Source organism: Streptomyces sp. CB02959 (assembly GCF_002803155.1).
GTDB lineage: Bacteria > Actinomycetota > Actinomycetes > Streptomycetales > Streptomycetaceae > Streptomyces.
The window spans coordinates 1-57,146 of sequence record NZ_NNBP01000039.1 but is presented as its reverse complement, the minus strand read 5'-3'; the positions used below and the strand labels follow the sequence as shown (position 1 = coordinate 57,146).

General features: G+C 73.3%; 49 protein-coding genes and 2 pseudogenes. 11 read left to right on the top strand and 40 right to left on the bottom strand.

Annotation, left to right across the window (positions count from 1 at the left end; genetic code table 11):
* Positions 1-169: 169 nt before the first annotated feature.
* Entirely contained in the window at positions 170-1,576 is a 1,407-nt protein-coding gene (locus tag CG747_RS41145; protein WP_100607007.1) for an 8-oxoguanine deaminase, read from the top strand.
* Positions 1,577-1,583: 7 nt separating this feature from the next.
* Here CG747_RS41145 and CG747_RS41140 read toward each other — a convergent pair whose 3' ends face one another.
* Together CG747_RS41140 and CG747_RS41135 are read right to left on the bottom strand one after the other, a co-directional pair.
* The gene (locus CG747_RS41140) at positions 1,584-2,945 is read right to left on the bottom strand and encodes a nucleobase:cation symporter-2 family protein (RefSeq protein ID WP_100607006.1); all 1,362 of its coding nucleotides are present in this window, start codon (positions 2,943-2,945) and stop codon (positions 1,584-1,586) included.
* Between the two features lie 110 nt (positions 2,946-3,055).
* Positions 3,056-4,117 (bottom strand): isopenicillin N synthase family oxygenase, encoded by a 1,062-nt coding sequence (locus CG747_RS41135; protein ID WP_100607005.1) that lies wholly within the window; start codon positions 4,115-4,117, stop codon positions 3,056-3,058.
* A gap of 229 nt (positions 4,118-4,346) precedes the next feature.
* Between CG747_RS41135 and CG747_RS41130 the strand changes: the two genes are divergently transcribed.
* Positions 4,347-5,306 carry a DMT family transporter gene (locus CG747_RS41130; RefSeq protein WP_100607004.1) on the top strand — a complete coding sequence of 320 codons (960 nt, stop codon included), beginning with the start codon at positions 4,347-4,349 and terminating at the stop codon, positions 5,304-5,306.
* 44 nt (positions 5,307-5,350) lie between these two features.
* Here CG747_RS41130 and CG747_RS41125 read toward each other — a convergent pair whose 3' ends face one another.
* Both CG747_RS41125 and CG747_RS41120 read right to left on the bottom strand, forming a co-directional pair.
* A complete protein-coding gene (locus CG747_RS41125; protein ID WP_257981069.1) occupies positions 5,351-5,731 on the bottom strand; it encodes a hypothetical protein in 381 nt (126 codons plus the stop codon).
* Complete coding sequence (locus CG747_RS41120) at positions 5,725-6,399, bottom strand: TIGR03086 family metal-binding protein (protein ID WP_100607003.1); 675 nt, start codon at positions 6,397-6,399, stop codon at positions 5,725-5,727. Before CG747_RS41120 ends, CG747_RS41125 begins: the two co-directional genes overlap by 7 nt.
* 52 nt (positions 6,400-6,451) lie before the next feature.
* Here CG747_RS41120 and CG747_RS41115 point away from each other — a divergent pair, with 52 nt between their 5' ends.
* Positions 6,452-6,946, top strand: coding sequence for a MarR family winged helix-turn-helix transcriptional regulator (locus CG747_RS41115; RefSeq protein ID WP_100607002.1), 495 nt, complete (start codon positions 6,452-6,454; stop codon positions 6,944-6,946).
* 122 nt (positions 6,947-7,068) lie between these two features.
* Here the strand turns inward: CG747_RS41115 and CG747_RS41110 are convergent, their stop codons facing one another.
* The 4 genes from CG747_RS41110 to CG747_RS41100 form a co-directional block, all read right to left on the bottom strand.
* Positions 7,069-7,278, bottom strand: coding sequence for a hypothetical protein (locus CG747_RS41110; RefSeq protein WP_100607001.1), 210 nt, complete (start codon positions 7,276-7,278; stop codon positions 7,069-7,071).
* A gap of 112 nt (positions 7,279-7,390) precedes the next feature.
* On the bottom strand, positions 7,391-8,755 hold the full coding sequence (locus CG747_RS41105; protein ID WP_100607000.1) for an MFS transporter: 1,365 nt from the start codon (positions 8,753-8,755) through the stop codon (positions 7,391-7,393).
* Positions 8,752-8,901: a hypothetical protein gene (locus tag CG747_RS48545; protein ID WP_180985938.1), complete on the bottom strand. Its 150-nt coding sequence runs from the start codon at positions 8,899-8,901 to the stop codon at positions 8,752-8,754. The genes CG747_RS41105 and CG747_RS48545 overlap by 4 nt, the downstream gene beginning before the upstream one ends.
* Positions 8,902-8,992: 91 nt before the next feature.
* Complete coding sequence (locus CG747_RS41100) at positions 8,993-11,719, bottom strand: SpoIIE family protein phosphatase/ATP-binding protein (protein ID WP_100606999.1); 2,727 nt, start codon at positions 11,717-11,719, stop codon at positions 8,993-8,995.
* Positions 11,720-12,049: 330 nt separating this feature from the next.
* Here CG747_RS41100 and CG747_RS41095 point away from each other — a divergent pair, with 330 nt between their 5' ends.
* A complete protein-coding gene (locus tag CG747_RS41095) occupies positions 12,050-12,391 on the top strand; it encodes a hypothetical protein (protein WP_100607037.1) in 342 nt (113 codons plus the stop codon).
* 12 nt (positions 12,392-12,403) lie between these two features.
* On the opposite strand, the gene CG747_RS41090 is transcribed toward CG747_RS41095, so the two are convergent.
* A complete protein-coding gene (locus CG747_RS41090; protein ID WP_257981068.1) occupies positions 12,404-13,849 on the bottom strand; it encodes an APC family permease in 1,446 nt (481 codons plus the stop codon).
* Between the two features lie 305 nt (positions 13,850-14,154).
* Positions 14,155-16,248: a SpoIIE family protein phosphatase gene (locus tag CG747_RS41085; RefSeq protein WP_100606998.1), complete on the bottom strand. Its 2,094-nt coding sequence runs from the start codon at positions 16,246-16,248 to the stop codon at positions 14,155-14,157.
* A 369-nt stretch (positions 16,249-16,617) separates the two neighbouring features.
* Here CG747_RS41085 and CG747_RS41080 point away from each other — a divergent pair, with 369 nt between their 5' ends.
* Complete coding sequence (locus CG747_RS41080) at positions 16,618-18,162, top strand: AMP-binding protein (RefSeq protein WP_100606997.1); 1,545 nt, start codon at positions 16,618-16,620, stop codon at positions 18,160-18,162.
* A gap of 92 nt (positions 18,163-18,254) precedes the next feature.
* Here CG747_RS41080 and CG747_RS41075 read toward each other — a convergent pair whose 3' ends face one another.
* Positions 18,255-18,584, bottom strand: a complete 330-nt coding sequence (locus tag CG747_RS41075; protein WP_100606996.1) for a hypothetical protein — start codon at positions 18,582-18,584, stop codon at positions 18,255-18,257.
* A gap of 162 nt (positions 18,585-18,746) precedes the next feature.
* Entirely contained in the window at positions 18,747-19,760 is a 1,014-nt protein-coding gene (ligD, locus tag CG747_RS41070; protein ID WP_180985937.1) for a non-homologous end-joining DNA ligase, read from the bottom strand.
* 97 nt (positions 19,761-19,857) lie between these two features.
* On the opposite strand from ligD, the gene CG747_RS41065 reads away from it, so the two are divergent.
* On the top strand, positions 19,858-20,925 hold the full coding sequence (locus CG747_RS41065) for an ATP-dependent DNA ligase (protein ID WP_100606995.1): 1,068 nt from the start codon (positions 19,858-19,860) through the stop codon (positions 20,923-20,925).
* Positions 20,926-20,939: 14 nt separating this feature from the next.
* Here the strand turns inward: CG747_RS41065 and CG747_RS41060 are convergent, their stop codons facing one another.
* From CG747_RS41060 to CG747_RS41045, 4 genes are all read right to left on the bottom strand, one after another.
* Complete coding sequence (locus tag CG747_RS41060) at positions 20,940-21,917, bottom strand: MASE1 domain-containing protein (protein ID WP_180985939.1); 978 nt, start codon at positions 21,915-21,917, stop codon at positions 20,940-20,942.
* A gap of 63 nt (positions 21,918-21,980) precedes the next feature.
* Entirely contained in the window at positions 21,981-22,814 is an 834-nt protein-coding gene (locus CG747_RS41055) for a PP2C family protein-serine/threonine phosphatase (RefSeq protein WP_100606993.1), read from the bottom strand.
* A gap of 66 nt (positions 22,815-22,880) precedes the next feature.
* The gene (locus tag CG747_RS41050; protein WP_100606992.1) at positions 22,881-24,440 is read right to left on the bottom strand and encodes an APC family permease; all 1,560 of its coding nucleotides are present in this window, start codon (positions 24,438-24,440) and stop codon (positions 22,881-22,883) included.
* A gap of 498 nt (positions 24,441-24,938) precedes the next feature.
* Positions 24,939-25,172, bottom strand: a complete 234-nt coding sequence (locus CG747_RS41045; RefSeq protein WP_100606991.1) for an acyl-CoA carboxylase subunit epsilon — start codon at positions 25,170-25,172, stop codon at positions 24,939-24,941.
* 195 nt (positions 25,173-25,367) lie between these two features.
* On the opposite strand from CG747_RS41045, the gene CG747_RS41040 reads away from it, so the two are divergent.
* Positions 25,368-26,663 (top strand): Dyp-type peroxidase, encoded by a 1,296-nt coding sequence (locus tag CG747_RS41040; RefSeq protein WP_100606990.1) that lies wholly within the window; start codon positions 25,368-25,370, stop codon positions 26,661-26,663.
* Positions 26,664-26,934: 271 nt separating this feature from the next.
* Here CG747_RS41040 and CG747_RS41035 read toward each other — a convergent pair whose 3' ends face one another.
* The 20 genes from CG747_RS41035 to CG747_RS40945 all read right to left on the bottom strand — a co-directional run bounded on the left by CG747_RS41035 (position 26,935) and on the right by CG747_RS40945 (position 50,016).
* Positions 26,935-27,744 carry a leucine-rich repeat domain-containing protein gene (locus CG747_RS41035; RefSeq protein WP_257981067.1) on the bottom strand — a complete coding sequence of 270 codons (810 nt, stop codon included), beginning with the start codon at positions 27,742-27,744 and terminating at the stop codon, positions 26,935-26,937.
* A gap of 131 nt (positions 27,745-27,875) precedes the next feature.
* A complete protein-coding gene (locus CG747_RS41030) occupies positions 27,876-28,826 on the bottom strand; it encodes a hypothetical protein (protein WP_100606989.1) in 951 nt (316 codons plus the stop codon).
* A gap of 444 nt (positions 28,827-29,270) precedes the next feature.
* Positions 29,271-30,029 (bottom strand): chitinase, encoded by a 759-nt coding sequence (locus tag CG747_RS41025; protein WP_100606988.1) that lies wholly within the window; start codon positions 30,027-30,029, stop codon positions 29,271-29,273.
* A 959-nt stretch (positions 30,030-30,988) separates the two neighbouring features.
* Positions 30,989-32,095 carry a hydrogenase expression/formation protein HypE gene (gene hypE / locus CG747_RS41020; protein WP_374701883.1) on the bottom strand — a complete coding sequence of 369 codons (1,107 nt, stop codon included), beginning with the start codon at positions 32,093-32,095 and terminating at the stop codon, positions 30,989-30,991.
* Positions 32,088-33,212 (bottom strand): hydrogenase formation protein HypD, encoded by a 1,125-nt coding sequence (hypD, locus tag CG747_RS41015; RefSeq protein ID WP_100606987.1) that lies wholly within the window; start codon positions 33,210-33,212, stop codon positions 32,088-32,090. Before hypD ends, hypE begins: the two co-directional genes overlap by 8 nt.
* Positions 33,209-33,508 carry a HypC/HybG/HupF family hydrogenase formation chaperone gene (locus tag CG747_RS41010; RefSeq protein WP_100606986.1) on the bottom strand — a complete coding sequence of 100 codons (300 nt, stop codon included), beginning with the start codon at positions 33,506-33,508 and terminating at the stop codon, positions 33,209-33,211. Before CG747_RS41010 ends, hypD begins: the two co-directional genes overlap by 4 nt.
* Before the next feature lie 45 nt (positions 33,509-33,553).
* On the bottom strand, positions 33,554-36,025 hold the full coding sequence (gene hypF, locus CG747_RS41005) for a carbamoyltransferase HypF (protein ID WP_374701882.1): 2,472 nt from the start codon (positions 36,023-36,025) through the stop codon (positions 33,554-33,556).
* On the bottom strand, positions 36,022-36,780 hold the full coding sequence (gene hypB, locus CG747_RS41000) for a hydrogenase nickel incorporation protein HypB (protein WP_100606984.1): 759 nt from the start codon (positions 36,778-36,780) through the stop codon (positions 36,022-36,024). The genes hypF and hypB overlap by 4 nt, the downstream gene beginning before the upstream one ends.
* A gap of 4 nt (positions 36,781-36,784) precedes the next feature.
* Positions 36,785-37,165, bottom strand: coding sequence for a hydrogenase maturation nickel metallochaperone HypA (locus tag CG747_RS40995; RefSeq protein WP_100606983.1), 381 nt, complete (start codon positions 37,163-37,165; stop codon positions 36,785-36,787).
* 149 nt (positions 37,166-37,314) lie between these two features.
* Positions 37,315-37,416, bottom strand: coding sequence for a hypothetical protein (locus tag CG747_RS51175; RefSeq protein ID WP_374701881.1), 102 nt, complete (start codon positions 37,414-37,416; stop codon positions 37,315-37,317).
* Positions 37,410-37,988 carry a hydrogenase maturation protease gene (locus CG747_RS40990; protein ID WP_100606982.1) on the bottom strand — a complete coding sequence of 193 codons (579 nt, stop codon included), beginning with the start codon at positions 37,986-37,988 and terminating at the stop codon, positions 37,410-37,412. Before CG747_RS40990 ends, CG747_RS51175 begins: the two co-directional genes overlap by 7 nt.
* Positions 37,985-39,382 (bottom strand): hypothetical protein, encoded by a 1,398-nt coding sequence (locus CG747_RS40985; protein ID WP_100606981.1) that lies wholly within the window; start codon positions 39,380-39,382, stop codon positions 37,985-37,987. The genes CG747_RS40990 and CG747_RS40985 overlap by 4 nt, the downstream gene beginning before the upstream one ends.
* The gene (locus CG747_RS40980) at positions 39,379-40,074 is read right to left on the bottom strand and encodes a DUF6084 family protein (RefSeq protein WP_100606980.1); all 696 of its coding nucleotides are present in this window, start codon (positions 40,072-40,074) and stop codon (positions 39,379-39,381) included. Before CG747_RS40980 ends, CG747_RS40985 begins: the two co-directional genes overlap by 4 nt.
* Positions 40,071-40,715: a DUF5947 family protein gene (locus tag CG747_RS40975; RefSeq protein ID WP_100606979.1), complete on the bottom strand. Its 645-nt coding sequence runs from the start codon at positions 40,713-40,715 to the stop codon at positions 40,071-40,073. Before CG747_RS40975 ends, CG747_RS40980 begins: the two co-directional genes overlap by 4 nt.
* Positions 40,712-41,260, bottom strand: a complete 549-nt coding sequence (locus CG747_RS40970) for a hypothetical protein (protein ID WP_100606978.1) — start codon at positions 41,258-41,260, stop codon at positions 40,712-40,714. Before CG747_RS40970 ends, CG747_RS40975 begins: the two co-directional genes overlap by 4 nt.
* On the bottom strand, positions 41,257-43,038 hold the full coding sequence (locus CG747_RS40965; RefSeq protein ID WP_100606977.1) for a nickel-dependent hydrogenase large subunit: 1,782 nt from the start codon (positions 43,036-43,038) through the stop codon (positions 41,257-41,259). The genes CG747_RS40970 and CG747_RS40965 overlap by 4 nt, the downstream gene beginning before the upstream one ends.
* A 67-nt stretch (positions 43,039-43,105) precedes the next feature.
* Positions 43,106-44,185 (bottom strand): hydrogenase expression protein HypE, encoded by a 1,080-nt coding sequence (locus CG747_RS40960; RefSeq protein WP_100606976.1) that lies wholly within the window; start codon positions 44,183-44,185, stop codon positions 43,106-43,108.
* A 157-nt stretch (positions 44,186-44,342) separates the two neighbouring features.
* Positions 44,343-45,041: a DUF4232 domain-containing protein gene (locus tag CG747_RS40955; protein WP_100606975.1), complete on the bottom strand. Its 699-nt coding sequence runs from the start codon at positions 45,039-45,041 to the stop codon at positions 44,343-44,345.
* Between the two features lie 1,037 nt (positions 45,042-46,078).
* Positions 46,079-48,547 (bottom strand): MFS transporter, encoded by a 2,469-nt coding sequence (locus tag CG747_RS40950; protein WP_100606974.1) that lies wholly within the window; start codon positions 48,545-48,547, stop codon positions 46,079-46,081.
* A 782-nt stretch (positions 48,548-49,329) separates the two neighbouring features.
* Complete coding sequence (locus tag CG747_RS40945) at positions 49,330-50,016, bottom strand: ScbR family autoregulator-binding transcription factor (protein ID WP_100606973.1); 687 nt, start codon at positions 50,014-50,016, stop codon at positions 49,330-49,332.
* Between the two features lie 175 nt (positions 50,017-50,191).
* On the opposite strand from CG747_RS40945, the gene CG747_RS40940 reads away from it, so the two are divergent.
* Both CG747_RS40940 and CG747_RS40935 read left to right on the top strand, forming a co-directional pair.
* Positions 50,192-51,172, top strand: coding sequence for a ScbA/BarX family gamma-butyrolactone biosynthesis protein (locus CG747_RS40940; RefSeq protein WP_100606972.1), 981 nt, complete (start codon positions 50,192-50,194; stop codon positions 51,170-51,172).
* Between the two features lie 164 nt (positions 51,173-51,336).
* Positions 51,337-52,101, top strand: coding sequence for an SDR family oxidoreductase (locus CG747_RS40935; RefSeq protein ID WP_100606971.1), 765 nt, complete (start codon positions 51,337-51,339; stop codon positions 52,099-52,101).
* 58 nt (positions 52,102-52,159) lie between these two features.
* On the opposite strand, the gene CG747_RS40930 is transcribed toward CG747_RS40935, so the two are convergent.
* The 3 genes and pseudogenes from CG747_RS40930 to CG747_RS40920 form a co-directional block, all read right to left on the bottom strand.
* Entirely contained in the window at positions 52,160-52,687 is a 528-nt protein-coding gene (locus CG747_RS40930; RefSeq protein ID WP_100606970.1) for a methylated-DNA--[protein]-cysteine S-methyltransferase, read from the bottom strand.
* The gene (locus CG747_RS40925; RefSeq protein ID WP_100606969.1) at positions 52,684-54,171 is read right to left on the bottom strand and encodes an AlkA N-terminal domain-containing protein; all 1,488 of its coding nucleotides are present in this window, start codon (positions 54,169-54,171) and stop codon (positions 52,684-52,686) included. The genes CG747_RS40930 and CG747_RS40925 overlap by 4 nt, the downstream gene beginning before the upstream one ends.
* 156 nt (positions 54,172-54,327) lie before the next feature.
* Positions 54,328-54,915: pseudogene (locus CG747_RS40920) on the bottom strand (zinc-binding dehydrogenase); the annotation flags it as partial.
* On the opposite strand from CG747_RS40920, the pseudogene CG747_RS50275 reads away from it, so the two are divergent.
* Positions 54,908-55,189, top strand: a pseudogene (locus CG747_RS50275) (TetR/AcrR family transcriptional regulator); the annotation flags it as partial. The pseudogenes CG747_RS40920 and CG747_RS50275 sit on opposite strands and share 8 nt — an antisense overlap.
* Before the next feature lie 150 nt (positions 55,190-55,339).
* Here the strand turns inward: CG747_RS50275 and CG747_RS40910 are convergent.
* A complete protein-coding gene (locus CG747_RS40910; protein WP_100606967.1) occupies positions 55,340-55,567 on the bottom strand; it encodes a hypothetical protein in 228 nt (75 codons plus the stop codon).
* A 171-nt stretch (positions 55,568-55,738) separates the two neighbouring features.
* Between CG747_RS40910 and CG747_RS40905 the strand changes: the two genes are divergently transcribed.
* A complete protein-coding gene (locus CG747_RS40905) occupies positions 55,739-56,998 on the top strand; it encodes a cytochrome P450 (RefSeq protein ID WP_374701880.1) in 1,260 nt (419 codons plus the stop codon).
* The last annotated feature ends 148 nt before the right edge of the window (positions 56,999-57,146 follow it).

Here is a 57,146-nt window from a genome sequence, read left to right as displayed (position 1 = left end):
TTGGGACATCGACTCCGGAAAGTGAGACCTCGGGAAGGAGGACCGCCCGTCCGCCGGCAGGCCCGGCGGTGACGATCCGGTGGCCGCGCACCACACCGGTACAGGGCCCGCGCGCAGGCATCGTGCCCCGTGCCGGAGCATCGGCACGCCGCATCACAGGAGTCCTCGCATGACCGACACCCACCACCACGCCCGTCCGGACGGCGCCGCCGACCCGGCATCACCCTGCGACCTGCTCGTCCGGGACGCCCGCCTGCTGGTCGTCGACGGCGACACCGAGATCCCCGGCGGCTGGATCGCGCTGCGGGACGGCCGCGTCGCGGCGTACGGTCCGGCCGGCACCGAACCGGCGCGGGCCGCCCGCACGCTCTCCGCCGCGGGCCGCCTGGTCACCCCCGGCCTGATCAACACCCACCACCACCTGTACCAGAACCTCACCCGTTCCTACGCGCCCGCCGTCAACGGCACCCTCTTCACCTGGCTCACCACGCTCTACCCCCTGTGGGCCGCCCTCGACGAGGAGGCCGTGCACCTCGCCACCTACGTCGGCATCGCCGAACTGCTCATGGGCGGCTGTACCACCTCGACGGACCACCACTACGTGCATCCGCGGCCCCGTCTGATCGACGCCCAGATCCGCACCGCTCAGGAGCTCGGCTTCCGCTTCCACGCCACCCGCGGCTCGATGACCCGCTCGACCGAGGACGGCGGGCTGCCGCCCCGCTCGGTCACCCAGACCGCCGAGGAGGTGCTGGCGGACAGCGAACGGCTGGTCCGCGCCTACCACGACCCGGCCCCGGGCGCGCTGAGCCGGGTCGCCCTCGCGCCCTGTTCGCCGTTCTCGGTGACCCGGGAGCTGATGACCGCCACCGCCGAGCTGGCCGAGCGGCTGGACGTCCGGCTGCACACCCACCTCGCCGAGGACCCGGACGAGGACACCTACTGCCTTACGACCTACGGCTGCCGGCCCGTCGAGTACTTCGAGTCCGTCGGCTGGATGACCGACCGCACGTGGGTCGCGCACTGCGTCCACCCCACCGCGGAGGAGCGCGCCCGGCTCGCCGCCGCGGGCGTCGGGGTGGCGCACTGCCCCAGCTCCAACATGCTGATCGCGGGCGGCACGACGGCGGTCCAGGAGATGCGCGGGCTGGGGATGCCGGTCGGCATCGGCTGCGACGGATCGGCCTCGACCGACCACGCCTCGCTGTGGCTGGAGACCCGGGGCGCCCTGCTGCTCGGCCGGTACCGCGGCGGCCCGGCGGCGATGACCGCCCGGGACGCCCTGGACATCGCCACCCGCGGTTCGGCCCGCTGCCTGGGCCGGGCGGACGAACTGGGGCAGCTGCGCCCGGGGGCCTGCGGCGACCTCGTCGTCTGGGACACCCCCGAGGTGGCCCTGGCCGGGGCGCTCACCGACCCGGTCGAGGCGTGGCTGCGCTGCGCCCCGTCCCGGGCCTGGACCACGGTCGTCGGCGGCCGGGTGCTCGTCGACGGCGGCGAGCTGCAACTCCCCGAGCTGGCAACGAAGTTGCGGGAGCACGCCCGGGTCGCCCGGCGGATGCAGAACCTGGACTGACGTAGCGTCAGCCCGCTGCCGACGCCCCCTCGGCCCGACGCCGCCCGTGGTGGAACACGAAGTGGAGACCCAGCGCGACCACCAGCGCCGCGGTCGAGGGGCTGCCGAAGACCAGCTGCCACCACTCCGGGAAGCGGTGGTAGATGCGCGGGGCGACGACCGGCAGCATCCCGGTGCCGATCGCCGCCGCCGCGATCAGCAGGTTGTCGCCCCGGTCGAGCCGGGCCCGGCGCAGGATGTCGATGCCCACCGCGGCGACGGTGGCGAAACACATCAACGAGGCTCCGCCGACCACGGGTTGGGGGAGGGAGGCGATCAGTTCGCCCAGTTTGGGGAGGGTGCCCAGGCACACCATCACGACGCCGCCGGCCGCGGTGACGTACCGGCTGCGGATGCCGGTCATGAGGGTCAGTCCGATGTTCCCGGCGAAGACCGTGTCGGGGAAGGAGTTCATGGCGCCGCCGAGCACCCCCGACAGGCCGTCGGCGGCCAGGCCGCGGCCCAGCGCCCGGTCGGTCAGCGGCCGCTCCACCGCCTCGCCGACCGCGATCATCTGCGCGGTGGACTCGGCGAACACCACCAGCATCACCACGCACATGGAGACCACCCTGGCGAGCGGGAAGGTGGGGGCGCCGAAGCGGAACGGGGTGACCAGCCCGAGCCAGTCCGCGTCCGCGACGCCGGAGAAGTCGGTGAGCCCCATCGGGAGCGCCGCCAGGGTCCCGGCGAGCAGCGCCAGCAGAACACTCACCTGGGCCAGAAAGCCGCGCAGGAACCGCCGGAGCAGCAGCATGAAGCCGATCACCCCGCCGGCCAGGGCCAGATGGGCGGGCGGGGCGTAGTCCGCCGCCGCGGGGTCCGGTCCGGCGATCATGCCGGGGGCGGCACCGATCAGCGCCAGCCCGACAACGGTGATCACCACCCCGCTGACCAGCGGCGGGAACGCCCGCAGCAGCCGGGCGAACGGGAGCGCCACCAGCATTCCGAAGAGCCCGGCGGCGATCATCGAACCGTAGACCGCGGGCAGCCCGTACTCCCGGGCGATCATGATCATGGGGGTGACGCAGACGAAGGAGCCGCCGGTCACCAGCGGCAGCCGGACCCCGAGGAACCGCCCGGCGCCCAGGCTCTGCACGACGGTGACGAGGCCGGCGACGAAGACGTCCGCGTTGACCAGGGCGCCGACCGCCGGGCCGGTCAGCCCCGCGCCGGCGCCGAACATCAGCGGGACGGCGATCGCGCCCGCGTACATCACCAGCGCGTGCTGCACCCCGAGACCCACCGTCCGGCCGGCGGTGGGGTGCCGTTCGCCGTCGGCCCGGACGGGCCGGGGGCGGCGGAGCGGAATATGACGCGGTTTCAGGGGCATGGCGGACCTCTCGGGCACGGGTGGGGCCGGGCGGTGGGGGAGGCGCCCGGCCCTGCCGTCGGTGGCCCGGGACCGGTCGCAACTGCCGTACGGAAGAAGTCAGATGACGGTCAGTCGCTGCGGGCCGCGCGCAGCCGGGCGGCCTCACGGGGCGAGTTGGCGTTGGACTTCCCGGCGCGCGAGCCGCCCAGTTTCTCGGCGAGGTGCCGGCCGACGGTGGTGGGCGGGTACAGCGGCTCGGTGCCCACCGGGACGCAACCGGGCAGGCAGCTGATCTCGGCGTCCCAGTTGCCGTCGTGGAAGAACGCGGCGGAGCGGCGGCGCACCACCCGCCCGCTCGCGTCGGTCGGCGGCAGCACCCGGTGCATGGTCGACAGCCATCGGTCGTTGGTCCAACGCGCCAGCAGGTCGCCGAGGTTGACCAGCAGGCAGCCCGGCTCGGGCAGGACGTCGTGCCAGCGCCCCTCGGTGTCGAGGATCTGCAGCCCGGGGACCCGGTCGGCCCACAGCACGGTGACGATGCCGTAGTCGGTGTGCGCGCCCATCCCCATCTGGTCGCGGTCGACGACGAGTTCCCGCTCGGGGAGCAGGTAGTGGTTCATCCGGAGCACGTCGAGCGAGTGGTCGGTGAACGGCGCGAAGTGGTCCGCGGGCAGCCCCAGAGCGTGCGCGAAGATCCCGGTCAGCCGCCGGGCGAGCCCGCCCGCCTGCTCGCACCACTCCGTCACCGCTTCCCGGAAGCCGGGCACCGACGGCCAGATGTTGGCCGGATAGTGCGCCTCGGGCAGGTCGAGGCCGGGGAAGGCGGCCGCCTCCGCGCCGACGTTGAACGCCTCGAAGAGGTCCTCGGCCGCGGCGGGCACCCCCAGGCTCAGGCTGAGCTTCTCGGTGCGCGGCGGGGTGTAGCCGCGGTTGACGTCGGGCGACGGGGCGCGCAGCGCCTTCTTCCCGTCCATCGGGAGGCCGAAGAAGTCGTCCAGCGCCGCGGCGAAAGCGCGCGCCGCCGCTTCGGGGATCCCATGCCCTCCGATCTGCATGAATCCGACGGTGCGGGCCGCCTGGTCGATCTCGCCCGCGATGCCGGCCCGGTCGGCGGCGGTGCCGTCCGTCCAGGCGGAGATGTCGATGACGGGTACGTCGAGTACGCCGTTCACGGCCGTGGCCCTGCCCATCGCATGCTTCCTTCCGTCGTGCTCGGTCCGCTCCGGAGGCGCTCCGCGGTCCCGCGCGGCGCCCACCCACCCCTATCCGCTTCAACAGTTTGATGAACGCGTTGTGAACGGTCCCCCGGGGAACGAGCCGAAACCGGCTGGCCGTTGGCCGACATGCGCAGGTCAACTCCCCTCTTATACGACAACACTTCGCCGAATACCGAACAGTCGCCGACCTAGGCTCCTCCGCATGACGACCCCCTCCCGAGAAACCGCCGCCCCCTCCCCCATACCTCTCGCCGGGCCCTCTCCCACCCAGCCCTCCGCCAGCCGGCCCGCGCTGGCCGCCGCGGCCGTCACCGTCGTCCTCTGGGCCTCCGCGTTCGTCGCCATCCGCAGCGCCGGCACCGCCTACTCCCCCGGCGCGCTGGCCCTCGGCCGCCTGCTGACCGGCTCGCTGGTCCTGGGGTTGTTCCTGCTCGTCCGGGGCGGCGGCCGACCGCCGCGCGCCGCCTGGCCGGGCATCCTCTGCTCGGGCGTGCTGTGGTTCGGCATCTACACGATCGCCCTCAACTGGGGCGAACGGGAGGTGGACGCCGGCACGGCGGCGCTGCTCGTCAACACCGGCCCCATCCTGATCGCCCTGCTCGGCGCCCGGTTCCTGGGCGAGGGGCTGCCGCGCGGGCTGTTCGCGGGGCTGGCGGTCTCCTTCGCGGGCGTGGCGGTGGTGGGCCTGTCGATGTCCGGCGGCGGCCGGTCGTCCGTGCTCGGCGTCCTGCTCTGCCTGCTGGCCGCCGTCGGCTACGCCGGCGGGGTGGCCGCCCAGAAGCCCGCGCTGCGCCACACCGGCGCGCTGACGGTGACCTTCTACGGCTGCCTGACCGGCGCCGTCGTCTGTCTGCCGTTCGCCGGCACCCTGGTCTCCGAGGCGGGCCGCGCGCCCCTCCCGGCGACCCTGAACATGGTCTACCTCGGCGTCTTCCCCACCGCCGTGGCCTTCACCACCTGGGCGTTCGCCCTGGCCCGCAGCACCGCGGGCCGGTTGGGCGCCACCACCTACGCGGTGCCGGTACTGGTGGTCCTGATGTCCTGGCCGACCCTGGGCGAGGTGCCCGGCCCGCTGACCCTCGCGGGCGGGGCACTGTGCCTGGCCGGCGTGGCGCTCGCCCGCCGACCGACACTGCGGCCCGGCTCCCCCGGTCGCGGGTGAGGAACTCCAGGGCCGGTCCATCCCCCCGTTCCGCCGGACCCGACCTAGCCGCGAAGGCCGGCCGCCGCGCGGGACCAGACCTCGTCGGGCGCGGCGCTCGGCACCTCCCAGGTGGACGACGCCACGGTGCCGCGCCCCCGGTAGCGGCGCATGACCGCCACATGCGCCGGTGCGCCCAGGAATCCGGCGAGGGCGGTGCGGTCCCGCCAGATCGCCACCGCGCCGCAGCGGCGGGCCGTCGGGCGGGCCCAGAGCCACATGCCGTGCGCGCCGTCCAGCACGGGCCAGTCCTCCGCGAGCCGGCGGGCCGCGCGGTACACACCGGGCAGGTCCGCGAGCGCGGACAGCCGGAGGTCGGTGACGCTGACGAGCGCGGGGCCGGGCCGACCGCTGTCCGGACCGGCGATCCAGGAGGTCCTCAGCATGCCGGCGCCCGCCAGTCCGCCGAGCGGCCGAGCAGCGCCAGGATCCGGTCCAGCGTCCCGGTGCCGTCGGCCACCGGCAGGCCGGGGCGGAAGGAACTGCCGGGGGCGAGCCGGGCGGCGCCGTCCGGGACGGCCAAGGCGATCGGCAGGGCCGCGTCGAGGAGTTCGGGGTCCGGGTCGTAGCGCAGGTCCAGGCTCCGCGCGAGGTCCCAGCTGTGGACGACGTAGTCGATGAGGTGGAAGCCGATGGCCTGGGCGGCGGGGATGGTCCGATCGGTGGTGAATTCCGGGAGGGCGAACGGGAGGTCGGGGTCCGCCACGGTCGCGAAGGCCGCGAGGACGTCGTCGGCGGCATGGCGGTAGTGCGTCGCCGCCGCTGTCGCGTCGTCGCCGACCGGGCGGACCGCCCAGTGCGCCAGGTCCCGCCCGCGTCCCAGCGCGGCCGCCGCGAACCCGTGGTGCTGGGCCGCCAGATGGCCGAGCAGCGCGGCCAGGTCCCATCCCGCACAGGGGGTGGGCCGGGCCAGGTCGCCGGGGGCGAGCCGGTTCACCAGCGCCACGCTGTCCCGCACCGCGCGGGCGTCGAGCTTCCGCAGGCGGTCCAGGTCCGCCCGTTCCGTCGTCGCGGGCGCCGTGTGCGCCGCGTCCTGTGTCGAGTTCGTATGCATGCGCTTACGATCTGCATGCGCACATGATCTGTCAAGGGGTATTTTCCTTTGCATGGCCGAGCACGCAGCATCCAGGGACACCCCGACCCGAGGGCGGCCGACCGCCCGCCCCGACCTGGCCGCGATGCTGGTCCCGCTGTGCCGCGCCCTGGTGGACGCCGAACGCCCGGTGCTCGACGCGCACGGGCTGACGATGTGGGCCTACGCGGTGCTGCTGCGCCTCGACGAGACCCCGATCCGCACCCAGGCCGCCCTGGCCGAGGCGATCCGGGCCGACAAGACCCGGATCATTCCGATCCTGGACGACCTGGAGTCCCGCGGGCTGATCCACCGCCGGCCCGACCCCGGGGACCGCCGGGTCCGGCTGGTCTCCGTCACCCCCGAGGGACGGCGGCTGCGGGACGCCGTCCAGGCCGACATCCAGCGCGGCGAGGAACACCTGCTCGCCGACCTCCCGACCGCCGACCGGGAGGGTTTCCTGCGCGGCCTGCTGGCGCTGCACGCCCTCCCCGAGATCCCCCCGCACCGCCCCTCGCGCGACGCCTGACCGGGCCCGGCGGCCGCACCGCGCCTCATATGACAGATGCCGGCCGGGTCGCCCGAAGGCGGTGGGTCCCGGCCGGCACCCGCCGACGCGCGTCCGATGACGTCACGCGGCGGCCGCGTCGCTCACTTCGAGCCGTCGTGCGCGAAGTGCCGCTTGTGGAAGCCGTCGTGGAAGACCGGGTTGCCGTCGATGACGGCCGCGTCGAACGAGCGGCCCGCGAACCAGCCCTTGCCGTAGTGGTGGCCCTTCCCACCGGCGAGCGCGGTGCTCGCTCCGCCCAGGACGATGCCGACGGCCAGGGCACTGACTGCGATCACGGCACGGATGCGCATGTCTGCTCCTCAGGAGTACTGAGGGGTGATATCGATCCCCTCAGGGATCACCCTGGCGAAAGATATTAAAACCCGACTTACCGCCAATCGCGTGAGCTCGCGCCGACCGGCCTCAACTCACGCTGCTGGAAGGCGAGTTCGCCTCGTCCGACGGAATGCCCGCGGAGCCGCCGCCGGGCCGCGCCGGACCGGGCCGCAACCCGAGCGTCACCAGAATGACGGCCACCGCCAGGAAGCCGGCGAGCACCGCGAAACCGGTCAGGCTGGTGCCGGTGACGTCGGTGAGCCAGCCCACCAGGTAGGGGCCGGCGAAGCCGCCGAGGTTGCCCAGGGCGTTGATGAGGCCCATCGCCACGGCCACCACCTCGAAGCGGAGCAGTTGGCCGGGGATGGCCCAGAAGGGGCCGTAGGGCGCGTACACCGCGGCGGCCGTGACGCACAGCAGCAGCATCCGCGGCACGGCGCCGTGTACCGCCTGCCCCAGCAGCAGCGCCGCGATGCCCACCACCAAGGGGATGGCGACCGCCTGCCGCCGCCGGCCGGTGCGGTCCGACCAGACGGCGTTGCCGATCATCACGACCAGCGCCACTGTGAACGGGACCGCGGTCAGCAGTCCGACCTCGGTGGCGGAGCCGTTGTGGGTGAGCTCCTTGATGACGGCCGGCAGCCACAGGCTGAAACCGTAGAAGCCGGTGATCCAGAAGAAGTAGACCCCGATGAGGACCAGGACGGACCGCTGGCGGACCGCGCCGAGGTAGGAGCCGCCGCCGGTCGCGGGCTTGGCGGCCTCGTCGGCGGCGAGCGCCCGCGCCAGGTGGTCGGCCTCCGCCGGGGAGATCCAGCGGGCCTGCGCGGGCCGGTCGGAGACCGCGAACCACCAGACCAGCGCCCACAACAGCGGTGGCACCCCTTGGAGCACCAGCACCCAGCGCCAGCTCGCGTGGTCGAGCATCCAGCCGGAGAGCGGCGCCATCAGCACCGACGACAGCGGCAGGCAGGCCATCCACAGGGCGTTGGCGCGGGCCCGCTCGCGGAGCGGGAACCACGAGGCGAGGAGGATCAGCACGGCCGGCCAGACGCCGCCCTCGAAGAAGCCCAGCACGAACCGCGCGGCGTAGAACTGGGCCCGGGACTGCACCAGGCCGGACAGCACTGCGGACAGGCCCCAGGCGACCATGAGGATCAGGACGGTCTTCCGGGCGCTCCAGCGCTGCGCGAGAACGGCCGCCGGGATCTGGAGGAAGACGTAGCCGAGGAAGAAGATGCCGCCGGCCAGCCCCTTGTCGGCGTTGGAGAGGTCCAGGTCGCCGTGCATGTAGGGGAGGACGACGGAGACGTTGTTGCGGTCGAGGTACGCCAGCATGTACATGATCGCGGCGACCGGGATGACGTAGAGCCAGCGCTTGGCCGGTACCGCCCCGGAGAGCGCGGTGGCGGTGCCGGCCGTCGGGTCGCCGGTCCGCGGAGCGTCGTTCATCGGGCCGCCGCCGTCCCGCGGGCGACGCGGATCCGGTCCGTGCGGCGGCTGCGGGCGGCGTCGTGCACGGTGCCACCGCCCGCGCCGGGCAGCTCCGCCATGCGCTCCCGCCGGTGCCGGATGGCCGGACGTCCCCCACTGGTCACGTGACCGCGCCCCTCCCGCCGTGTCCTGCTCCGACTGCCGCAAGCTGCGCGTTTCGCGCAACTGGAGGGTAGCAGTCGGTAGTTGACCGGGTCAGGGCCCGCGGTCGGCGGGGGCCTCCGGAGCCCGGTTCGCGTCGGACAGCGTCTGCTCGGTCCAGATCACCTTGCCGTCGCCGGTGTAGCGGGTGCCCCACCGCTCGGCCAGCTGGGCGATCAGGAAGAGGCCGCGGCCGCCCTCGTCGGTGCTGGCGGCGTGCCGGAGGTGCGGGGAGGTGCTGCTGTGGTCGGCGACCTCGCAGATCAGCGAGCGGTCGTGGACCAGCCGGACCCGGATCGGACCGACGGCGTACCGGATGGCGTTGGTGACCAGCTCGCTGAGGATCAGCTCGGTGGTGAACGCCTCGTCGGCCAGCCCCCACTCGATCAGCTTGCGGACCGCGGCGGCGCGCACCTGGGCGACCGCGGAGGGGTCGGCGGGGACGTCCCAGTCGGCGATGCGCGCGGCGTCCAGCCGCCGGGTGCGGGCGACCAGCAGGGCGATGTCGTCGGTCGGGCGGTCCGGCAGCAGCGCTTCGAGCGCCGCCTCGCAGGTCTCCTCCGGGGTCAGCCCGGGACGGTCGGCGAGGGCGCGGCCGAGCAGGGCCATGCCCTCGTCCATGGCGCGGGAGCGGTCCTCGATGAGCCCGTCGGTGTAGAGCACCAGGCGGCTGCCCTCGGCGAGCTCCAGCCGGCAGGTGTCGAAGGGCATCCCGCCGAGCCCGAGCGGCGGGCCGCCGGGCACCTCGACGAACTCCGCGCTGCCGTCCGGCCGCAGCACCAGCGGCTGGACGTGTCCGGCGCGGGCCATGGTGCAGGCGCCGGTGACCGGGTCGTAGATGGCGTAGAGGCAGGTGGCGCCGGTGATCGGGGCCTTGGGGCCGTTGCCGGTGCCGTCCGCGCCCTCGTCCAGGTCGATCCGGGTGACCAGTTCGTCGAGGTGCCACAGCAGCTCGTCGGGCGGCACGTCGAGGTTGGCGAAGTTGTGGACGGCGGTGCGCAGCCGGCCCATGGTGGCGGCGGCGTGCAGGCCGTGGCCGACGACGTCTCCGACGACCAGGGCGACCCGGGTGCCGGGCAGCGGGATGATGTCGAACCAGTCGCCGCCGACGCCGCCCAGCCCGCCGAGGCCGGCCTGTGCGGGCAGATAGCGGAAGGCGGCCTCGACGGCGTTCTGGTCGGGCAGGCCGCGCGGCAGCAGGCTGCGCTGGAGGGTGACGGCCATGGTGTGCTCGCGGGTGTAGCGGCGGGCGTTGTCGAGGCTCACCGCGGCGCGGGCGACCAGCTCCTCGGCGAGCGAGAGGTCGTCCTCGTCGAACGGCTCGGGGGTGTGCGCACGCCAGAAGAGGACCACGCCCAGGATGGCGCCGCGGGCCCGCAGCGGGACCGCGATCAACGAGTGGATACCGTGCGCGACGATCTGCCGGGCGCGTTCGGGGTCCTGCCGCTGCCAGCCGGAGAACGCGGTCAGGTCGGCCTCCAGGACCGGTTCGCCGGCCGGCAGCCGGGTGCCGAGCACGGTGGTGGGCGCGAACTGCATCGGCTCGCCCACCGGGTAGAGCGACCCTTCGGGCACCTCGCCGCCGATGGCCGTGCGGCGCATCGCGACGGCCGCACCGGTGGTCTCGGGCTCCTCGCCGTTCAGCACCGACTCGGCCAGGTCGACGGTGGCGATGTCGCTGAACCGCTCGGCGGCGAACCGGGCCAGTTCCTCGCAGGTGCGCACCACGTCCAGGGTGGTGCCGATCTCGGCGCCGGCGTCGTAGAGCAGTCTCAGCCGCCCGCGGGCGAGGTCGGCGCGGCCGGTCAGGGCCCGGAGTTCGGTGGTGTCGCGGAGGGTGGTGACGCTGCCGGGCGGGCCGCCGGCGCGTGCGGTGGAGCGCTGGTTGACCGCGAGCAGCCGGTCCCCGACCGGGTGCACCTCGTCGGTGACGACCCGGCCGGACTCCAGCAGCACGGCGGTGGCCGGGTCCAGCCCCAGCTCGGCGACCTGGCGGCCCTCGACGTCGGGCGGCAGGTCGAGCAGCCGCCGGGCCTCGTCGTTGGCGAGCACCAGCCGCCCGTCGCCGCGGACGATGATCACTCCTTCCCGGACCGCGTGCAGCACCGCGTCGTGGTGCTCGTACATCCGCGTCATCTCTTCCGGCCCCAGCCCGTGGGTCTGGCGCCGCAGCCGGCGGCTGACCAGGGCGGTGCCGCCGGTGGTGAGCAGCAGCACCCCGGCCGCGGAACCGAACAGCAGCGGGAACTGGTCGTTGACGACGCCGCTCACCTTGCTGATGGTGATGCCCGCGGAGACCAGGCCGACGACCTTGCCGCCGGTGCCGACGACGGGCACCACGGCCTGGACGAGCGGCCCGATGGTGCCGGTGATCTTCTCGGTGACCACCTGTCCGTCCAGGGCGGGCCCGATGTCGCCGACGAACTTCTTGCCGATGCGGTCGGTGAGCGGGTGGGTGTAGCGGATGCCCTGGGTGTTCATGACGACGAGGAAGTCGACCCCGGAGCCCTTGCGGGCGGCTTCCGCGCGGGGCTGGAGCACGGCGGTGGGGTGGGGGCTCTTGAGGGCCGCTTCGAGGCCGGGCGCGCTGGCGAAGGTCTGGGCCACGGCGACCGAGCGGTTCCGGGCCTCCCGTTCGGAGTCGGTCCCGGACTGCAGCACCAGGGCCGCGATGGCGGCGGCGACGAGCAAGACCACGATCGCCACTTGCAGGAGAAAGACCTGACCAGCGACAGTTCGCATCCTCAGAACCGAACGCGGGCGGCCGTAGCGTCCGGCCATGTCCTCTTTCTACACCTCCCGCATACGGTGGGCGAGCCGCGCACTGCGCAGCGCAGCGGCCCCGGAAAGCCTGCGGCACAGCAGCGCCAGTAAAACCTGTGGGTCTGTTTCCCGGCTACGGGTGTGCGCCTCCCGGCTCCCTCCATGTAACTCTTCCCACAGATCGGGATGGTTGCGGAGCGGCCGTGGATCTGCCGGACAGTGCCACCGCCGCGGGCAACGTTCCTGGTCAGCGGCGCTTACTCGGGAGTCGGGCGGGGTGCGGCGGCGGTCGGTGGGCGGTCGGAGCCGGGTCGGGGGCCGCCTGGCGCGTATGAGACGTTCGTGGGCATGCATGTTGCAGCAGAGGAGATCCGTGCCGACGCGGCGGTGCTCATCGACCACCATGCGCGCGGGGCGTGGCAGCCGAACGACGCGGACCGCCGCGCCGCCGTCGCGCTGTTCCGCTTCCTGGAGACGGGGCTGCCGCTGTCCGGCGAGCAGATCCGTGTCGCCCTCGCGCACCCGGAGCCGGTGGAGCGGGCGACCGCCGGGCTGCTGGCGCTGCTGCGGGCCACCGCCGGGCTGCTGGACGACGCGGACGTGGCCGACGGCCCCGCCGGGCGGGATGCCGTCGACCACGTGTGTCTGCTGTTGGACGCGCTGGCGCTGTCCCGGCCCGACGGCCGGTGAGGGCGCGGGCGGTCAGGAGCGGGCCGGCTCGGCGGCCGTGGCCAGTTCGTCCTCGGGTACCGAGATGACCCAGTGGCTGTCCTGCCGCGGGCGGAGGTAGAGGGCCCAGTAGGCGGTGGCCGCCGCGACCACCCCACCGGTGATCAGCAGGCTCTTGGCGCTCTGCTGGCAGAGCACCCAGGCCAGGACCAGGACGATCAGCGCCGGGACCACCGGCCACAGCGGCATCCGCCAGGCGAGCCGGTTCTTGTGCTCACCGCGACGGGAGACCAGGGCGCCCAGCGCGACGAAGACGTACATCCCGGCGACGGCCACGCCGGTGACCTCGTTCAGGGTGTCGAGGGTGACGAAGCACAGCGCGGCGCCGGGGACGCCGACCGCGAGGGTGGCCGCCCAGGGTGAGCCGAAGCGCCCGCCGACGTGCGAGAAGATCCGGTTGACCGGGGTCGGCCAGGCGGCGTCGCGGGCCGAGGAGAAGACCACCCGGGAGTTCTGGATCACCATCACGATCGCCGCGTTGATGATCGCCAGGGCGATGCAGAGGCTGACGAACGTGCCGATGGCGGAGTTGCTCCAGCCCTGCACCATGCCGGCGACGTCACCGGCGCCGAGCGTCTTGAGGTCGGGGGCGCCGAGGGTGATGGCGACGACCGGGACGAGGACCACGGCGGCGCCGATGGCCAGCGTCCACAGCACCGTCCGGGAGACGTTGCGCCGCGGGTTCTCCATCTCCTCGGCGAGGTACACCGCGGTGGAGAAGCCCTGGAGGATGAAGAGCGCGGTGGCGAGCCCGGTCACGATCAGCCCGCCGGTGACCGCGGTACTGGTGCCGTGCCCGGCGTCCATGACGGGGTGGACGAGGGTGCTCGCGGACCGCTGGGTGTGGGTGAAGCCGAGGAACGCCACGACCGCGGCGGCCACCACCTCCAGGACCAGGAAGATGCCGGTGATCCAGGCGTTGGCGCGCAGGTCGAGCAGGCCCATGGCGGTCGCCAGCAGCATCACCGCGGCGGCGGTCGCCTGCTTGTCCAGGTGCACGATCGGGGCCAGGTAGTCGGCGGTGCCCAGCGCGATGATGGGCGGCACGATCATGACGACGATCAGGGAGAGCACGAAGACCAGCCAGCCCGCGAGCCGGCCCATCAGGGTGCCGACCATGGCGTATTCGCCGCCGGAGCTGGGGATGAGGGTGCCCAGTTCGGAGTAGGTGAAGGCCACTCCCACGCAGAGCACCGCCGCGATGGCGATGGTCAGTGCCGTGCCGGTGCCGAGGGTGGCGAACGAGTCGGGCACGATCACGAAGAGCGAGGACGCCGGGGTCAGGCAGGACAGGGTGAGCAGAGTGCCGCCGACCACACCGATGGACCGGGTGAGTTTGGGACTGTCCGCCGGTTTCGCGGTCCGGGCTTCCGGCGCTGCGGTGGCGGTGACAACGGGCGTGGTGGGCATATCGGTCATCCGGGTCCCATCGGTGCTGGAGGGCAGGAGGGGGCGGCACTGTGGGGAGGAGTGCCGGTGAGCGGTCGCACCAGATGCACTGCGGGGCCGCTTCGGTGACCGGAATACAACCTCCGTCGGGCACTCCCGTCAAGAGTTCGTTAAGCCCGCGTGGCAACGAAATCCGTAGCCGTTGACGCACTAAACACGGTTATCCATGTCGAGTGGGCCCCATCCACGCGGATTTCGCGAGCCTTTGCGGCGCTACGGATTCGTCGGCCGCGCGGCCCGGCGACTTTCGCCGTTCCGCGCGGCACCGGCGGGATTCAGCCCTCGCTGCCCCGGATGCGGGCGATCAGCAGCGCCACGTCGTCGTGGTCGTTGCCGTGCCGCAGCTCGCTCAGCAGGCGGTCGCAGAGTTCCTCCAGCGGCCGTTCGGGCTCGGCGAGCAGCCCGAGGAGGCGGTCCAGGCGGGTGTCGATGGCCTGGTCGCGGGTCTCGATCAAGCCATCGGTGTAGAGCACCAGCTGGTCGCCGGCGCGCAGCGGCACGACGGTCTGCTCGAAGGCCACGTCGCCGACGCCGCCCACGCCGAGCGGGGCGCCGGTGGGCAGGTCGAGGAGTTCCGGCGGGCGGCCGGGCCGCACCACGACGGGCGGCAGGTGGCCGGCGACGGCGATCCGGCACTCCTCCCGGTGCGGGTCGTGGACGGCGTAGAGACAGGTCGCGAAGGCCGGGTCGAGGCCGCCGGCGATGTGGTCGAGGTGGTGGAGCACGTCGGCCGGTGCGAGGTCGAGGTCGGCCAGCGCACGGGTGGTGGTGCGCAGCTGCCCCATGGTGGCGGCCGCGTTGATGCCACTGCCCATCACGTCGCCGACGACCAGCGCGGTCTTGTCCCCGGCGACCGGGATGACGTCGTACCAGTCGCCGCCCACTTCGCTGGCCGCCTGCGCGGGCTGGTAGCGGTAGGCGATGTCCATCGTGGCGGGCTCCGCCGGACGGTGGTTCATCAGGTGCCGCTGGAGGGTGAGCGCGGTGCGTCGTTCGCTCTGGTAGGAGCGGGCGTTGTCGATGCAGACCGCCGCCCGGGAGGCCAGTTCGACGGCGAGCGCCGCGTCGTCCTCGTCGAAGGGCAGGGGGTTGTCGGTGCGGTAGAGCGACAGCGCGCCCAGCACCTCGCCGCGGGCGATCAGCGGCACCGCCAGATAGGAGTGCAGCCCGGCCTCCCGCAGCAGCTCCGCGCCCTGCGGATCGGCGGCGATGTGCCGCCGGTCCTCCGGGCTCACGTCGGCGACCAGCAGCGGGCGGGCCGCGGTGACGCAGCGGGTGATCAGCCGCTCGGTCTCGTAGGCGGCGAGCTGCCCGGTGGGGTCGGCGGCGCCGACGGCGGGCGTCTCACCGGCCGCGGCGACCGCCAGGGCCCGGAAGCGGGCCGGGCCGCCGCGGCCGGGCACGCCGGGCCGGCGGCCGTCCAGGACGGCGTCGAGGACGTCGACGGCGGCCAGGTCGGCGAGCTCGGGCACGATGACGTCGGCCAGCTCCTGGGCGGTCTGGCCGACGTCCAGGGTGGTGCCGACGGTCGCCGAGGCGTCCGCGATGATCGCCAGCCGCCGGCGGGCGCGGGCCGCCTCGGTCGCGGCCCGGTGCTGCTCGGTGACGTCCACGACGGAGGTGGCCAGGCCCAGCACCCGTCCGTTGGCGTCCTCCAGCCGGTAGTACGAGACCGACCACGCCTGGTCGACGTCGGGGTGGGCGGCGGTGCGGCCGACGGAGAACTGGTTCAGCAGCGGCCGGCCGGTGGCCAGCACCTCGCGCATCCGCTCCTCGATGACGTCGGTCTCCAGGAACGACAGGGCGTCCTGGACGTGCCGGCCGATGTGCTGTTCGGCGGGCAGGTCGTTGATCCGCTCCAGCGCCGGGTTGACCATCACGAACCGCAGGTCGGCATCGAGCACCGCCAGCCCGATCGGCGACTGGGCCACCAGCCGCACCGACAGCGCCAGGTCCCGCTCCACCTCGCGCAGCACGGCCTGGTCGGTGGCGATGCCCAGGGCGTAGGAGGCGCCGTGCTCGTCCTGGAGCCGCATGTTGCGGAATTCGACCAGCCGGGTGCCGCCGTCCTTGTGCCGGACGGGGAAGACCCCGGCCCAGCTCTCACCGCCGGACATCACCTCCGCGAAGAGGCGCAGGACGAGGTCGACGTGCTCGGGGTGGACCAGCAGCCGGGCGGCGGACCGGCCGAGCGCCTCCTCGGCGGTCCATCCGAAGAGCTCCTCGGCCTGGGGACTCCAGAGCGTGATCCGGCCCTTGGCGTCGAGCATGACGGCGGCCACGCCCAGCACGTCCAGCAGGCCGCCGGGCTGTGCCGGGCCGGCCCCGGCCTGGGCAGCACTGTCCGGGAACGCGTCGGTCGCACCCATCCAGGCACTCCTTCCGCCGGTCTCCTGACCGACAGCCGTGGCGCTCCGTGCACGGCCGGTTCATGCCGTGCTGCCGCTGCCCTCCATCATCTCTCGACACCGGACGGACCCGCAGGCAGAGCGGGTCCCACCAGAGGCGGGGACCGCACCGGATGGAGCATTATGGGCCGCCTTTCCCCGGCCGGGCGACCGGGTTGACGATATTGATCCACTCGGCGATGGCCGGACAACGCCCGCGCGGGAGCATCCGACTTGGAGATGTCGATCTCTTGGGACTACTCTGACTTTAGTTGCTGGAGGCAACCAATAATAGTCAGTCGCACCACCGGCGTACCCCCATACGCCGCCGGGGTCAGGAGGACTCCCCCAATGCCCATATCCGACCAGCCGTTCCGCACATATGTGGAGGAGAACCTCGATGCACTTAACCGCGACCCGCACCGCGAGGTCCTGGTCCACCAGGGCCGCCGGGTCACCGGCGGCGAGTTCCGCACCCTGGTCCTGCGGATGGCCCGCGCCCTGCGCGACCGAGGAGTCACCCGCGGCACCACCGTCACCCTGCTGAGCGGCAACCTCCCCGAGACCGTCGCCGCCCGCTACGCCGCCAACCTCGTCGGCGCCCGGGTCAACCACCTGTACAACAAGCTCTCCGCCGACTCCCAGGCCGCGATCGTCCGCGACGTCGAGACGCACGCCCTGATCGTCGACCCGCGACTGGTCGAACGGGCCGCGGAACTGGTCGAGTTGGCACCCGTACCGGACGTCCTGGTACTCGGCCCGGCCAAGCTGGGCACCGACCTGCTGGAGCTGGCCGCCGACCGGAGCGACGAGCCGTTCGCCGCCGACGCCCGGCCCGACGACATCTGCACCATCCGCCACACCGGCGGCACCACCGGCCACCCCAAGGGCATCTGCACCACCTTCGAGCAGGTGCGGTGGTTCCAGGGCGTGCTCCCGGAGTACGAGGGCGTGGAGCACCGGCAGCTGGTCTGCACCACCCTCGCCCACGCGGCCGGCTACATGGCCGACACCATGCTGTACTCCGGCGGCGCCGTCGTCCTGCTCGACGACTTCGACGCGCAGGAGGTCCTCGCCACCATCGAGCGCGAGCGGATCACCGCGCTGTTCCTGCTGCCGCCGCTGCTGTACCAGCTGATGGACCACCCAGACCGGCCGCACACCGACACCTCCAGCCTGCGGATGGTCACCTACGGCGGCTGCCAGGCGTCACCGGCCCGACTGGCCGACGCGGTCCGGGCGTTCGGGCCGGTGCTCATGCAGGGCTACGGCCAGAACGAGGCCGGCGGCATCAGCGTGCTGCTGCCCGAGGACCACGACCCCGAGCGCCCCGACCGGCTGCGCTCGGCCGGCAAGGTGCTGCCCGCCGTCGAGGTGGCGATCCGCGACGAGTCCGGACGCGATCTGCCGACCGGCGAGCACGGCGAGGTCTGCGTCCGCTCCGCCATGATCATGCAGGGGTACTGGAAGCAGCCGGAGCTCACCGCGGAGGTCCTGCGGGACGGCTGGCTGCACACCGGGGACGTCGGATTCCTGGACGACGAGGGCTACTTGACCATCGTCGACCGGCTCAAGGACATGATCGTCGTGGTCGGCGGCCATGTGTACACCACCGAGCTGGAGGACCTGCTGAACTCGCACCCGCAGGTGCTCCAGAGCGCCGTCTACGGCGTCCGCGACGCGGACCGGATGGAGCGGGTGCACGCGACGGTGGTGCGGACCCCCGGCGGTGACGTCGACGCGGAGCAGCTGCGCGCGATGGTGCGCGAGGTCCGCGGCGCGATGTACGAACCGGCCCGGATCACCTTCGTCGACGCACTGCCGCTGACCGACGCCGGCAAGCCGGACAAGAAGGAACTCCGGCGCCAGGCCGAGGAGTCGGGCGCCGCGGCCTGATCCGGCCGGCCCGTTAAGGGGCACCGGCACCGGGCCGACGATGACGGGCCGCCGCAGTACACGACTGCGGCGGCCCGCCGGGCTGCCTACGGTCAGAACCACCAACCGAACAGGCCGTGGAGGATGCGCCCGAGCAGCCCGAGCTCGCGGCCCTCGCAGCCATCGCGGTGCTCACGCCCGCGGTGGCCCTTCTTGCCGTGGTGGCCTTCACGGCCCTCGTTGCCGAACCGACCGAAGGCGAAAAAGCGGCACTCTTCGTTCCGGTGGTGCCGCATGTTGCGGCCGTGGTGGCTGCGGCCGTGGTCGCCGCTCACCGCAACAGTCTGGCTCTGAGGGGCCGCCTCGGCCAGACCGGCAACCGGGACGACGGTCGCGGCGGCGAGGGCCGCGGCGGCCAGGGAACGGCCTATGTACTTACCCATTGCGTTACTCCTGGGTGGCAGGAACTCGGACACGTGATGGGTACCTCGCGTCGCCGCGTTCCTCGCAGGCACGGCGCACGGCCACTCCAACGGCCGCCGCAATTGGGCCGATCGGGGCACCACCGGGACCGCTGACCGAGCAGGCTCGCGGGGCCGATCAGGTCAGTGCCTGCGGGCCCGGCTGGGCTGGACCCGGGCCGGTTCGCCGGGCATCTTCGGGTGGTCCGGCGGGTACGGCAGGTCCCCCAGGCCCTCGTCGGCGGCGTACCGGTCGGCCAGTTCCAGCAGCGGCTCCAGGCCGAAGGCGTGGTCCGCCATGTCCGCGTGGACGTCGCCGAGTTCGGCGAACCGGGGCGGTACGGTCCGCAGGTCGAAGTCCTCGGGCGCGGCGTCGGACAGCTCCTCCCAGCGCAGCGGGGTGGAGACCGTCGCCCGGGGGCGGGCGCGCAGCGAGTAGGGCGAGGCGATGGTGCGGTCCCGGGCCATCTGGTTGTAGTCGACGAAGACCTTCGCGCCGCGTTCCTCTTTCCACCAGGCGGCGGTCACCAGCCGCGGCAGCCGCCGCTCCAGGGTCCGCGCCACGGCGATGGCGGCCCTTCTGGCCTCGGTGAACGTCCAGTTGGGGCAGATCGGCACGTAGACGTGCACACCGCGGCCGCCGGAGGTCTTCGGCCAGCCGCGCAGCCCGTGCTCGGCCAGCAGCGCGCGCAGCTCATGGGCGACCGTGACCGCGTCGGCGAAGCCGGTGCCGGGCTGCGGGTCGAGGTCGATCCGCAGTTCGTCGGGGTGCTCGGTGTCCGTGCGCCGGACCGGCCAGGGGTGGAAGGTCAGACACCCCAGGTTGGCCGCCCAGACCACGGCGGCGGGTTCGTTGGGACACATCTCGTCCGCGAACCGTCCGCTCGGGAAGGTGATCCGGGCGGTGGGCAGCCAGTCCGGCAGGCCCTTGGGGGCCCGCTTCTGGTAGAAGAACTCGCCCGTTACGCCGTCCGGGAACCGCTGCATGGTGGTCGGCCGGTCCCGCAGGCCGCGCAGTACGCCGTCCGCGACGGCCAGGTAGTACTGGGCGACGTCCAGCTTGGTGAACCCGCGCTCCGGGTAGTACGTCTTGTCCGGGTTCGACACGCGCACCGTGCGACCCGCGACTTCCAGCTCCACCGCTCGGGATCCGGCCATGCCTCCACGCTAGGTTCCGCCGGGAGCCGCCGCCCGCCGGGACGGACCGGCCCGTCCCGGCGGGCAGGAACGGGCGGCGGCCCGCAGGATCGGGACCATGGACCTGCCCGTGATGCCCCCGGTCTCCCCCATGCTCGCCAAACCGGTGGCGAAGATCCCCGACGGCATGCAGTACGAGGCCAAATGGGACGGCTTCCGCGTCATCGTCTTCCGGGACGGCGACGAGGTCGAGATCGCCAGCCGCACCACCAAGTCGCTCAACCGCTACTTCCCCGAGGTGCTCGCGGCGGCGCGGGCCGAACTGCCGCCGCGCTGTGTGCTCGACGGCGAGATCGTGATCGCACACGACGGCCGGCTGCACTTCGAGGAACTGCTGGAGCGCATCCACCCGGCCGACTCCCGGGTACGGACGCTGGCCGCCCGCACGCCCGCCTCGCTGATCGCCTTCGACCTGCTGGCACTGGACTCCGCGTCGCTGCTGGGCGAACCGCAGGCGGCCCGCCGGGAAGCCCTGGTCGAGGCGCTGCGGCCGGCCCGGGCACCGGTGCACACGGCGCCCGCGACCACCGACCGGGAGCTGGCGCAGCGGTGGTTCACGCAGTTCGAGGGGGCCGGGCTGGACGGTGTGATCGCCAAGCCGCCGGACCTGCCGTACCGGCCGGGCGACCGCGCGATGTACAAGGTCAAGCACGCCCGGACCGCGGACTGCGTGGTCGCCGGCTACCGGCTGCACAAGAGCGGGCCGGTGGTCGGCTCGCTGCTGCTCGGGCTGCACGACGACGCGGGGCACCTCCAGCACGTCGGGGTGTGCGCCTCGTTCCCGATGGCTCGGCGGCGCGCCCTGGTCGAGGAGTTGGCGCCGCTGCGGACGGCCGGCGACGAGACCGCCGGCCACCCCTGGGGCGACTGGGCCGACGAGGCGGCGCACGCTGCCCGCCGGATGCCGGGCGGACCGAGCCGCTGGAGCGGCGGCAAGGACCTGTCATGGGTGCCGCTGCGCCCGGAGCTGGTGTGCGAGGTGGGCTACGACCACATGGAGGGCAGCCGGTTCCGGCACACCGCGCAGTTCCGCCGCTGGCGGCCCGACCGCACACCGGAGAGCTGCACCTACGCGCAGTTGGAGGAACCGGTCGGCTACGACCTGGGCGAGCTGCTGGGCGACTGACGCGGGGCGGCCGGTCAGCCCTCCGGCGGCAGGCGGCGCCGGCTCTCCCCCGGTGCCAGCCGGTCCACCACGTCGGCGAGTTCCCGGCACACCTGCTCGATCCGGCGGCGGATGGTGTTCTGCTCGGTGACGATCGCCGACAGCAGCAGCGCGGTGAGCGCGGCGGAGGCGTTGAGGGCCTGGAGGTTGACCATGGTCTCCAGCAGGCTCAGCCCGGCGAACGGGCCGTGCCCGCCGTTCGCCGCGCTGATCGCGAAGACCGAGATGACCAGGACGCAGGGCGCCGCACCGATCAGCTGGAACCGCAGCGCCGCCCACACGATCACCGGGAAGACCAGGAAGAGCAGGGACAGCCGGGTCTGGGTCATCACCAGCGAGACCAGCACCGCGGACGCCAGCAGTCCGGCGGCCTCGACCCACCGGTAGAGGGGGATGCCGCGGGGCGGCCGCAGCGTCCGGCAGGCGAGCACCAGCGGGGTGATCACCAGGACGCCCATCGCGTCGCCGGCCCACCAGGAGGCCCAGGTGCGCCAGAAGTCCCCGGCGGGCAGCGCCCCGGTGAGCACCTGGGTGCCGCTGCCCAGCGTCGCGCTGATCAGCATCGCGGCGAAGGCGCCGAGGGCGACCAGCGCCACCCCGTCGCGCAGCCGGTCGAGTTCGGTGCGGAAGCCGACGTGCCGCAGCATCAGACAGGCGCACACCGGGGCGGCGGTGTTGCCCGCCACGACGCCGATGCCCGCGAGGTCCAGGCTGGTGAGGGTGGAGATGACCAGGAGGGTGCCGGCGGCGATGCCCGGCCACATCCGCAGGCCCAGCAGGAGCAGGAAGCTCAGGGCGATGCCCGTGGGCGGCCACAGCGGGGTGACCACGGCACCCGCGACCACCACCTGCTCCAGCAGACCGACCTTCGCGGCCCCGTAGTAGACGGCGGCCAGCGCGAGGTTCCCCAGGGCTGCCGGAGCCAGCCGACGGATTTCCCCGGTGCGCACCACACCCGTCATCAGACAACGCCGGTGGCCGGGCACCGGACGCGACACGCGCCGCCGGTCCGCGCTTCACCCGGCCCCGCGCCGCGCCGCGTCGTGGCGCAGCACGATCACCGCGGCGTCGTCGGTGTGGCCGGTCAGTTCGGCGACGCACATCACCGCGTCGGCGACCTCGGCCGGATCGTCCCCGGCCTTCGCCCGGACCAGCCGGGCCACCTGCGCCAGTCCGGCCTCGATGGGGAACGACGGCCCCTCGATCACCCCGTCGGTGAACAGTACGAACGCACCCGCCGCGGTGAGCCGCCGGCGGGTGACCGGGTACCGCTGTCCGGACAGCACGCCGAGCGGGATGCCCCCGGGGTCCTCGACCAGGCCCCAGCGCCGGTCGGTGGTGGCCCAGATGCCGGGGACGTGCCCGGCGCGGGCACTGGTCAGCTCCCAGGTCGTCGGGTCGAAGCGGACGAAGGTGCAGGTCGCGAAGAGTTCGCAGTCGATGGAGAGGAGCAGGTCGTTGGCGCGGCTGAGCACCTCGCCGGGGTCGGCGGCGTGCGCGGCGACGGCCCGCAGCCCGATCCGGATCTGCCCCATGAACGCGGCGGCCTCGACGTCATGGCCCTGCACGTCACCGACCGAGAAGGCCAGCGACCCGTCCGGTAGCGGGAACCCGTCGTACCAGTCGCCCCCGATGGCTAGGCCGTGCCGGGCGGGGGCGTAGGTGGCGGCGGTGCGCAGACCGGGGAGCTCCGGGAGGGCGCCCGGCAGCATCTCGCGCTGCAGGACCTCGGCCAGTTCCACTCTGGCCCGCTGGAACTCCGCGCCTTCCCGCGCCTGGGCGGTCAGCCGCCCGAGCGTGGTGAGCAGATCGTCGGCGCTCGCCGACCGCGGGGGACGACGCCGAAGCATGGCCCCATCATATTTCGGGGGTCCGGCATCCGCTTGACGGCCTCGGGGCCGGTCCGGGCCGCGGGCTCAGGCGGCGGGCTGCCGGGCCGCGATCAGCTGGCCGACGCCGGACCGCACCGCCCAGAAGAACACCGCCAACGCAACGGCGGCGACGGTGACCGAGTCGTACGGGGCGGGCAGGTGGCCGGAGCCCTTGAAGGTGCCCAGCCAGGAGAGCGCGGTGAGCGCGAGGAGGTAGACCACCAGCCAGGCGCCGGTGCGGAGTTCGGCCGCCAGCGGGCGGCGCGGTCCGGCGCCGTCGTCCACCGCGGCCCGGGCGCCGGGCCGCCGCATCCCCAGGAAGAGCAGCAGTCCGGCCAGGACCAGCGGCAGCGCCAGCCGCAGGTGCTGCCAGCCCGACCAGTAGACGAACTCGCTGGCCACCACGAAGCTCAGCGGGGCGATCCAGCGCAGTCCGGGCACCCAGCCGGCGGTGCCGCCGCCGGCCTCGGTGCGGAAGACCGCCACGGCGACCGCGGAGGCGGCGTAGATCAGCAGGTACATGTCGCCCATCACGCTGACGATGTCCTGCCAGCCGCCGAACGGCAGCAGGAACAGCACGATCACGACGAGGTTGATCACCAGCGCCCGGCGCGGCATGCCGGAGCCCTCGTCGACCTTCATGAAGTACCGGGGGATGGTGCCGTTCTTGGCCAGCGCGTAGGTGTGCCGGGCGTCGATCGCCACCCCTACGTAGGCCGAGCCGCCGGGCGAGAGCACCGCGTCGGCGTAGAGCAGGCTGGAGAGCCAGTGGAGGTTGAGGATCAGGGCCAGTTGTCCGAAGGGGGAGTCGAAGGAGACGCCCTTCCAGCCGCCGCCGAGCAGGTTCTCGGGGACGGTGAACAGGTAGGCCACCTGGAGTGCCAGGTACATCAGGAGGGCCAGGCCGATACCGGCCAGGACGGCCCACGGGAGGGTGCGTCGGGGGGTGCGGGTCTCGCCGGAGAAGTCCAGCGGGGCCTGGAAGCCGTTGACGGAGTAGACGATGCCGCCACCAGCCAGCGCTGTCAGGCAGGCGACATAGCCGTACGGGGCGAACCCGCCATGGTCGGTGAGGCGTCCGGAGTGCCAGCCGGAGGCGATCAGGGCGAGCACGGTGGCGATCGGTACCGCGATCTTGAAGATCGAGACCAGGGTGTTGAGCCGGGCGAACAGCCGGACCGCGAACCAGTTCAGCGCGGTCAGCAGCACGCTCAGGCCGCAGGCCAGGCCCAGCCCGGCGAGGGTGAGGGTGTGGCCGTTGTAGAGGCCGGGGAGGTAGTGCGCGGTGTACTGCATGATGGCGCTGATCTCGGCGGCGGTGCCGCCGACCGACAGCAACACCGACCAGCCGACGAGCGTGCCGACCAGCCGGCCGTTGGCGAACAGCGGCCAGCGGACGGTGCCGCCGCCCTCCGGCCGGGACGCGCCCAACTCGATCATGACCAGCGCGACCAGCCCGCACAGCACGCCCGCGCCCACCCAGGACAACAGCGCGGCCGGGCCGGCGACCTGTGCGGCGTACATGGCGGCGAACAGCCAGCCGGAGCCGACGATGTTGGAGAAGCCGATCCCGGTCAGTCCCCAGAACCCCAGGTCCCGCCGCAACCGGCGCTCCTGCGTCCGCACTTCGGTTGCGGCGCCCCCGGCCGGTTCACCCGATACCTGACGTTCCGCCACGGAACGGCCTCCTCGACTCGCTGTCTGCGCTGGTCAGGACCCTACTCGACATGTTCGCGCCAGCGGGCGGCCTTTTGTTGCGGCAATGTGAAGCGTGTGGCGGCGGGGTCGGACGAGTTGCCCGGGGGTGGGGCCGAAGAGCGCACCGGGCCCCTGCTGCCCGGCGTCGGTGCGTCGGCCGACCCGCTGGTACCGGCCGCCGCGCAACCAGTCCCGGGCGAACGGCCAGGCGTCGACCGCGCCGCCGAGGTGGTGGCGGCACTAGGCCCGGTCGATGTGGCAGCGCGATGCGGAGCGGCGGCGCGGCAGCCGTGCCCGGTCCACGCCGAGGGCGACCGGCGGGACGGGCCGCCCGCGCCCCACGGTCCTTGCCCCTGCCGCATGCCCGTCAGCCGTGCCGTAACACCGGCGTCCGGGGGCCGGCGGTCACCCGCAGGTCCAGCAACCCGCCCAGCATGCGGTACGGACCTGGTGGTGGCGCAGCTGGAGCTCGGTGAGGCCGTCGTCGCGGGCCTCCTCGTGGTGGCCGTCGGCGAGCGCACGGGCCTGGGCGAGCCGGCCGTACACGATGACGGTGAGCGCCGCCAGCTCCTCGGGCTCGGCACGGCCCCGGACGATGCGCAGCGGCACCTCGGCGGGGTCTTCGGTCGGGCTGGTCACACGGCCGACGCTAGGAGCGGGCGCCGGGGGCGGCGCGGCGGCCTGCGCCGTTCGGCGGCCGGGCGGCCTCCCCAAGCGTGATTTCGGCGGGCCCGACCGTGTTGTTCCCGGGCGGCGCCGGACCGGCGGCGAGGATCACGCGGACATATGGGCACGCACACCGGCGGCGGATACCGCAGTGGGGATGGTTGGGCGATGAGACGTGAGCGGAGCAGCGACGAGGGCGTGGCGCAGCACGACGGGCGCCGGGGCTTCCTCAAGTACGCGGCGGGGATCGCGGGAGTGGCGGCCGGCGCCGGGCTGGGCGGCGGCCCGGCGGTCGCCGTGCCGGCGGGCCGTTCGGCGACCGGTGGACCGGCGACCGGCCCCACGCCGGAGCGGGCCTCGGACGGCCGGCTGCTGCCACCGGACCGGGTGCCGTTCCACGGGAACCACCAGGCCGGCATCCTCACCCCGCAGCAGCTGTTCTCCGGCTTCGCGGCGTTCGACGTGCTGGTGCAGAACCGGGCCGACCTGACCCGGCTGCTGAGGAAGCTCACCGAGCGGGCCCGGGTGCTGACGGCCGGCGTGAAGCCGAAGGACGAGAGGACGGCGGCGGAGCCGCAGACCCCGGACTCGCTGACCGTCACGGTCGGCCTCGGGGCGTCCCTCTTCGACGACCGGTTCGGGCTCGCCGGGCACAAACCGCGGCACCTGAAGGCGATGCCGGCGTTCCCCGACGACCGGCTGGAACCGGCGCGCTGCCACGGCGATCTGTCGCTCCAGGTCTGCGCCGAGCACCCGGACGCGATCGTGCACGTCCTGCGCGACCTGGGCCGGGCGACCCACGGGATGATGCGACCGCGGTGGCGGATGGACGCGTTCATGAACCCGTCCCGGCCCTCGGGGTCGCCGCGGAACTTCCTCGGATTCAAGGACGGGATCGTCAACCCCGACACCGAGTCGTCGTCGGAGATGGACCGGCTGATCTGGGTGACGCCGCGGTGCGGGGAGCCGGACTGGGCCGAGGGCGGCAGCTACCAGGTGGTGCGGCTGATCCGCTTCCACTCCGAGTCCTGGGACCACCTGGCGGTGGGCCACCAGGAGAAGATCTTCGGGCGGCACAAGGCGAGCGGCGCGCCCCTGGGAGGCACCAGGGAGGACGCCGCGCCGGACTACCGCGACGACCCCGACGGCCGGACCATCCCGCTCGACGCGCACATGCGGCTCGCCAACCCCCGCACCCCGCACTCCGACACGTCCCGTTTCCTGCGCCGGAGTTACAACTACGACCAGGGCTACGACCAGCACGGCCGGATGAACCTCGGGCTGGTCTTCTGCGGCTACCAGCAGAACGTGCAGCGCCAGTTCGCCACCGTGCAGCGCCGACTGCGGCACGAGCCCCTCGCCCGCTTCATCACCCCCGAGGGCGGCGGCTACTTCTTCATCCTGCCCGGCGTACGCGACAACGACGACTGGTTCGGCGCGCGGCTGATGGGCGACACCCGGTAGCGTCCCGAACCGGAGCTTCGTCGCCGGTCGGCCGTGAGCCGTCCCGGACCGAAGACTCCGCCGTTGCCGGTGGCCGACGCCCAGCGGACCCTGCCCGGGGCGTGAGCGCGTCGCCGCGCCACCGCCCGTCGGCACGTCCGCTGCCGGCGCGTGCCCTCAGCCGGTCACACCGCCTCCCCCGAGACGGCACGATCCTGACCGTCGGAGAGCGCGGCCGGGCTCGTCGGCGAGGTGCCGGCCGTCCTCGCACCGGCTTCGCCGCGCACGCAGATCAGTCCCAGTCGGACGGCGGCTGCGTGACCCTGCCGCCCGTGTGCGGCAGGGTCACGTGGTCCTCGGCACCGGAGGGCAGTGCGGCGACGCACGCCGCCGAGCAGGCGTTGACCAGGAGAGGCAGCACGTCGGTGGCCACCCGCAGGGAGAGCCACACCTGGTGGACCCGGCCCGGCCGGATCTGCCGGTCGCAGACGCTGCATCCGCGGACGGCCGTGGTTCCCCAGCGCCGGGCATCCAGCTCCGCCAGGCCGGGATCGGCAGCGGACTCCCGCGCCGGCCGGAGTCGCGGGAAGGGGGGACGGAGCTTGTAGTTGCCGAACAGCGCGCGGGTGCTCACCGTGCTCCGGACCAGTTTCGGGCATCGGGTGATCTCGTAGGGGAACCAGTGCAGCCGGTATGACGTGTACGGAGTGAACTCCTCCAGACTGCTCATCGCGCCGATCTCGGGCGGTACGCGGACCAGGTTGCTGCCGTAGAGCACGAAGTGCCTGACCGCCGTCAGTTGGGCGATGCTCGGCGGCAGGGTGACGATCTGCCGCCGTTCCTCGGCGCTGAGTCCGGCGAGGGGACTGAACTCCTCCCGCCCGTCGTCCGCGGCCTCGTCGATCAGCTCCAGGAGACGTCGCCACCCGGCGGCCGAGGTGTCCTGGCGCTCGGCGTGGAAGCCGACACGGGCGCGCGGGCGTGGCTTGGCCTGGTCGATGCACGCGCACCCGTCCCGCGAGGAACCGCGCCCCCCTTGAGCCGCACCGAATCTGCCGCCCCACCGGTTCACGAAGAGTCCCGGTCCGCCCTTGTCTGCCATGCGGCCACGATACGGATCCTCGTCCGTCCGTTCGCGCCTTCGGGAAATCCCCGCGAACGGCGGCCGCTTCGGCAGCAGACCCCGGGCCGACGGTGCGGGTGCAGCCGCCGGCCCGGGCGTCTCCTGGACTCTCAGCGGCCCCCGCCGGAACTCGCGGCCGCGAACGACATCGCGACGGCGCCCGCCCGCGCACCGTCCGCCCGGTGGGCCGCCTGGCGCGTCCCCCCGCCGCCGTAGAACGGGGTCTGCGCCTCACCCGCCACCGGCGTCTGCGCCTGGCCCGCCAGCGGGGCCTGCGCCTGGCCCGTCGCCGGGATCTGCGCCTGGCCCGTCACCGGGGCCTGCAGCTGGCTTGTCACCGGGGTCTGCGCCTGGCCCGTGATCGGGGTCTGCATCTGGCTTGTCACCGGGGTCTGCGCCTGACGCTGCGGGAAGCTCTTCCGCTGCGCCGTCGCGTGGATCACCCGGCGCTTCGCCCCGTGCATCCCCTGACGCTTCTTCAGGCCCTGCACCGCCACCTTCCCGTCCGCGGGGTTCACCGTGTAGCGCACGCCCTCGTGCGTGACGGACCGGTGGGTCGAGCTGAGGGTGGCGATCTGCTTGTTCCTGAGGTGGATCTTCGCCGTGTAGCTGCCGTTGACCTTCTGCACGGTGGCCTGCGCGCCGTTGGTCAGTTTGACCGTACGGACCGGGCCCGGCTTGGTCCTGCCGTGGCTGCTCGCGACCAGCGGCTTGGCGTAGACGTACGTGCCGTCGAAGTGGACGCGGATGCCCCGGGTGTAGCTCTGACCCTTCTTCAGCCTCGCGAAGGGCTTTCCGCTGCCGATCGTCTGGAGATCGCAGACCCCGTTGTGGATCACGGCCTCCATGCCCCCGCCGATGCCGACGGCCCTGACCTTGTCCTTGGCCGGCGTCCGGGGTGCGGTGTGCGCGGTGTCGGCGGACGCGGGCCGGTCCTGCTGCCGCGGAGTGCCCGCGGCGAATGCGGTGGTCGGTACGGCCACTGCGCCGGCCAGCAGAGCGGCGGTGCAGATGGCACGCAGGGAGGTGCGCGAAGCGGAGGAGACGCGGGAGGTCTTCATGGAGCTCGTAACCCTTCTCAGTATGCAGAACGCGCGACGTGGTGTCGGCAAACCGGGGCATTGCGTGCCATATCCGGCGTAATGCGGACACATCGGGATATTAGACAGGGTTCACCCGACCGCAAGGATGAGGCGCACGGTGCGCGGATGTCGTGTACGGCGCTTGGCCCCGCCGGAACTCCGGCGGGGCCGGGACGAGACCCCCGCGAGCGCCGGAAAGCGGCAGGCGCGAGCGAGGCCGACGGCCCGTTGGCGGACGGGGCTCACTGGACTGCCGCACAAGTTCTGCATACGTGGCGGTCGCCGTGGACGCGACGCCGCCGGAAACCCCGGCCTCCCGCACGCCACTGCCACCGCGGTGACGGCATGACGGCGGGACCCGGGGTCCGCGTGCGGGGTACGGCCGCCGCCGGGGCGGGTGCCGGGGCGGCGACGGCCTTCGGGTCAGCAGCTCAGGTGGTCTCCCGGCGTGGTGCCGAGGATCTGCGTGAAGCGCGTGTAGTTGTCGATCCGGCTCTGCACCTGGCCGGGGTTGCCGCCGTTGCATTCGAGGGAGCCGTTTATGCTGCGGATGGTCTCGCCGAAGCCGGCGCCGGTGACCATCGCGTTGTGCGGGGTCATGGTGCCCGGGCCCTTCTGGGTGTTCCAGTACCAGAGCGCGGTCTTCCAGGCGACGGCGGCGTCCTGCTCCACCAGGTACGGGTTGTTCAGCAGGTCGATCCCCAAGGCGTCGCCGGCGGCCTTGTAGTTGAAGTTCCAGCTGAGCTGGATCGGTCCGCGTCCGTAGTAGGCGGCCTGACCCGCCGGGCACCCGTACGGCTGGGTGGCGTCGCAGTAGTGCGGGTAGTTGCCGGTGTTCTGCTCCACCACGTAGACCAGACCGCCGGTCTCGTGGCCGACGTTCGCCAGGAAGGCCGCCGCCTCCTGGCGCTTGACGGTGTCGCTCCCGGTGTTCGCGAACTCCGGGTAGGCGCTCAGCGCGGCGGTCAGTCCGCTGTACGTGTAGAACGGATTCCGGTTCGGGAACATCTGGTTGAACTGCGCCTCGCTGACGACGAATCCCTCCGCTCGCGTCCCGGCGTCGGCCGGTGCCGTACAGGAGGGGCAGGCCGCCGTGGCCGCCGCGGGTGATGCCGGGACGGCGAGGGCGAGGCCCACGGCCATGGTGGTGGCGCTCAGCAGGGCGGCGAGGCGAGATCTCATGGCGGTGACTCCTTCGTGCGGCCGGGCTCCGACGGACGGGGCGGCGGCCGCGGTGGGGGGAAGTGCCTTACGAATCAAGCTTGTTGACGCACCGTCAAGCTAGTCCAACTGCTGCGACCAGCAAGGGTCGGCGGTCTAGACCAGGCCACCCTATGGGTGATCGCGCAGGCATGTCCATACCAATACGGGTACCTAGCGGCATTCCGGCCCGAACCGGCATGCTTCACGCCAGGCGACAGCAACCGGTCGGCGGCCAGGTGCAGTTGTCGGCCGCCGACCGGTCGGCGGCCGACGCCACTCCCGTGATCGCGCCGCGCACGTGCGCGCCGAACGGGACCGAGGTCCACTGGAAGCGGGCGCCCCGCGCACCAGTCGGCGCGCAGCCGCTTGCCGACGGTGTACGGGATGAGTTCGACGGCGGTCCCGGGGCAGGCGTACATCGGCGCGTCCGGGGTCCGGGGTCCGGGGGGGGCGAGCGCGGACTCCAGCAGCCGGTTCTGCCGGTCCACTTGGCGCGGCGGGTCGCCGACGGTCACATCGGAGATCTTCGTCGTCGGCGGCCGCCGCGGCGTCGCCGGGCCGACGGCGAGCCGGGCCGCGACCGCACCGGCAGCCGGCAGCCGGCCGCCGCGTCGACGCCGGGGACCGCAGCGCCTGGGCGAGGGGGCGCGCACCTTTTCGGCGACAGTGGGGCCGGTGTTGGAGGAGCGGCAGCGGCGGGCTCCGGGCACCCTGCATGGCGATGCCGAGCCGTCGCGCCCGGTGCCGCCCACACATGGCGCACCGATCGTCGACCGGCTCATGCCGGGTGCCTCAGGCCGCCGGCCGGAAGGGCTGCCGTGCTCCGCTCACCCAGGCCCGGCACGGTAGCGGCGTGCGGCCGAGAGGTCAGCGGGCACGACACCACCGGTCGGCCGGGCCGGCGGGCCCGGCCGACCGGTGGTCGGCTCCCTGCGGGTTCAGCAGATCCGGGGCAGCTGCTCCCCCAACGGCAGGTCGACCACCCGCGTGCCGCCGAGCGGGGTGCGGGCCACCACCATGCCGGGGTGGGCGGCGACCGCCTCGCCGATCACCGCGGCCCCGGCGCCCAGCGGGTGGGCGCGCATCGCGTCCAGGACGGCGTCGGCGTGCTCGCGGGGGACGAACGCCACCAGCTTGCCCTCGTTGGCGACGTACATCGGGTCGAGGCCGAGGATGGCGCAGGCGTTGGCGACGACCGGCGGTACGGGGACGGCGCGCTCGTCGATGACCACGCCGGTCGCGGAGGCGGTGGCGATCTCGTTGAGCGCGGCGGCCAGTCCGCCGCGGGTGGGGTCGCGCAGCACGTGCAGGTCGGGGGTGACCGCGAGCATGGTCTGGACGAGTCCGCCGAGGGCCGCGCAGTCGCTCTCGATCTCGACGCCGAACTCCAGGCCCTCGCGCACGCTCATGATGGCCACGCCGTGCACGCCGATGTCGCCGCTGACGATCACCACGTCGCCGGGCACCACCCGCTGCGGCCGCAGGTCGACGCCGGGCGGGATCACCCCGATGCCGGCGGTGTTGAGGTAGACCCCGTCGCCGCGGCCGGCCTCGACGACCTTGGTGTCGCCGGTGGCCACCTCCACTCCGGCGGCCCGGGCCGCGGCGCCCATCGCGTCGGCGACCCCGGCGACCACCGGCATCTCCACGCCCTCCTCCAGGATGAAGCCGCAGGAGAGGTAGGCGGCTCGGGCGCCGCTCATGGCGAGGTCGTTGACGGTGCCGTTGACGGCGAGGTCGCCGATGCTGCCGCCGGGGAAGAACAGCGGCCGGACGACGTAGGAGTCGGTGGAGAAGGCCAGCCGCTGGCCGCCGAGCGCGAAGACCGCGGAGTCGCCGAGCTGGGCGAGGAGTTCACCGCCGAACGCCGGCACGAAGATCTGCTGGACGAGTTCGGCGGAGAGCGCCCCGCCCCCGCCGTGGCCCATGACGACGCGCGGGGTCTCGCGCAGCGGGGTGGGACAGGTCCAGCCGGTGATGTCGACCGTGGGCAGGTCGCGGGGGCCCTGCCCGGTGGCGGGGGTCCGCGCGGTGGTGTCAGACAACGGGGGTCGCCTCCAAGGGGGTCGGCGTGCTGCCGAGCCGGCGGTACAGGTAGTAGGCGGCGCAGGCGCCCTCGCTGGAGACCATGGTGGCGCCGAGCGGATTGCGCGGGGTGCAGGTGGTGCCGAACGCCTCGCACTCGTGGGGTTTGAGCAGCCCTTGCAGGACTTCGCCGCTGCGGCAGGCCGCGGGCTCGCGGGTGGCGATGCCGTCGACCGGGAAGCGGTGTTCCGCGTCGTAGTCGCGGTAGCGCTCGGAGAGCCGCCAGCCGCTGGCGGGGATGGTGCCGATGCCGCGCCAGGCGCGGTCGGTGACCTCGAAGACGTCGGCCAGCATGGCCCGGGCGGCCGGGTTGCCGTCGGGGCGGACGGCGCGCGGGTAGGCGTTGTCGACGGTGTGCTCACCGCGTTCCAGCTGCCGGACGGTGCGGCGAATGCCCTCCAGGATGTCCAGCGGTTCGAAGCCGGTGACGACGATCGGCACCCGGAAGCGGTCGGCGAGTGCGGGGTACTCGTCGGTGCCCATCACGCTGCACACGTGGCCGGCGGCCAGGAACGCCTGGACCCGGCAGCTCGGCGAGGTCATGATCGCCTCGATCGCGGGCGGTACCCGGACGTGCGAGACCAGCATGCTGAAGTTGCGCATGCCCAGCTTGCGGGCCTGATAGACCGTCATGGCGTTGGGCGGGGCGGTGGTTTCGAAGCCGATGCCGAAGAACACCACCTCGCGGTGCGGGTTCTGCTGGGCGATCTTCAGCGCGTCCAGCGGGGAGTAGACGACGCGGACGTCGCCGCCCTCGCTGCGCACCCGGAACAGGTCGCGGTCGGTGCCCGGCACCCGGAGCATGTCGCCGAACGAGCAGAAGATCACCTCGGGGCGGGCGGCGATGTCCAGCGCCTTGTCGATGACGGCCAGCGGGGTGACGCACACCGGGCAGCCCGGCCCGTGGATCAACTCGACCTCGTCGGGCAGGAGTTGGTCGATGCCGTGCCGGATGATGGTGTGCGTCTGGCCGCCGCAGACCTCCATCAGGGCCCACGGCCGGGTCGCGGCGGCGCGGATGTCGTCCAGCAGCCGCCGGGCCAGCTCCGGGTTCTGGAACTCGTCGATGTACTTCACTGCCGCGCCTCCTGCGCCTGTGGTTCGTCCCGGCCGGCGGCCGCTTCCCAGGGGTCTCCGAACTCCTCCTGGAGCAGCCCGAGTTCCTCGAAGAGGGCCAGGGTCCGGCGGGCCGACTCCTCGTCGAGCCGCTGCAGCGCGAAGCCCACGTGGACGATCGCGTACTCACCGACCGCGAGGTCCGGGACGTATTCCAGGCACACCTCCTTGACCACCCCGCCGAAGTCGACGGTGGCCATCCGGGTGCCGTCCCGTTCCTCGATCTCCATCACCTTGCCGGGCACCGCCAGGCACATGGGTCCTCCTCGTCGTGCGGGTGCGGATGCGGGTTCATACGGGGGCTAGGCGTCGCGCCTGCGGGCCGCGACCAGCAGTTGGCCGAGGGCCAGTCCGCCGTCGTTGGGCGGGACCAGGCGGTGCCGCAGCACGGTGAAGCCGTCCTGCCGCAGCATCCGGGCGGCGGACTCGGCCAGCAGGGTGTTGGCGAACACTCCGCCGGTCAGCGCCACGGTCGCCAGGCCGGTGCGCTCCCGGGCCAGGCCGCAGCAGCGCCGGACCAGTCCGGCGACCGCGGCGTGGAAGCGAGCCGCGATCAACGCCGGGCCGGTGCCCGCGGACACGTCCTCGGCGACCGCGGCGAGGACCGGGGCGGGGTCGGCGACCAGCGCGGCGCCACCGCCCGCCGGGGCGCCGGTGCGCAGCGCGAAGGTGTAGCCGGGGCCGCGGTCGTCGCCGGCGGTGCGGGCGGCGGCCTCCAGCGCTACGGCGGCCTGGGCCTCGTAGCCGGCATGGTGGCAGATGCCGGCGAGCGAGGAGACCGCGTCGAAGAGCCGGCCCATGCTGGAGGTCGGCGCGCAGTTGATGTCGCGCTCCAACTGGCGTTCCAGCAGCGGCAGTTCCTCGGGCGGGCAGGCGGCCACCGGCGGCAGGTCGGGGGTCCAGGGCAGGCCGGCGGCGTGCAGGTGGGCGAGGGCCATCCGGTAGGGGCGGCGGACGGCGATGTCGCCGCCGGGCTGCGGGACGTAGCCGAGTTGGGCGAAGCGGCGGTACCCGGCGTAGTCGGCGAGGAGGATCTCGCCGCCCCAGAGCGCGCCGTCGTCGCCGTAGCCGGCGCCGTCGAAGGCGACGCCGATCACCGGCTGCCGGCCGTCCAGGCCGTGTTCGGCCATGGCGGCGGCGATGTGGGCGTGGTGGTGCTGGACCCGGACCAGGGGGCGGCCGCGGGTGTGCCGGCGGGCCCACTGGCCGGTGCGGTAGCCGGGGTGCCGGTCGGTGGCGAGCAGCCGCGGCCGGACCCCGGTGAGGGTCTCCAGGTGCGCACCGGCCCGTTCGAAAGCCAACTGGGTGGCCAGGTCGTCCATGTCGCCGATGTGCGCGGACAGCCAGGCCCGGCGCCCCTCCCCCAGGCACAGCACGGTCTTGAGGTCCCCGCCGGTGGCCAGCGCGGGCCGGACCGGCACCGGGAGCGGCACCGGGTACGGGGCGCAGCCGCGCGAGCGCCGGACGTACAGCGGCTCGCCGTCGCTGATCCGGACCACCGAGTCGTCGCACGGGACCTGGATCGCCCGGTCGTGGGCGAGCCAGGCGTCCGCCAGGTGCACCAGCCGCTCCAGGGCGTCCGCGTCGTCGGTGACGAGGGGGTCGCCCGCCACGTTGCCGCTGGTCATCACCAGCAGCCGGGGCCCCGGAGGGTCGCCCGGCAGGCCGAACAGCAGGTGGTGCAGCGGGGTGTAGGGGAGCATCAGCCCGAGGTCGGGGCAGCCGGGGGCGACGGCGGCGGCGACGGTGGGCGCGTCGGGCGCGGGCCCACCGGGGCGCCGGCGCAGCAGCACGATCGGCCGCACCGGCCCGGTGAGCAGCGCCCGTTCCGCGGTGCCGGCCTCCACCAGCTGGGCCACGTCGTCGAGGTGGCGTGCCATCAGCGCGAACGGCTTGTCGCCGCGGGCCTTGCGGCGCCGCAGCTCGGCCACCGCGCGGTCGTTCCCGGCGTCGCACACCAGGTGGTAGCCGCCGAGTCCCTTGACGGCGACGATCGCGCCCTCGGCGAGCAGCCGTCGGGTGCCGGCCAGCGGGTCGCCGGGCAGCGGCCGCGGCGCGCCGCCGGGGCCGTCCGGGTCGGCGGCCAGCAGCCGCAGCCGGGGACCGCAGTCGTGGCAGGCCAGGGGCTGGGCGTGGAACCTGCGGTCGGCCGGGTCGGCGTACTCGGCCGCGCAGCGCGGGCACATCGGGAAGCCGGCCATGGTGGTCTGGGCGCGGTCGTAGGGCAGTGCGCGGACGATGGTGAAGCGGGGGCCGCAGTGCGTGCAGGTGACGAAGGGGTGCCGGTAGCGGCGGTCGGCCGGGTCGGTCAGCTCGGCCAGGCAGGCGTCGCAGGTGGCGGCGTCCGGGGCGACCAGGGTGCGGGCGGGGCCGCGGGTGTGGGAGGCGAGGATGGCGAAGCCGGTGCCGCCGGTGACCGCGATGTCCTCGCCGTCCACCGCTTCGACGACCGCGAGCGGGGGCGCCTCGGCGCGCAGCCGTGTGCCGAAGCGGTGCAGGGCGCCGGGCGGCCCCTCGATCTCGGCGACCACACCCTCGCCGGTGTTGCTGACGTGGCCGGTCAGGCCCAGTTCCATGGCGAGGCTGTGGACGAACGGGCGGAATCCGACGCCCTGGACGATGCCGCGCACGGTGATCCGGCGGCGGGCGGCGGCCGCGGCGGAGGTCTCGGCAGGGCGCACGGCGCGAGCCGCCCCGGGGGTGGGGGCCTCCCCTGCTCCAGCCGGTTCCAGAGCGGGGGGAACAGTGCCGGTACCGGGCTGCCCGACGGTCATGAGCGGCTCGACGCCACCGCGTCGCGGTCGCCGGTCCGGTCCGCCGGGCCGTCGTGCACGTGGTGCGACTGACGGGTCATCACCGGGATGTGTGCCGGTCCGCGGTCCCGGGCCGCCAGGGCCCGGTCCAGCAGCGTCCCGAGGCCCTCGCCGCCGCGGACCGAGGTGCGGACGACCTCGGCACCGGGGTTGACCTGCTCCACGTTGGCGCGGAAGGCCGCCTCGTCGAAGTCCACCGCCGCGGCGATGTCGGTCTTGGTGATCAGGACCAGATGGGCCAGGCCGAAGGCGGTGGGGTACTTGAGGGGTTTGTCCTCGCCCTCGGTCACCGAGGCGAGCACCACCCGCAGGGTCTCCCCCAGGTCGTACGAGGCGGGACAGACCAGGTTCCCGACGTTCTCGACGAACAGCAGCCGGGTCCCGGTGGGCAGCCAGCCGTCCAGGTGCCCGCCGAGCATCTCGGCCTCCAGGTGGCACAGCCCGTCGGTGAGCACCTGTTTGACGGGGACTCGGGAGCGGGCCAGCCGGATCGCGTCGTTCTCGGTGGCGAGGTCGGCGGTGAGCGCCGCGACCGGCACCCCGCGTTCCCGGGCGAGGATCAGCTCGCGTTCCAGCAGGGCGGTCTTGCCGCTGCCCGGACTGGAGAGCAGGTTGACGACCGCGGTGCCGCGGGCCGCCAGTTCCTCGCGCAGGGTGTGGGCGCAGGCGTCGTTCTTGGCGAGCACGGCCTGTTGCAGGTCAAGGACACGGCACATGGGATCAGCGCTCCTCGTGCGTCGGAGGGGGTGCCGGGGCGTCGTGCCAGCTGACGTCGGCGATCCGCAGTTCGCGGCCGGACAGCAGCTGCACGGACGCCCCGCCGCACCCGGGGCAGCTCAGGCGCGGCGGCATGCCCGCCGGCCAGGTCCGGTCGCAGGGACCGCAGCGGGCCCGGGCCGCGACCGGTTCGGTGATCAGCTCGGCGCCGGCCAGCACCGTGCCCTCGCACGCGAGCTGGAAGGAGAAGGCCAGGGCGTCGGGGACCACGCCGGCCAGTTCGCCGACCTGGAGCCGGACGCGGCTGACCGCGGTCGCGCCGGCGGGCCGTACCGCGCTTTCCACCTGGTCGATGACCGCCAGCGCGATGGACATCTCGTGCATCGGTCCGTCTCTCTCTGGTGTGACGACCGGTTGCCGCTGGCTTCATTAGACGGTGCGGTCCCGGGGCGTCCGGGGTGCCTCGCCGGGGCGGCGCGGTGGCATACACCGTTCGGTGCAGCGCGCCCGCCGCCCGCGGGACCGCCCCTGCCTCACATGGCGCGCATCCGCAGATAGCGCTTGACGTCGGGCAGGTTGCGCAGGGCGAGCGCGAGGGCGGCGGCCAGGGCCCCGCCGAGGGCGATCTTCAGCATGGTGTCGTGTTCCTCTCACTGGTGGCGGCCGGGGCACCGGTGGCAGCCGGCTCCGGTTCGTCGGCGCCGACCAGCCGCAGCACGAGCCGGACGGCCTCGTCGACGGCGGTGGCGACCGGCGCGCTCAGGCCGATGCCTTCGGCGGTGTCGGCGGGTTCGCAGCCGACGACCAGGACGCGTTGCGGGCGTCGGGTGCCGGTGCCCGCGCTGAGCGTGTCGAGCAGCGCCAGGACGGCGTCGGGGGTCATGTGGTGGGCGTCGATCGGGGTGTTCTCGGGGCGGGCGACGGTGTCGGCGGGGTCGGTGGCGTCGAGGAGGTAGAGCGCGCCGGGCTCGCCGCCTCGCGCCGCGGCGTCCACCAGAAGCACCGTGTCGTACCCGTCCAGCATCCGGTAGGCGAGGTGAACGCCGCGGACGCCGGCGTCGACCAGTTCCACCCCGTCGGGCAGGGTGTGCGCCCCGAGCGCGCGGACCGCCTCGACGCCGAAGCCGTCGTCGCCGAGGAAGATGTTGCCGACGCCCGCGATCAGGGTGCGGCCGGGTGGCGGGGTGGGGGGCGGGTCGCTGCTCACTCGTTCTCCAGGGGCGCGAGTTCGTCGGGTTGGAAGTAGAGGAAGCGGCCCTGTTCGCGCCGGATGTCGGCGCCCGGGTCGCCCTCGACGGTCACCGCGAGGTGCACCCCGCCGTCCACGTCGTGCAGGACGGCCTCGACCTGCGCGGCGCGCCCGTGCAGGAAGAAGTCCTGGGCGTCGGTGCGGCGTCGGCCGGGGCGCAGCGCCACCCGGCTGCCGGCGCCGACCGAGCGGCCGTCGACGATGATCCGGTCGGTCAGCGGGTCCAGGTCGCGGTCACCGGCCGGGTCCCACCAGGGCGTGTCCGGGCGGGCCGGTTCCGCGGCCGGGGCGGGCTCGGTGACCTCGCGCAGCGCCCGTACGGCACCGTGCAGCCGCTCCAGCACCTCGGGCGGCATCCCGTCGGCGAGGGCGATCACCTCGGCGGCCCGGGGGTCGGTGCCGCGGGCCTCGCGCTTCTCCTGGTCGGTGAGGGCCGCCGTGCGGAGGGCGAGGATCTCGTCGATCTCCAGGGCGTCGTAGAGCGGGCCGGGGCTCTCGGGGGCAACGGCCGGGTGGTCCTCCAGGATGATCGGGGCGGACAGCATCACCTCGGTGCTCCCGGGCGGGCCGGCCAGCACCGGCCAGGTGTGTTCGTTGCGGCAGTCGGCGACCGCGCCCCGGGCCCATTCGGGCGGGTCGGTCTGGGAGTGGAACCGGCCGGCGCTCAGGCCGAGGAGGAGGTGCGCGGCGACCAGTGAGCGGGGCAGGGCCGCGTCCCGGTCGTCCGCCGCCGGGTCCGGGACCCAGCCGCTGGTGTTGTGCACCGTCGCGGTCAGCTTCAGCACCGCGTACGGGCCGGCGATCTCCTCGGCGGTCAGCCGCAGCTCGCCGCTGATCTCCTCGCGGCGGCGCACCAGTCGGCCGACGAGCCGGCCGTCGGCGTCGTGCACCGGCTCGGTGTCCTCGCCCGGCGGCCAGGTCAGCGGGACGGTGACGCCGTCCCCTGCGAGGTCGGCGACCGCCACGTCGAGCGGGCAGCGCTCCTCGGTGCCCTCGTCCCACGGGACCAGCACCCGGTCGGGCAGTTCCAGTTCCGGTACGGTCACGAACTCGCCGTCGGGGCACCGGCGTTGGACGGTGCGCCGCTGGGCGCGCAGGAACCTGAGCTCGGCGCGGAGCCGGGCGCCGGCGCGGGGTTCCATGAGGCATTCGGTGCGCTGGTGGGAGTGTTCGGCCCGGTCGGCGCCCCAGCCGGGCGGCACGAGGACGCCGAACTGCCAGCGCAGCCGGTTCTTGGCGGCGGACGCCCGGTAGGGGTAGAGCACGTACCCCTCGAAGAGCACGGCGTCCGCGACCTGCCGGGCGACGGCGAACCGGTCGGCCAGGGGGTCCGTGGGCGCGGGGGTGGTCACGGTGCGGTCCTCTCGGTGGCGGGGCGGGCGACGGCGGTGGGGAAGCCGGGGGATCCCCGTCCGGTGCCGTCCGCGGCGGCCAGCAGCGCCGCGACGGTGGCCTCCCAGGACGGCAGGGCGTGCCGGGACCGGAACGCCAGCAGCCCGTCCAGGCTCTCCCGCGGCAGCCGCAGCCAGCCGCAACCGGGGAAGTGGGTGTCGGTCATCTCCCGCCACACGGCGGTCGGGAGCCGGCACTCGGCTTCCTTGTGCCAGGGCACCGGGGTGACCTGGAAGCCGCCCGGACCGGCGAAGACGGTGCCGGAGAAGAGCAGCAGCAGCGGCACCTCGCCGTCGCGCAGGGCGTGGACGTAACGGCCCGCGGCGACCTCCAGGTCGTAGCTGCACGGGACCGGGAGGTCCACCTCGGTCTCGCCGGTGAATCCGGGGACGATCTGGGAGACCTGGGCGAACTGGAGGGGCTTGAGGGTGCTGCCCCAACGGGACCGTACTCCGAAGAGGTCGGCCAGGGCGGCGGCCTCCTCGGCGTCGTAGTCGCGCCGGGCCGGTTCGATGCGCAGCTGGCAGCGCAGTGCCAGGGCGTGCACCCGCGCCGCTCCGGCGGCGGTGATCCGCAGCCGGAAGAGGAGGGTCGGGGCGGCGGCGTAGCGGTCGGCGCGGACGCCGGTGCAGGCGAAGGACAGCTCGGTCACGGCCGCCGGACCTCCTCCCGCAGTTCCCGGGCCCGGCGGGCGATGTCGGCGAAGAAGTCCGCCAGGGCGGCGCGGGCCTCGGCGCCGCCGTCGAAGCCGCGCCACAACAGCCTTAGCCGGCCGGTGAGTTCGTAGGCGAGGTCGACCGGGATCAGGTGGCAGTCGGTGCGGCCGTCGCCGCGGTGCAGCAGCAGGGCCTCGACGTCGGGGGTGAGCAGGTCGGCCAGTCGGGTGGCGTCGCGGACGGCCTGCCAGGCGGCCGGGTCGAGTTCGCTCTCGGTGGCGCCGGCCGGGCTGGGGTAGAGCGCCACCACCCGGCCCAGGGCGGCGTTGTCCAGGAGGAAGGCGACGCCGACGGGGATCCGGAGCCGGTCCCAGACCGTGTCGTCGAGGTGGTGGGCGGGGTCGGTCAGGAAGCGGTCCGGGACGGTGCGGAACTGCCCGCCGCCGGCCCCGGGCCGCTCGAAGAGCAGCGCGCAGTGCGGGCAGGCGCAGGCCAGTGCGCGGTTCCGGGTGTCGACCAGGTGGCGGTGGCGGCCAGCGAGTTCGATGCCGCACAGTTCGCAGCGTTCGGGCGGCGGGGGCGCGGGGGCCCGGAAGCGCCGCAGGCCGCGGTGGGCGGCGGTCGGCGGCGCGTTCACGACACCGGGGCGGCGGTCGGCGGACGGCGGGAGATCTGGAGCAGGGGCGGCTCCGGAGCGGCCGTCCGGGTCTCCCACGCGACCGAGGTGACCTCCGGCGCGAAGCAGGACAGCGCGCCCTCGACCGCCGGCCGGTCGGCCGCGCCGCCGCACCCGCAGCCGCCGGAGCCGCTCTCCGCCAGCCGCAGCGCCCCGGTCTCCGGGACGAACTCGGCGACCTCGACCGCGTCCTGGCTCCGTACGCTGGCCAGCGCCCGGTCGATGCGGGTGGCGGCGTCCTCCGGGTGCAGGTCGTGCAGCACCAGCAGGCTGCTGACCAGGGCGTCCCCCAGCAGGGCGGTCCGTGGCCCGTCCGCGCCGGTGCGCCGCTCGACCAGGTGCATGATGCGGGTCAGTCCGGCGCCGTAGAAGTCCATCAGGACGCGGACGAGTTCCTCGGCGGTCGCGGTCGTCGCGGCGTCGCCGTGCGCGGCGAGCCGGTCCAGCAGTTCCTCGACCCGGCGGCCGGTCAGTTCGGCGTCGGGGGCGGCGACGGGCGCGGTCATCCGGCCAGCCCGCTCAGTCCGGTGGGGACGTGCATGGTCTGGACGGTCCGGCCGCCGACGTACATGTGGACGCCGCAGGGCAGGCACGGGTCGAAGCTGCGCACCGTCCGCATGATGTCGATGCCCTTGAAGTTCTCCGGGGAGTTCTCCTCGAAGATCGGGGTGTTCTGCACGGCGTCCTCATAGGGGCCCGGGGTGCCGTAGGAGTCGCGGGTGCTGGCGTTCCACGGTGTCGGCGGGTAGGGGTGGTAGTTGGCGATCTTCCCGTCGCGGATGACCATGTGGTGCGAGAGCACTCCGCGGACCGCCTCGGTGAAACCGCAGCCGATGGACTCGTCGGGGACCTCGAACTTCTCCCAGGTCTGGGTGCGTCCGGCGCGCACCTCCTCCAGCCCCTGCTCGGCGAAGTGCAGCGCCATGGCCGCCGAGTACGCCTGGAAGTAGGTGCGGGCGCGGTTGCGCTCCAGCGCGTTGCTCCACTTCGGGATCTTCCATTCGAAGCGGGCCTCGGGCCGGGTCATGCTGCGCGGCAGGTCGATGACGACGCTGTTGCCGGTGGCCTTGACGTAGGGGGTGTCGACGAGCCCGTTCAGCGCGGTGGACCACAGGCGGGCGAGCGGGCCGCCGCCGGTGTCCAGGGCCAGGTGCTCCTTGCCGTCGAACCAGCGCGGCGACATCACCCAGCTGTACTTGTCGTTGAAGTCCCGCTTCTGCGGGGCGGGGATGGTGTGCTGGTTCCAGGGGTGGCGCGGGTCGATGGGGTTGCCGAGCGGGTCGTGGGTGACGAACTGCTCCTGGCCCTCCCAGTCCTGGTAGTAGGAGCTGCCGAGCAGGATGCGGATGCCGAGGTTGATCTCGGTGAGGTCGTTGGTGACCAGTTTCCCGTCGACGATGATGCCCGGGGTGACGAACATCCGCCGGCCCCAGTCCGTCATGTTGCGGTAGGTGAAGTCGCAGTGCTCGGGGTCGTTGAGGGCGCCCCAGCAGCCGAGCAGCACCCGCCGCCGGCCGACCTCCTCGTAGCCGGGCAGCGCCTCGTAGAAGAAGTCGAAGAGGTCATCGTGGAGCGGCACCACGCGCTTCATGAACTCGACGTAGCGCATCAGCCGGCTGAGGTAGTCGGTGAAGAGCTGGACGCTAGCCACGGTGCCGACGCCGCCCGGGTAGAGCGTGGAGGGGTGCACATGGCGGCCCTCCATGAGGCAGAACATCTCCCGGGTGTAGCGGCTGACCTGGAGCGCCTCGCGGTAGAACTCGCCCTCGATGGGGTTGAGGGAGGTCATGATGTCGGCGATGGTGCGGTAGCCGTGCTCGCCGGCGTGCGGGGCCTCGGTGCGCTGGGCCAGCTCCCAGACGCCCGGGTTGGTCTCCCGGACCATCTTCTCGCAGTAGTCGACCCCGACCAGGTTCTCCTGGAAGATGTTGTGGTCGAACATGTACTCCGCGGACTCGCCGAGATTGATGATCCACTCGCCGAGGTGCGGGGGCTTGACGCCGTAGGCCATGTTCTGGGCGTAGACGGAACAGGTGGCGTGGTTGTCGCCGCAGATCCCGCAGATCCGGCTGGTGATGAAGTGCGCGTCGCGCGGGTCCTTGCCGCGCATGAAGACGCTGTAGCCGCGGAAGACGGACGAGGTGCTGTAGCACTCGGCGACCCGCTTCTGCTTGAAGTCGATCTTGGTGTGGATGCCCAGGCTGCCCACGATCCGGGTGATCGGGTCCCAGGACATCTCCGTCAGACCGCTGCCGTCGCCGGCTGTCTTGGTCTTCGGTGCCATTGTCTGTGCCATGCCCTTCTTCGCGTGCCGGTGTGGGGGTCTGACGGAGCGTCGGGTAGGGGTGCGGTCACCAGGGTCGGCGGTAGCCGGTGGTCAGCTTCTCGCCGCGGTGCCGCCACTTGGGCTCGTGGTCCACGGTCCGGGCCGTGATGCCGCGCAGCCGGCGGACGACGTTGCCGTAGGCGGAACTGGCGGTGCTGGAGAGCTTGGCGCCGGGCGGCTCGTCCATGAACGGCATGAACTTGTCGGGGAAGCCGGGCATGGTGCACGCGATGCAGACCCCGCCGACGTTGGGGCAGCCGCCGATGCCGTCCATCCAGCCCCGCTTGGGCACATTGCATTTGACCACGGGACCCCAGCAACCGATCTTCACCAGACACTTGGGCGAGTCGTAGGTCGTGGCGAACTGGCCCTGCTCGTAGTACCCGGCCCGGTCGCAGCCCTCGTGCACGGTCTCGCCGAAGAGCCAGGTGGGCCGCAGCTGGTCGTCCAGCGGGATCATCGGGGCCGCGCCGGTCGCCTGGTAGAGCAGGTAGACCAGCGTCTCGGCGAAGTTGTCCGGCTTGATGGGGCAGCCCGGTACGCACACGATCGGGATGCCGGCCTTGGACTTCCAGTCCCATCCCAGGTAGTCGGGCACGCCCATGGCACCGGTCGGGTTGCCGGCCATGGCGTGGATACCGCCGTAGGTGGCGCAGGTGCCGATGGCGACGACGGCGAGAGCTTTGGGGGCCAGCCGGTCGATCCACTCACTGGTGGTGATCGGCTGCCCGGTGGCGGGGTCGTCGCCGAAGCCGCACCAGTAGCCCTCCGGCTTGATGGCCTCGTTGGGGATGGATCCCTCGACGACCAGCACGAACGGGTCGATCTCACCCCGTTCGCCCTTGAAGAACCATTCGATGAAGGTGTCCGCGCCCTGGGTGGGCCCGCACTCGAAGTCGATCAGCGGCCAGTGGACCTGGATCTTGGGCAGGCCAGGCAGCACGCTGAGGGCGATCTCCTCGATGCTTGGCTGGGTCGCGGCGGTCAGCGCGACCGAGTCACCGTCGCAGCTCAGGCCGGCGTTGATCCAGAGAATGTGGATCGGGGACTCGTCCTCGCCCTTCCGTGCGGACGGGGCGGTCACGGGGGCAGGTGCGGCATCCATGGCGATGTGCCTCCTCCGGGAGGTGGGCGGCGGAAGCGCTCGGCACGGCTTCCGTCAACCTTGGTAACACCGCCGGGGAGGCTAGGAGAGCCGAAGAGGGCCGTTCCGGTGACGCACCAGCACCGGAACGGCCCTAAGGCCCGAGGAGGGACTGCCGTCAGGACGGAACTCCGGCCGCCACGGTGGACACGGTGAACGTGCCGCCGCACACCCGCAGCCCGCCGCTGCCGGTGGTCATGGACTCCTTGGAGCCGGGCGGGTAGACGAAGACGATCTGCGAGTTCTTCCAGCAGGGGATGTCCGAGACGCCCTCGTTGACCGTGTGCAGCACGGCGTGCGCGCTCTGTCCGGGCTGGAGCCGCACGCTGCCGCCTGCGCCGCCCTCGCGGGAGGCGGGCGTACCGACCGCCGAGCCGTCGCGCTGGATCAGCGAGACGCCCGGGAAGCCGCGCAGCGAGCACGCCTTCTTGCCCTTGTTGGTGAAGACCAGCGGCACCCGGATGTTGCCCGCGCCGACGTCGGTGCGGCCCATGTGCAACGACATGTCCGACGCGGCGCAGCGGTCCGAGGCCGTCATGGCCGAGGGGTTGGCCTGGCTGGCGTTGGGCACACCGGCGGTGCCGGCGGAGGGCTTGGCCACGTTGGACGGCCGGGCCGAGTGCCCCGCGGACTGCGCACTGCCACCGGCCGACGGCGCACCGTTCGCGCTGGACGTGGCGGGCGCCGCGGCCGAGGAGGACTTCGACGCGCCGTCCGTGCCGTTCTGGCAGGCGGAGAGAGTCAGCGCGGTGACGGCGATGAGCGTTCCGGCGGCGACACGGCGGCCGCGGCCGAGGGTCTTGATGGTGAGCGACATGAGTCCCCCTCGTCTGGTAGGTCGGTACCCTCGTAAAGGTGGGTGCGTACGGTCCGTCCGTTGCTCTTCCAGCGTGCGCCCGGGCACTGCCGGTCCGCTAACGAGGCACTAACACCCCACTAACGAGGCCGCGCGCCCGGTACGACGCTGCGCCGGCGACCGGTGTGACCAGCCGGAACACCGGTGCGCCGCCCAGGCTCGCAGAAATATCCGCGGTTGCGGGCGCGGCACTACGAGGTTCGGCCGTTTCAGCCTTCCCGCCCACCGGCCCCGGAAGACTCCCTGCGCCCCAGGCGTCCCGTGCCACGGGCCTGTGCCCGTGGTAAGTGCGCAGGGCCGGGCCCCGGGCGTCAGCGCGGGTGAAGCCGCGGTTCGCCCGGGGCGGACCAGGGTCCGCACTCGACCGAAATCCCACCATAGGGTGTCGACGAGACGCTTCTCTTGACGCCGAGGTTGCACGGGGACGGCACTTTCCGGCCACCGGCCGCCCGGGGGTGCCGTCCGGCACGGTGGGGGTGGCAGTGGCGGTGGCGGTGGCGTGTGCGGCGCACGCGGTCACGCCGACCCGGCGGCCGGTCGCGGTCGGTACCCGGGCGAACGCGGCCGACAGACCGTTGTCGCGCCTGTCGTACGTGCGCAGGCCCTCCGGGGTGAGGTCCCGGCCGCTGTCGGCGGTCGGGTGGCGAGGCGACGGGGTGGCGGGGTGGCGCGTGGTCTGTGGCGGATGGCCGCTACGCCGCCCTTGCCGTAGCTGAAGCCGTAGCCGTAGCCGTTGGCAACGCTGACACCGCGAGTGGGATGCTCCGGTTCGCGCCGAAGGGGACCCGCACACCGCTCCTGACGGCGCGTCACTCGATGCCAGTCAGTGACACCCCGTCAGCGACAGAGTCCGCCCCGCCCCCAACGGCAACCGGCAACCGGCAACCGGCAACCGGCTTCCATGGCAGTGCAGTTGACGGCCCCTCCCGACCCGCCGGGCGGGAGGCGGTACGGCGTACGACGTACGCCCGACGGCAAGCCCGTAAAGGGCTGCACCGTCAGCGCTCCCCGGCCCCGCCCGGCTGCACCAGGTCGAGATCCAGTCGCTCGTCCGCGCCTCCCGCCAGGGATATCGGCGTCGCGTGCGGCGGATATCCGGCCGCCGACAGGGTGTAGTGACGACCCATCAGATCCGCGAACGCATAGGCGCCGTCCGGCCCGGTGACCATGTGACCGGCCACCGTCCCGTCCTCCAGCAGGGTCACGGCGGCATCGTTCAACGGCTGCCCGTCCGGCCCACGGACCGTGCCGCGCACCGTGGCGGTAGGCCGCAGCCGAACGTCCTGGCCGGTCGGCGCACCCCCCGTGTCCGCCCCGACGCCCCCGGCCAACTGCACGGCACGCGCCTCCGGTTGGTGCCCCGCGGCACTGAAGACGAGCGTGTAGTCGCCGTCCGGCAACTGACCGACCTCCCAGTGCCCGTCGGCACCGCTCGTCGTGCGGGTCACCACATCGCCCCGGCCGTCGGTGATCACCACGCTCGCACCGGCCAGCGCGGTCCCGTCCGGGCCGCCGCGCAGGGTGCCGCGGAGCCGGCTGCCGGCGGGGGTCAGGACCAGCTCCGCCTCGGCCACCGTGCCCTCGCCGTAGTGCGTGGCCGAGGCGGCGTGCGGGGTGTGGCCCGGGGCGGCGCCGGTGAGGACGTAGGTGCCCGCGGTCGGGGCGGCGAGCGCGTAACTCCCGTCGGCCGCGGCCGTGGTGACGCCTGCCTGCTGCCCGTGCCGGTCGATCAACGTGACCGTGGCACCCGGGACCGGCCCACCGGCGCTGTCGACGACCCGCCCCCGGAACCCGGCGGCAACCCCATCGACCACACCCACCGGATCCATGGAATCCACCGAATCCACGAGACCGGCCGAACCCATCGAATCAAGCGAATCGGCCGAGGCTCCGGACGCGGTCGGCTTTCCGGGCGGAGTCGGGCCCCCGTCCTCAACCGGGCCGGCACCCGATGCGCCACGCTCCTCCGCGCTCTGCGCCACCACCGCCTCCCGCGCCCCGGCCGCCTTCCGCTGGGACGGCAGGAAGGCGGCCACCAGCACTCCGAGCGCGACCGCGGCGGTGGCGATCAGGAACGAGACCCGGAACCCGGCCATCGTGGGCACCGCGACCGGCCCCAGCGGCTCGGACATGTGGGCCAGCACCATGCCGATCACCGCGCTGGACACGGAGGTGCCGATCGAACGCATCAGGGTGTTCAGGCCGTTGGCCGCGCCGGTCTCGGAGGGGTCGACGGCCCCGACGATCAGCGCCGGGAGGGAGGAGTACGCCAGGCCGATGCCGGCGCCGACCACCACCGCGATGATGATCGTCTGCCAGGGTGCCTGCATCAGGCCGATCCCGCTGCCGTAGCCGATGCCGATGATCAGCATGCCGAGCAGCAGCGAGATCTTGGGGCCGCGGCGGGCGGCGATCCGGGCGTAGACCGGCGCCACGAACATCATCGTCAGGCCCAGCGGCGCCACGCACAGCCCGGCGACCACCATCGACTGGCCCAGGCCGTAGCCGGTCGACTTGGGGAGTTGGAGCAGTTGCGGCAGCACCAGCGAGATGGCGTAGAACGCCACCCCGACCGTGATGGAGGCGAGGTTGGTGAGCAGCACCTCGCGCCGGGCACTGGTGCGCAGATCGACCAGTGGGTCGGAGATCCGCAGCTCCATCACGCCCCACAGCACCAGGATCAGCGCCGCGGCCCCGAACAGGCCGAGGGTGGTGGGCGATCCCCAACCCCAGTCGCTGCCCTTGGTGATCGGCAGCAGCAGGGCGACGAGGCCGACGGACAGGCCGAGGGCGCCGGCGACGTCGAAGCGGCCGGGCGCCCGCACCGAGGTCTCCGGGACGGCGAACAGGGTGAGCAGCATCGAGAGCACACCGAGTCCGGCGGCGGCGAAGAACAGCGTGTGCCAGTCGGCGTGCTGGGCCACCAGGGCCGCGGCGGGCAGCGCGAGCCCGCCGCCGACGCCGATCGAGGAGCTCATCAGGGCCATGGCCGAGCCGAGCCGCTCCCGGGGGAGTTCGTCGCGCATCAGGCCGATGCCGAGGGGTATCGCGCCCATCGCGAAGCCCTGGAGCGCCCGGCCGACGATCATGACGATCAACTGGCTGGTGAATCCGCAGATCAGCGAGCCGATGACCATGACCGCGAGGCTCGCCAGCAGCATCCGGCGCTTGCCGTAGAGATCACCGAGGCGCCCCATGATGGGGGTGGCGACGGCCCCGGCGAGGAGGGTGGCCGTCATGACCCAGGTGGCGTTGCTGGGCGCGGTGCCGAGCAGCGTCGGCAGGTCCTTGATGACCGGCACGAGCAGCGTCTGCATCACCGCGACGACGATGCCTGCGAAGGCGAGGACGGGGACGAGGCCGGCGCGCGCTCTGCGGTGTCCGCCCTCCGGGGGCGGGGGCAGCGGCGGCGCGGCGGCGGGTTCCGCCGTCCTCGCGGGGAGCTGGTCCGTCGTCGTCCGGGTCATGCGGGCGGCCTCCAGGGCGGCAGGAGTGAGCGGAAGGGTGCGCCGTGCGCTGCGGTGCGCGGGCAGGGGAATTCACCCCCTGATACGTGTATGGCGAACGTTTCAACGCAAGGGGCTATTCCAAGCCAGCGGGCCGTCTCGCACCGCGGGCAGTGATCTCCCTCACGCTCGCCGTGCGCGCCCGAGCGCCACGCCAACTTCCGTACGTGGCACGGCCGGTCGCCCCCCTCGGCGCCTCAGCCGCCCCGGCCCGCCCGGGCACCGCACCCGGCCCGCGCCCACTCGTCACCCCGTCCATCGGTCCTCCCCCGGCCTCGATCCCGATCTCGTTGCGCACGTGGGATCCAGTGAACCGCACGCCACTGACAATCGGTCGCCCGAGGGATCAAGAGCGGGTCAAGAGCGGAGCACACCCACCGACGGCACGCCGGGACGGAACCGACGTACCGGTGCACCAGGGGATCTACCGCCCCGGCCCTGCACGATCCGAGGGGACCGCGCCCCGTCGCTACGGAGCCGCGTCCAACAGGTCCGCCCCGACTCGGCTCGACCTGATTGCAAGCATCGATTACCCGTGCCGCACGAAGCCGAGGGCACAGCCCGGGAACGTTCCGCCCACAACGCTCCACCCACCCGGCCGGGCGCCGCCCGCCACGACACGACGGATTTCCCCCGGGACCACCCCGGACGACCCATGGTGATTCACCGTTCAACACCGCGTGCGCGGTATATTTCAGCCCCGCATCAGGCACATGGCCGGACTCCCCGACCGGGGGTTCCGGTCAGCTCGCCACGGCCTCGCCATCACCCGGGGGCGGCACACTCGGCACGGCCTTCTCCTGCAACGCGGCGTCGATCTTCTCCCCGCGCTCGGGGTCCAATTTGAGCTTGGCGAGCACCGCCGGCACCGCGATGCTCGGCAGCGTGTGCTCAAAGAAGACGGCCAACCGATGGCCGAGGTCCGCACGGTTGGTCAGCGCGTGCGACATCATCTGGAGCCCGGCGAACGCACCGACGAACAGTTCGGCGGTGTCGCGCACGTTCACGCTCTCCATGATTTCCCCGCGGTCCCGCGCTTCGCTCAACAACCCTTCGACAAACCGGGTCCAGGAGAGCATGGACTGCTTGCGATCGAGGTGAGTGGAGCCCTGCTCGACGGCCAGCCGGGCCGCCCCCCGCTGGATCGGGTCGTTGCGCAGGCGGTACGCGAGCACCTGTCCCGCATCGACGAATTCCTGCAGTCTGATCTGTTGCGGCTCCACGGCGATGTCCAACACGTGCTCATTCAGCACGGCGAGCGCCAACTGCTCCTTGGAAGCGAAGTGGAAATACAGGGCGCCCTTCGTCACGCCGGCGCGTTCAAGAACCTCGGCGATGGTCGCGCGATCGTACCCTCGGTCGTCGAAGACCGATGCCGCCGCCTCCAAGATCATTCGCCGGGTCCGAATCGCGCGGTCCTGCTGTGCCACAGGAACGCCTCCTGTCTCTCGAATTCCTCAAGTGTGCCAACCGCTCGCTGGAGCTCAAGTCTCCGCCCGGTCAGCCTATTTCCTCTTTCCGCCAGCCCGGCATTGAAAATAAAACCGGATGGTACGTATCTTATCAGCGACGGACCTCAACCCGTAAAAACGCCTGGGGGCATACATGAGCGACACGATGCACGTCAGCGGCGCGGTACAGCCCAGGACCCCGCACCAGCTACGTCCGGATCAGGACGAGCGGGCTGTCCAGCAGAACCGCACCGACACCCCAGTTCCTTGTGAATACGTGCACCGTCCGGTCGTCGACGACATTCTGGTCACGTCCTGGAGCCGAGTGGACGACTGTCATTTCTCGGTCACCGCCCACTGGCCACGGGATCACGGCTATTTCGCGCCGCGCCGTGGCCGGGACTCGCTCATCCTGACCGGTGAAACCATTCGCCAGGCAGGGCTGCTGCTCTCGCACACCGAATTCAACGTGCCGGTGGGACACCACTTCATCCTCGGTGACCTCGTCTACACCATGCGGCCCGAGCACCTCCCCGCCGACGGTGGGCCCACCACGCTGACGGTCGACATCGCCTGCAGCGCCCTGCGCATGCGACGCGGCACCCTGACCAGTGGACGCTTCGACATGACCATGCGCGCTGCGGACCAGGTCGTCGCGGTCGGGCACTCCCACGTCACCGTGGCCTCCCCCACCGTCTACCGCCGGATCCGCGGGGAGCACCTGACGGCCCAGCGCAACATCGGGCCCCTGCCGTCACCCGTCGTCCCCCGGCTGACCGGCAGCGACACCGAGCACGACGTCCTGCTCTCCCCCACCGACCGGCCCGGTCGGTGGCAACTGCGCATCGCCCCCGGCCACGCCGCGGTCGTGAACCCGGCCAACGACCACGTCCCGGGCATGGTGCTGGTCGATGCCGCACAGCAGGCCGCACACGCCTTGACCGCGCCCGGGCGCTTCGCACCGCACGCCTTCGACATGCAGTTCAGCCGCTACGCCGAGCACGGAACCCCGTGTGTCGTCGAGGCCAGCCGGGTCGCGTCCGCGCCCGGCACCGCGACCGTCCAGGTCACGGGAGTTCAGGACGGTGAGCCGGTGTTCCTGTGCACCCTGACCGCACAGGACGAACGCGGCTGAAGGACCGGCCGGGCATCCTCACGGCAGACGGACGGGCTGACGTCCCCACGCCGAACGTCGCACCGGAACGCCCGGCAACGCACCCCGCTCCACCGCAATCAGCACGAGATCGACAGTCCGCGTCGGCGCACGCCGGCCGCGGCACGAGAAAGGCCAACGACGACATGGGTGACCTCAACGGAAAGACCGCACTGGTGACAGGGTCGAGCAGGGGCATCGGCCGGGGCATAGCCCAGCGCCTGGCTCGGGAAGGTGCGCTGGTCGCCGTTCACTACAACACCAATGACGTCGCGGCCAAGGAGACCTTGGACGGCATCAAGGCCGAGGGCGGGCAGGCCTTCGTCATAGGCGCGGAGCTCGGGGTGCCCGGCGACGCGGAAGCCCTGTTCGCCGCCTTCGACGCCGAACTCGCCGCGTACGGCGCCGAACCCGGTCTCGACATACTCGTGAACAACGCGGCGACGCGGTTCTCCGGGCACATCGGCGAAGCCACGGAGGACGAGTTCGACCGCACCGTCGCGATCAACCTCAAGGCGCCGTTCTTCATCGTGCAGCACGCCCTGCACCGCATGCGGGACGGCGGGCGCATCATCAACATCTCGTCGGCGGTGACCAGCACGGCGTACCCGTCGTCGATCGCCTACAGCGTCTCCAAGGGCGGCATCGACACGCTCACCCGCACCCTCGCCAAGGATCTCGGCGCGCGGGGCATCACGGTGAACGCCCTCGCCCCGGGCTGGGTCGAGACCCATGTGACGGCTGCGCGGACGGCGGTGCCCGAGCAACGGGCGGCGCTGGCGGCCTATTCCGTGTTCAACCGCATCGGGCAGCCCACCGACATTGCCGACGTCGTCGCCTTCCTCGCCTCCGACGACTCCCGTTGGATCACCGGCCAGCGCATCGACGTCACCGGCGGTTCGATGCTCTGACGGCCACGTCCCGGGCGCTCCGACCCCCGTCCGGAGCGCCCGGGCCGCGCCCGCCGTCTCAGGCGGCGTCCGGCACCGCCCGTTCCAGCCCCAGCAGCAGCCGCTTCCGCTCCAGGCCGCCCGCGTAGCCGGTGAGCGAGCCGTCGGCGCCGATGACGCGGTGGCAGGGCCGGACGACCAGGAGGGGGTTGGCGCCGATCGCCGTCCCGATGGCGCGGACCGCGCCGCGCGGCGCGCCGATGGCGGCGGCGATCGCCCCGTAGGTGGTGGTCGTGCCGTACGGGATGGCCTCCAGCGCCGCCCAGACGCGCTGCTGGAAGTCGGTGCCGCGGGGGACGGCGGCGAAGGTGAACGGGTCCTGCGCGCCGTCGAAGTACGCGCGGAGCTGGCGGGCGATCCCGGCGAACGCGGCCGGGTCGTGTGTCCAGCCCTCCTGGACGACCGCCCCGCGCTTCTGGTCCGGTACGGAGAGCGAGGCCAGTGCGGTGCCGCCGGGCGCGGTGGCCGCTCGCTCGCCCACCAGCAGGAGTTCGCCCACCAGCAGGAGTTCGCCCAGGGGGCTGTCGAGGGTGGCGTACAGGGTCATGCGTCGATCCGTTCTGTCGGGTTCCGGTGCCGTGCGGCGGAGTCGGTCGGGGCGGTGGAGCCTCTGGGGGCGGCGCCCCAGAGGTAGTGGGTCGCGTAGGAGCGCCACGGGCTCCAGAGCGCGGGAGCGGTGCCCGGGGGCGGTTCGCCGAGGAGGACGTCGGGGTCGCCCAGGGCCCGCATCCGGAGGTAGCCGGCGGTCCACGGGCCGATGCCGGGCAGTGCGCGCAGCGCGCGTTCGGCCCGGTCGCGGTCGGTCCCGGCGTCCAGGACGACGTCCCGGGCGGTGAGCGCGGCGGCGAGGGCGCGCAGCGCGGCGGCCCGCGACGGGGGCAGGTCGAGCCCGGTGAGCGGCGCCCCGGCCAGTTCCGCGGCCCGCGGGAAGAGGTGGGTGAGGGTGCCGGCGGGCCGCGGCAGCGGCTCCCCGTGCGCGGCGACCAGGCGTGCGCCCAGGGCCCGGCCGGCGGCGGTCCCGGTCCGCCGGGCGAGGACGGCGCGCACCGCGAGCTCGTCCGGGTCCACCGTGCCCGGGGACCGCAGTCCCGGGCATCGGGCGACCAGCGGGGCCAGTACAGGGTCCGTGCCGAGCCGTTCACCGACCGCGTACGGGTCGGCGTCGAGGTCGAAGAGGCGGCGGACGCGTTGGGCGGCGGTGGTGAGGTCGCGCAGTTCGGTGAGGTGCAGCCGGCAGTCCAGCCAGCCGTCGCCGGTGACCTCGTCGACCTCCGCGATGCCGGTGCCGTTGGGCAACCGCAGGGTCCGCCGGTATGTGCGGCGGCCCGGTGCCCCGGTGACCTCCTCGATCCCGTCGAACGCCCGCCGTTCCAGGTAGTCGAAGACCTGCCGCGCCGCGTACGGGCCGCGGAACGCCAGCCGCAGCGGCAGCACACCGGGCGTGCCGGACGGGGCCGCCGGGCCGGAGCGGGCGCCGGGGCGGACCGCCCGCAGTGCGCTCGGGGTGAGGGCGTAGATCTCCTTGATGGTGTCGTTGAACTGCCGGACGCTGGCGAATCCGGCGGCGAAGGCGATCTCGGCGACCGGCAGACCGGTGGTCTGGAGCAGCAGCCGCGCGGTGTGCGCGCGCTGCGCCCGGGCCAGTGCGGTGGGCCCGGCGCCGAGTTCGGCGGTCAGCTGCCGTTGCACCTGCCGGGCGCTGTAGCCGAGCCGGGCGGCCAGTCCGGCCACGCCCTCCCGGTCGACCACGCCGTCGCCGATCAGCCGCACCGCCCGTCCCACGACGTCTGCCCTGGCGTTCCACTCGGCCGAGCCGGGCACCGCGTCGGGGCGGCACCGGCGGCAGGCCCGGTATCCGGAGCCCTGGGCGGCCGCGGCGGTGGGGAAGAAGGTGACGTTGCGCCGCCGCGCGGTCGTGGCGGGGCAGCTCGGCCGGCAGTAGATCCCCGTCGTCGACACCGCGAAGAAGAACGCCCCGTCGAACCTGGCGTCCCGGCTCCGCACCGCCTCGTACCTGCTGTCCTCACTCATCACACCCCCACTGTGCGGCATCCCGCGCCCCCGTTCTGGCGGGAATCGGACACGGCGCTGGGTGCCGGGCCGTCGCCCGGCACCCTGGTGGCCGCCGTCGGCGCCGGAGCGCGGGCGGTACGCGGGAGCCGCACGAGCACGGCCCGCGGCCGGCCTTCAGACGACCAGGACCCGCCGCCCGCGCGTGTGCCCCGCGGCGCTGTCGATGTGCGCGGCCGCGGCCTGGTCGAGCGGGTAGGTCCGGTCCACCGGGATGCGCAACATGCCGCGCGAGAAGAGCCGGGCGGCCTCGGTGATGGCGTCCCACAGGTTCCCGGCCTCGGCGGAGAACCGCGCGCCGAGCTCCGGCGCGCCGCGATCGGCGATCGAGAGCACCCGCCGCGGATCCCCCGTCAGCTCGATGAGCTCGCGGATCACGCCGGAACCGGCCAGGTCGAGGGCGGCGTCGAGACGGCCGAGCTCCCGCACCCGCGCCACGAGCCCGGCACCGTAGGTCGTCGGGACGGCGCCCAGGCTCCGCAGGTAGTCCTGGTTCGCCGGCCCGGCCGTGGCGATCACCGAGATGCCGCGGTCGCGGGCGATCTGCAGCACCGCCGACCCCACTCCCCCGGACGCGCCGCTGACCAGCAGCGTCTGTCCGGACTCCACGCCGACCTGGCGGATGACCCGCAGCGCGGCCTCCACGACGGACGGGTACCTGGCCGCCTCTTCGAAGGTCAGCCCCTCGGGCATGGGCGCCCAGGCCTGGCGCATGATCGACGGCTCACCCGCGCTGCGGGAGTACGAGAAGTCGATGCTGCTGCGTCACGCCGAGTCGCTGGCCGCGGCCGTCGCCGGGGACCTCGGCCTGGCGGAGCCCTCCACGGCGTGCCGGACGCTCGCGCGGTTCGTGGTGGACGCCTTCCAGCTGGCCCGGGAGGCGGCCGATCCGGAGACCGCGCTCGACGAGGTCTTCCGGATGATCGAGGCGGCCTGGGCCGTCGCCCGCCCCTCCGGAGACTCCCCCGGCACTGCCGGGGCGCAGGGCGGGACACGACCCGGACCGTGGGCGGGACACGACCCTGCCCGGCGTCGTTTCGCGGGACCCCGGTGGCAGTGCGGACCGGTGTGCCGACCGGCCTCGGCCGTTCTCGCGGGCAACCGGTGCACCGGTGCTCCCCGCGGCCCCTCACGCCGACGGCATCGGCCAGTCGTCCAGGGAGCCGCCGCGCCACTCGACCAGGCAGGGGTCGTCCAGGGCGATGTCCTCGGCCGGGTCGGTGACGCCCGCGCGGCGGAGGAACTCGGCCACGTCACCGCGGCCGTGGGCCAGACCGACGATCTGCCCGTGCACCGTCACCCGGCGTCCACCGGAGGGGGTCGGTGGGTGCACGATGACAGGCGGGTGCTCGGACATGCCTCCAGCGTGCGCCGGGCTCCGCACGCTCGCACCTCGGCAGTGGGATCTCACCCGGACGGATGGGATCCGGACCGGGCGGGGAGGCCGGCGCCGGCGCGGGGTGGTTCCCGGGCCGGTCCGGCCGGGCGGGCGCGGACCTGAATCGCGAGCGAGAGCACGAGGGTGCCAGTGAACAACCCCATGGAGTCCGCCGAGTTCTCCCGAGACCCGTATCCGCTGCTCGCCGCGCTGCGGGCGCGCGGCCCGGTGCAGCGGGTGCGGACCGGCAAGGACCGTACGACCTGGGTGGTGACCGGCTGGGCGGAGGCGCGGGCGGCGCTGGCCGACGGGCGGCTGTCGAAGGACACCGCGCGGTATTTCGCGGACCGGCCGTCCGGGCGCGATCTGGCGCCCGCCGTGAGCCGGAGCATGCTGGCCACCGATCCGCCGGACCACGGCAGGCTGCGGAAACTGGCCATGGCGGCGTTCACCCCGGCGGCGGTGGGCCGACTGGCGCCCCGGGTCCGGGAGATCGCGGAGGAGCTGGCCGCGGCGCTGGGCCGGGCCGGGGAGGCGGCCGGCGGCGGGCCGGTCGATCTGGTCGAGGGCTTCGCGGCGGCGCTGCCGATCGCGGTGATCTGCGAGCTGCTGGCGGTGCCGGAGGCGGACCGGGACGCGGTGCGGCGGTGGTCCGACGACCTGTTCGCGGCGGCCGAACCGGACACCGCCGACCGGGCCTCGCACGCGCTGGCCGGGTACATGACGGAGCTGATCGCGGCGCGGCGGGCGGCGCCCGGGGACGACGTGCTGAGCGGTCTGATCGCCGCCCGGGACGCCGGGGACCGGCTGACCGAGCCCGAACTCGTCTCGCTGGCCGTGCTGTTGGTGGTCGCCGGGCACGAGACCACGGCCAACCTGATCGGCAACGGGCTGCTGGCCCTGCTCCGCGACGACGCGCTGCGGGCCCGCCTGCGGGACGATCCGGGGCTGCTGCCCGCCGCGGTGGAGGAGTTCCTGCGGTACGAGGCGCCGGTGACGCTGGCGACCTTCCGTTACGCCACCGAGGAGTTCGACGTCGGCGGTGTGCGCATCGGGGCGGGGGACGTGGTCCTCGTCTCCCCCGGTGGCGCCAACCGCGATCCGGCGCGGTTCGAGGCGCCGGACGCGGTGCGGCTGGAGCGGGCGCCCCTGGGCGGGCACCTCTCCTTCGGGCACGGTCCGCACCACTGCCTGGGGGCGCCGCTGGCCCGTACCGAGGCCCGGATCGCGTTCGAGGTCCTGCTCGCCCGCTTCCCCGGACTGCGGCTGGCGGCGGACGGCCGCCGTGACGCCGACGGCCCCGGCGGCTCCGACGGTGTCACGTGGCGACGGACGCGGCTGATGCGCGGACCGGCCCGACTCCCGGTCGTCCTGGGGCCGTTGGGGGCGGCGCCGGTGGGGCGGACATGACGTTCGCCCGCCTGCGCGTGCGGCACGGGCCGTCGGGAGTACGGGACGCAACGAACCGACGCCGCGGCCGCAGTGCGGCGGCCACGGCGCCGGTTGTCCGGTGCCGGTAGCGGTCCGGGACCGCTACCCGGTTCTCAGTCCTTGAGGT

Coding starts and splice junctions, on each gene's coding strand:
- CG747_RS41145 (WP_100607007.1), top strand. CDS start 170: ATGACCGACACCCACCACCACGCCCGTCCGGACGGCGCCGCCGACCCG.
- CG747_RS41140 (WP_100607006.1), bottom strand. CDS start 2,945: ATGCCCCTGAAACCGCGTCATATTCCGCTCCGCCGCCCCCGGCCCGTC.
- CG747_RS41135 (WP_100607005.1), bottom strand. CDS start 4,117: ATGGGCAGGGCCACGGCCGTGAACGGCGTACTCGACGTACCCGTCATC.
- CG747_RS41130 (WP_100607004.1), top strand. CDS start 4,347: ATGACGACCCCCTCCCGAGAAACCGCCGCCCCCTCCCCCATACCTCTC.
- CG747_RS41125 (WP_257981069.1), bottom strand. CDS start 5,731: ATGCTGAGGACCTCCTGGATCGCCGGTCCGGACAGCGGTCGGCCCGGC.
- CG747_RS41120 (WP_100607003.1), bottom strand. CDS start 6,399: ATGCATACGAACTCGACACAGGACGCGGCGCACACGGCGCCCGCGACG.
- CG747_RS41115 (WP_100607002.1), top strand. CDS start 6,452: ATGGCCGAGCACGCAGCATCCAGGGACACCCCGACCCGAGGGCGGCCG.
- CG747_RS41110 (WP_100607001.1), bottom strand. CDS start 7,278: ATGCGCATCCGTGCCGTGATCGCAGTCAGTGCCCTGGCCGTCGGCATC.
- CG747_RS41105 (WP_100607000.1), bottom strand. CDS start 8,755: ATGAACGACGCTCCGCGGACCGGCGACCCGACGGCCGGCACCGCCACC.
- CG747_RS41100 (WP_100606999.1), bottom strand. CDS start 11,719: ATGGCCGGACGCTACGGCCGCCCGCGTTCGGTTCTGAGGATGCGAACT.
- CG747_RS41095 (WP_100607037.1), top strand. CDS start 12,050: ATGCATGTTGCAGCAGAGGAGATCCGTGCCGACGCGGCGGTGCTCATC.
- CG747_RS41090 (WP_257981068.1), bottom strand. CDS start 13,849: ATGACCGATATGCCCACCACGCCCGTTGTCACCGCCACCGCAGCGCCG.
- CG747_RS41085 (WP_100606998.1), bottom strand. CDS start 16,248: ATGGGTGCGACCGACGCGTTCCCGGACAGTGCTGCCCAGGCCGGGGCC.
- CG747_RS41080 (WP_100606997.1), top strand. CDS start 16,618: ATGCCCATATCCGACCAGCCGTTCCGCACATATGTGGAGGAGAACCTC.
- CG747_RS41075 (WP_100606996.1), bottom strand. CDS start 18,584: ATGGGTAAGTACATAGGCCGTTCCCTGGCCGCCGCGGCCCTCGCCGCC.
- ligD (WP_180985937.1), bottom strand. CDS start 19,760: ATGGCCGGATCCCGAGCGGTGGAGCTGGAAGTCGCGGGTCGCACGGTG.
- CG747_RS41065 (WP_100606995.1), top strand. CDS start 19,858: ATGGACCTGCCCGTGATGCCCCCGGTCTCCCCCATGCTCGCCAAACCG.
- CG747_RS41055 (WP_100606993.1), bottom strand. CDS start 22,814: ATGCTTCGGCGTCGTCCCCCGCGGTCGGCGAGCGCCGACGATCTGCTC.
- CG747_RS41040 (WP_100606990.1), top strand. CDS start 25,368: ATGAGACGTGAGCGGAGCAGCGACGAGGGCGTGGCGCAGCACGACGGG.
- CG747_RS41035 (WP_257981067.1), bottom strand. CDS start 27,744: ATGGCAGACAAGGGCGGACCGGGACTCTTCGTGAACCGGTGGGGCGGC.
- CG747_RS41030 (WP_100606989.1), bottom strand. CDS start 28,826: ATGAAGACCTCCCGCGTCTCCTCCGCTTCGCGCACCTCCCTGCGTGCC.
- CG747_RS41025 (WP_100606988.1), bottom strand. CDS start 30,029: ATGAGATCTCGCCTCGCCGCCCTGCTGAGCGCCACCACCATGGCCGTG.
- CG747_RS41010 (WP_100606986.1), bottom strand. CDS start 33,508: ATGTGCCTGGCGGTGCCCGGCAAGGTGATGGAGATCGAGGAACGGGAC.
- hypF (WP_374701882.1), bottom strand. CDS start 36,025: ATGACCGTCGGGCAGCCCGGTACCGGCACTGTTCCCCCCGCTCTGGAA.
- hypB (WP_100606984.1), bottom strand. CDS start 36,780: ATGTGCCGTGTCCTTGACCTGCAACAGGCCGTGCTCGCCAAGAACGAC.
- CG747_RS40995 (WP_100606983.1), bottom strand. CDS start 37,165: ATGCACGAGATGTCCATCGCGCTGGCGGTCATCGACCAGGTGGAAAGC.
- CG747_RS51175 (WP_374701881.1), bottom strand. CDS start 37,416: ATGCTGAAGATCGCCCTCGGCGGGGCCCTGGCCGCCGCCCTCGCGCTC.
- CG747_RS40970 (WP_100606978.1), bottom strand. CDS start 41,260: ATGACCGCGCCCGTCGCCGCCCCCGACGCCGAACTGACCGGCCGCCGG.
- CG747_RS40965 (WP_100606977.1), bottom strand. CDS start 43,038: ATGGCACCGAAGACCAAGACAGCCGGCGACGGCAGCGGTCTGACGGAG.
- CG747_RS40960 (WP_100606976.1), bottom strand. CDS start 44,185: ATGGATGCCGCACCTGCCCCCGTGACCGCCCCGTCCGCACGGAAGGGC.
- CG747_RS40955 (WP_100606975.1), bottom strand. CDS start 45,041: ATGTCGCTCACCATCAAGACCCTCGGCCGCGGCCGCCGTGTCGCCGCC.
- CG747_RS40950 (WP_100606974.1), bottom strand. CDS start 48,547: ATGACCCGGACGACGACGGACCAGCTCCCCGCGAGGACGGCGGAACCC.
- CG747_RS40940 (WP_100606972.1), top strand. CDS start 50,192: ATGAGCGACACGATGCACGTCAGCGGCGCGGTACAGCCCAGGACCCCG.
- CG747_RS40935 (WP_100606971.1), top strand. CDS start 51,337: ATGGGTGACCTCAACGGAAAGACCGCACTGGTGACAGGGTCGAGCAGG.
- CG747_RS40930 (WP_100606970.1), bottom strand. CDS start 52,687: ATGACCCTGTACGCCACCCTCGACAGCCCCCTGGGCGAACTCCTGCTG.
- CG747_RS40925 (WP_100606969.1), bottom strand. CDS start 54,171: ATGAGTGAGGACAGCAGGTACGAGGCGGTGCGGAGCCGGGACGCCAGG.
- CG747_RS40910 (WP_100606967.1), bottom strand. CDS start 55,567: ATGTCCGAGCACCCGCCTGTCATCGTGCACCCACCGACCCCCTCCGGT.